This window comes from Streptomyces sp. N35, from assembly GCF_016464295.1.
Taxonomy (GTDB): domain Bacteria; phylum Actinomycetota; class Actinomycetes; order Streptomycetales; family Streptomycetaceae; genus Streptomyces.
The window spans coordinates 12,685-70,355 of sequence record NZ_JAEIMH010000002.1 but is presented as its reverse complement, the minus strand read 5'-3'; the positions used below and the strand labels follow the sequence as shown (position 1 = coordinate 70,355).

The 57,671-nt window shown below is 69.9% G+C and carries 48 protein-coding genes and 1 riboswitch (1 of these 49 running past the window's edge); of the genes, 32 read left to right on the top strand and 16 right to left on the bottom strand.

Translation table 11 applies throughout. The annotated features are described in order from the left end of the window. Positions 1–344: the 5' portion of a GNAT family N-acetyltransferase gene (locus tag JAO81_RS01230; RefSeq protein WP_199545821.1), read on the bottom strand. 298 nt of this gene lie to the left of the window's left edge; only the first 344 of its 642 coding nucleotides appear in the window; the start codon lies at positions 342–344; the stop codon falls past the left edge of the window. A gap of 91 nt (positions 345–435) precedes the next feature. On the opposite strand from JAO81_RS01230, the gene JAO81_RS01225 reads away from it, so the two are divergent. The 7 genes from JAO81_RS01225 (at position 436) to JAO81_RS43600 (ending at position 6,377) form a co-directional block, all read left to right on the top strand. Then, entirely contained in the window at positions 436–1,350 is a 915-nt protein-coding gene (locus JAO81_RS01225; protein ID WP_199545820.1) for a MerR family transcriptional regulator, read from the top strand. A 65-nt stretch (positions 1,351–1,415) separates the two neighbouring features. Next, positions 1,416–1,631 carry an EF-hand domain-containing protein gene (locus JAO81_RS01220; RefSeq protein WP_199545819.1) on the top strand — a complete coding sequence of 72 codons (216 nt, stop codon included), beginning with the start codon at positions 1,416–1,418 and terminating at the stop codon, positions 1,629–1,631. A 273-nt stretch (positions 1,632–1,904) separates the two neighbouring features. Further along, positions 1,905–2,888: a PstS family phosphate ABC transporter substrate-binding protein gene (locus JAO81_RS01215; protein ID WP_307813102.1), complete on the top strand. Its 984-nt coding sequence runs from the start codon at positions 1,905–1,907 to the stop codon at positions 2,886–2,888. Then, on the top strand, positions 2,885–3,835 hold the full coding sequence (gene pstC, locus JAO81_RS01210; RefSeq protein ID WP_199545818.1) for a phosphate ABC transporter permease subunit PstC: 951 nt from the start codon (positions 2,885–2,887) through the stop codon (positions 3,833–3,835). Before JAO81_RS01215 ends, pstC begins: the two co-directional genes overlap by 4 nt. Beyond that, the gene (gene pstA, locus JAO81_RS01205; RefSeq protein ID WP_199545817.1) at positions 3,835–4,737 is read left to right on the top strand and encodes a phosphate ABC transporter permease PstA; all 903 of its coding nucleotides are present in this window, start codon (positions 3,835–3,837) and stop codon (positions 4,735–4,737) included. The genes pstC and pstA overlap by 1 nt, the downstream gene beginning before the upstream one ends. A gap of 35 nt (positions 4,738–4,772) precedes the next feature. After that, positions 4,773–5,621 (top strand): phosphate ABC transporter ATP-binding protein PstB, encoded by an 849-nt coding sequence (gene pstB / locus JAO81_RS01200; protein WP_199545816.1) that lies wholly within the window; start codon positions 4,773–4,775, stop codon positions 5,619–5,621. 60 nt (positions 5,622–5,681) lie between these two features. Next, entirely contained in the window at positions 5,682–6,377 is a 696-nt protein-coding gene (locus tag JAO81_RS43600) for a response regulator transcription factor (RefSeq protein ID WP_199545815.1), read from the top strand. A gap of 35 nt (positions 6,378–6,412) precedes the next feature. Here the strand turns inward: JAO81_RS43600 and JAO81_RS01190 are convergent, their stop codons facing one another. Continuing rightward, a complete protein-coding gene (locus JAO81_RS01190) occupies positions 6,413–7,645 on the bottom strand; it encodes a saccharopine dehydrogenase family protein (protein WP_199545814.1) in 1,233 nt (410 codons plus the stop codon). 322 nt (positions 7,646–7,967) lie between these two features. On the opposite strand from JAO81_RS01190, the gene JAO81_RS01185 reads away from it, so the two are divergent. Together JAO81_RS01185 and JAO81_RS01180 are read left to right on the top strand one after the other, a co-directional pair. Then, positions 7,968–8,762, top strand: a complete 795-nt coding sequence (locus tag JAO81_RS01185) for a TetR/AcrR family transcriptional regulator (RefSeq protein ID WP_199545813.1) — start codon at positions 7,968–7,970, stop codon at positions 8,760–8,762. Next, positions 8,759–9,370 (top strand): class I SAM-dependent methyltransferase, encoded by a 612-nt coding sequence (locus JAO81_RS01180; RefSeq protein WP_199545812.1) that lies wholly within the window; start codon positions 8,759–8,761, stop codon positions 9,368–9,370. The genes JAO81_RS01185 and JAO81_RS01180 overlap by 4 nt, the downstream gene beginning before the upstream one ends. Before the next feature lie 267 nt (positions 9,371–9,637). On the opposite strand, the gene JAO81_RS01175 is transcribed toward JAO81_RS01180, so the two are convergent. The 3 genes from JAO81_RS01175 to JAO81_RS01165 form a co-directional block, all read right to left on the bottom strand. After that, positions 9,638–10,498 (bottom strand): alpha/beta hydrolase, encoded by an 861-nt coding sequence (locus JAO81_RS01175; protein ID WP_199545811.1) that lies wholly within the window; start codon positions 10,496–10,498, stop codon positions 9,638–9,640. Between the two features lie 43 nt (positions 10,499–10,541). Further along, positions 10,542–11,573 (bottom strand): PHB depolymerase family esterase, encoded by a 1,032-nt coding sequence (locus JAO81_RS01170; RefSeq protein ID WP_199545810.1) that lies wholly within the window; start codon positions 11,571–11,573, stop codon positions 10,542–10,544. Between the two features lie 86 nt (positions 11,574–11,659). Further along, on the bottom strand, positions 11,660–13,120 hold the full coding sequence (locus tag JAO81_RS01165; RefSeq protein ID WP_199545809.1) for a long-chain fatty acid--CoA ligase: 1,461 nt from the start codon (positions 13,118–13,120) through the stop codon (positions 11,660–11,662). A 220-nt stretch (positions 13,121–13,340) separates the two neighbouring features. On the opposite strand from JAO81_RS01165, the gene JAO81_RS01160 reads away from it, so the two are divergent. Then, complete coding sequence (locus JAO81_RS01160) at positions 13,341–15,161, top strand: GAF domain-containing protein (RefSeq protein WP_307813101.1); 1,821 nt, start codon at positions 13,341–13,343, stop codon at positions 15,159–15,161. Between the two features lie 115 nt (positions 15,162–15,276). Here the strand turns inward: JAO81_RS01160 and JAO81_RS01155 are convergent, their stop codons facing one another. Then, positions 15,277–17,550, bottom strand: a complete 2,274-nt coding sequence (locus JAO81_RS01155; RefSeq protein ID WP_307813100.1) for an autotransporter — start codon at positions 17,548–17,550, stop codon at positions 15,277–15,279. Between the two features lie 185 nt (positions 17,551–17,735). Here JAO81_RS01155 and JAO81_RS01150 point away from each other — a divergent pair, with 185 nt between their 5' ends. From JAO81_RS01150 to JAO81_RS01140, 3 genes are all read left to right on the top strand, one after another. Further along, positions 17,736–18,695, top strand: a complete 960-nt coding sequence (locus JAO81_RS01150) for an ROK family protein (RefSeq protein ID WP_199545807.1) — start codon at positions 17,736–17,738, stop codon at positions 18,693–18,695. 337 nt (positions 18,696–19,032) lie between these two features. Beyond that, on the top strand, positions 19,033–20,511 hold the full coding sequence (locus tag JAO81_RS01145) for a cellulase family glycosylhydrolase (protein ID WP_199545806.1): 1,479 nt from the start codon (positions 19,033–19,035) through the stop codon (positions 20,509–20,511). Between the two features lie 124 nt (positions 20,512–20,635). Next, entirely contained in the window at positions 20,636–21,655 is a 1,020-nt protein-coding gene (locus JAO81_RS01140) for a LacI family DNA-binding transcriptional regulator (protein WP_199545805.1), read from the top strand. Positions 21,656–21,745: 90 nt separating this feature from the next. Here JAO81_RS01140 and JAO81_RS01135 read toward each other — a convergent pair whose 3' ends face one another. Next, positions 21,746–22,783 carry a LacI family DNA-binding transcriptional regulator gene (locus JAO81_RS01135; RefSeq protein WP_199545804.1) on the bottom strand — a complete coding sequence of 346 codons (1,038 nt, stop codon included), beginning with the start codon at positions 22,781–22,783 and terminating at the stop codon, positions 21,746–21,748. Next, complete coding sequence (locus JAO81_RS01130) at positions 22,780–25,245, bottom strand: glycoside hydrolase family 2 protein (protein WP_199545803.1); 2,466 nt, start codon at positions 25,243–25,245, stop codon at positions 22,780–22,782. Before JAO81_RS01130 ends, JAO81_RS01135 begins: the two co-directional genes overlap by 4 nt. Positions 25,246–25,515: 270 nt before the next feature. On the opposite strand from JAO81_RS01130, the gene JAO81_RS01125 reads away from it, so the two are divergent. From JAO81_RS01125 to JAO81_RS01110, 4 genes are all read left to right on the top strand, one after another. Continuing rightward, on the top strand, positions 25,516–26,835 hold the full coding sequence (locus tag JAO81_RS01125) for an ABC transporter substrate-binding protein (protein WP_199545802.1): 1,320 nt from the start codon (positions 25,516–25,518) through the stop codon (positions 26,833–26,835). Between the two features lie 113 nt (positions 26,836–26,948). After that, a complete protein-coding gene (locus tag JAO81_RS01120) occupies positions 26,949–27,920 on the top strand; it encodes a carbohydrate ABC transporter permease (RefSeq protein WP_199545945.1) in 972 nt (323 codons plus the stop codon). Then, positions 27,917–28,813 (top strand): carbohydrate ABC transporter permease, encoded by an 897-nt coding sequence (locus JAO81_RS01115; RefSeq protein WP_233414772.1) that lies wholly within the window; start codon positions 27,917–27,919, stop codon positions 28,811–28,813. The genes JAO81_RS01120 and JAO81_RS01115 overlap by 4 nt, the downstream gene beginning before the upstream one ends. Before the next feature lie 124 nt (positions 28,814–28,937). Further along, a complete protein-coding gene (locus JAO81_RS01110; protein WP_233414771.1) occupies positions 28,938–29,504 on the top strand; it encodes a hypothetical protein in 567 nt (188 codons plus the stop codon). A gap of 86 nt (positions 29,505–29,590) precedes the next feature. Here JAO81_RS01110 and JAO81_RS01105 read toward each other — a convergent pair whose 3' ends face one another. From JAO81_RS01105 to gcvT, 6 genes are all read right to left on the bottom strand, one after another. Next, positions 29,591–31,099 carry a DUF4246 domain-containing protein gene (locus JAO81_RS01105; protein WP_199545801.1) on the bottom strand — a complete coding sequence of 503 codons (1,509 nt, stop codon included), beginning with the start codon at positions 31,097–31,099 and terminating at the stop codon, positions 29,591–29,593. Between the two features lie 635 nt (positions 31,100–31,734). Then, positions 31,735–33,117: an L-serine ammonia-lyase gene (locus JAO81_RS01100; RefSeq protein ID WP_199545800.1), complete on the bottom strand. Its 1,383-nt coding sequence runs from the start codon at positions 33,115–33,117 to the stop codon at positions 31,735–31,737. Positions 33,118–33,301: 184 nt separating this feature from the next. Continuing rightward, the gene (locus JAO81_RS01095; protein WP_199545799.1) at positions 33,302–34,948 is read right to left on the bottom strand and encodes an APC family permease; all 1,647 of its coding nucleotides are present in this window, start codon (positions 34,946–34,948) and stop codon (positions 33,302–33,304) included. A gap of 186 nt (positions 34,949–35,134) precedes the next feature. Continuing rightward, a complete protein-coding gene (glyA, locus tag JAO81_RS01090) occupies positions 35,135–36,394 on the bottom strand; it encodes a serine hydroxymethyltransferase (RefSeq protein WP_233414769.1) in 1,260 nt (419 codons plus the stop codon). Between the two features lie 13 nt (positions 36,395–36,407). After that, on the bottom strand, positions 36,408–36,785 hold the full coding sequence (gcvH, locus tag JAO81_RS01085) for a glycine cleavage system protein GcvH (RefSeq protein WP_199545798.1): 378 nt from the start codon (positions 36,783–36,785) through the stop codon (positions 36,408–36,410). Between the two features lie 74 nt (positions 36,786–36,859). Beyond that, positions 36,860–37,975 (bottom strand): glycine cleavage system aminomethyltransferase GcvT, encoded by a 1,116-nt coding sequence (gene gcvT, locus JAO81_RS01080; RefSeq protein ID WP_199545797.1) that lies wholly within the window; start codon positions 37,973–37,975, stop codon positions 36,860–36,862. Positions 37,976–38,117: 142 nt separating this feature from the next. Next, positions 38,118–38,214, bottom strand: a riboswitch (glycine riboswitch). 294 nt (positions 38,215–38,508) lie between these two features. On the opposite strand from gcvT, the gene JAO81_RS01075 reads away from it, so the two are divergent. Next, positions 38,509–39,180 carry an AAA family ATPase gene (locus JAO81_RS01075; protein ID WP_199545941.1) on the top strand — a complete coding sequence of 224 codons (672 nt, stop codon included), beginning with the start codon at positions 38,509–38,511 and terminating at the stop codon, positions 39,178–39,180. Positions 39,181–39,320: 140 nt separating this feature from the next. On the opposite strand, the gene JAO81_RS01070 is transcribed toward JAO81_RS01075, so the two are convergent. After that, positions 39,321–40,031 (bottom strand): hypothetical protein, encoded by a 711-nt coding sequence (locus JAO81_RS01070; protein WP_199545796.1) that lies wholly within the window; start codon positions 40,029–40,031, stop codon positions 39,321–39,323. A 156-nt stretch (positions 40,032–40,187) separates the two neighbouring features. Then, a complete protein-coding gene (locus JAO81_RS01065; protein WP_199545795.1) occupies positions 40,188–41,336 on the bottom strand; it encodes a hypothetical protein in 1,149 nt (382 codons plus the stop codon). A 198-nt stretch (positions 41,337–41,534) separates the two neighbouring features. Between JAO81_RS01065 and JAO81_RS01060 the strand changes: the two genes are divergently transcribed. The 14 genes from JAO81_RS01060 (at position 41,535) to JAO81_RS00995 (ending at position 57,503) form a co-directional block, all read left to right on the top strand. Continuing rightward, positions 41,535–42,320 (top strand): enhanced serine sensitivity protein SseB, encoded by a 786-nt coding sequence (locus JAO81_RS01060; protein WP_199545940.1) that lies wholly within the window; start codon positions 41,535–41,537, stop codon positions 42,318–42,320. A gap of 159 nt (positions 42,321–42,479) precedes the next feature. After that, entirely contained in the window at positions 42,480–43,250 is a 771-nt protein-coding gene (locus JAO81_RS01055) for an enhanced serine sensitivity protein SseB C-terminal domain-containing protein (RefSeq protein ID WP_199545794.1), read from the top strand. A gap of 205 nt (positions 43,251–43,455) precedes the next feature. Beyond that, positions 43,456–45,126 carry an ABC transporter substrate-binding protein gene (locus tag JAO81_RS01050; protein WP_199545793.1) on the top strand — a complete coding sequence of 557 codons (1,671 nt, stop codon included), beginning with the start codon at positions 43,456–43,458 and terminating at the stop codon, positions 45,124–45,126. A gap of 89 nt (positions 45,127–45,215) precedes the next feature. Next, positions 45,216–46,220, top strand: coding sequence for an ABC transporter permease (locus tag JAO81_RS01045; protein WP_199545792.1), 1,005 nt, complete (start codon positions 45,216–45,218; stop codon positions 46,218–46,220). Between the two features lies 1 nt (position 46,221). Beyond that, positions 46,222–47,181 carry an ABC transporter permease gene (locus JAO81_RS01040; RefSeq protein WP_199545791.1) on the top strand — a complete coding sequence of 320 codons (960 nt, stop codon included), beginning with the start codon at positions 46,222–46,224 and terminating at the stop codon, positions 47,179–47,181. A gap of 6 nt (positions 47,182–47,187) precedes the next feature. Continuing rightward, positions 47,188–48,231: an ABC transporter ATP-binding protein gene (locus tag JAO81_RS01035; RefSeq protein ID WP_233414768.1), complete on the top strand. Its 1,044-nt coding sequence runs from the start codon at positions 47,188–47,190 to the stop codon at positions 48,229–48,231. After that, a complete protein-coding gene (locus JAO81_RS01030; RefSeq protein WP_199545790.1) occupies positions 48,228–49,472 on the top strand; it encodes an ABC transporter ATP-binding protein in 1,245 nt (414 codons plus the stop codon). Before JAO81_RS01035 ends, JAO81_RS01030 begins: the two co-directional genes overlap by 4 nt. Before the next feature lie 243 nt (positions 49,473–49,715). After that, positions 49,716–50,714 carry an ABC transporter permease gene (locus tag JAO81_RS01025; protein WP_199545789.1) on the top strand — a complete coding sequence of 333 codons (999 nt, stop codon included), beginning with the start codon at positions 49,716–49,718 and terminating at the stop codon, positions 50,712–50,714. Positions 50,715–50,786: 72 nt separating this feature from the next. Further along, complete coding sequence (locus JAO81_RS01020; RefSeq protein ID WP_199545788.1) at positions 50,787–52,556, top strand: ABC transporter substrate-binding protein; 1,770 nt, start codon at positions 50,787–50,789, stop codon at positions 52,554–52,556. 115 nt (positions 52,557–52,671) lie between these two features. Then, on the top strand, positions 52,672–53,682 hold the full coding sequence (locus JAO81_RS01015) for an ABC transporter permease (protein WP_199545787.1): 1,011 nt from the start codon (positions 52,672–52,674) through the stop codon (positions 53,680–53,682). Continuing rightward, positions 53,679–54,785: an ABC transporter ATP-binding protein gene (locus tag JAO81_RS01010; RefSeq protein WP_374194242.1), complete on the top strand. Its 1,107-nt coding sequence runs from the start codon at positions 53,679–53,681 to the stop codon at positions 54,783–54,785. Before JAO81_RS01015 ends, JAO81_RS01010 begins: the two co-directional genes overlap by 4 nt. Further along, positions 54,755–55,867, top strand: a complete 1,113-nt coding sequence (locus tag JAO81_RS01005) for an ABC transporter ATP-binding protein (RefSeq protein ID WP_374194243.1) — start codon at positions 54,755–54,757, stop codon at positions 55,865–55,867. The genes JAO81_RS01010 and JAO81_RS01005 overlap by 31 nt, the downstream gene beginning before the upstream one ends. Before the next feature lie 3 nt (positions 55,868–55,870). Then, positions 55,871–56,533 (top strand): trimeric intracellular cation channel family protein, encoded by a 663-nt coding sequence (locus tag JAO81_RS01000; RefSeq protein WP_199545785.1) that lies wholly within the window; start codon positions 55,871–55,873, stop codon positions 56,531–56,533. A 115-nt stretch (positions 56,534–56,648) separates the two neighbouring features. Further along, positions 56,649–57,503 (top strand): thioesterase family protein, encoded by an 855-nt coding sequence (locus JAO81_RS00995; protein ID WP_199545784.1) that lies wholly within the window; start codon positions 56,649–56,651, stop codon positions 57,501–57,503. Positions 57,504–57,671: the final 168 nt, after the last annotated feature.

Below are 57,671 nucleotides of genomic sequence, written 5' to 3'. Positions count from 1 at the left end.
TGGTCCTGATCCTCGATCTCCCGCAGCGGGAGCGGGAGTTCACCGCTCAGCGGCGTCGCCACCGTCATCAGGTCGATGGTGTCCGTGCGCCGGCCCGTCCGCTCCATGAACGCCGCGAGGAAGCGCGGGTTCATCGTGGCCGCGAGGGCGTCGCAGTCCATGGCCGCGAGCGTCTCGCGCACCCAGTCCGGGTCCTCGTCGGTGAACACCACCGAGTGGGCCGTGAACGCGAGGACCCCCGCGTCCCGCGCGTTCGGCTGCGGCAGGATCGTGGTCGTGCCGTCCGGTGCGGGAAACCGGCCGGCCGCCGCGGCGGCGAGCACCTCGGCAAGTGCGCTGCTCATCTTCGTACCCCCATTGAATCGACCCCCACGAGCAAACCCGTCGGAACGAACGCTTGAGTCTCCACCCACTGGAAGGCACAGACTCCTCTTCATGATCCACGAAGGCCCGGAGCTGCTCACCATCGGGCAGCTCGCCCGCCGCACCGGACTCCCGGTGCGCACCATCCGCTACTGGTCCGACGTCGGCGCGCTGCCCGTGGTTGACCGCTCCGAGGGCAACTACCGGCTCTACGACGCCGAGTCCGTGGCCCGCCTCGCACTCATCCGCACGCTGCGCGACCTGGGTCTCGGCCTGGACGACGTACGCGCCGTGGTCGGCGGGGAGATCACCGTGGCCCAGGTGGCGGCGCGGCATGTGAGCGCGCTCGACGCGCAGATCCAGAGCCTCAAGGTGACCCGGGCCGTGCTCACGACCGTCGCCAAGCGCGGCTCGACCGCGGAGGAGATGACCCTGATGAACAAGCTGGCCCGACTGAGCGCCGCCGAACGGGCGCGCATCATCGACGAGTTCACCGCCGAGGTGTTCGGCGGGCTCGACACCACCGACCCCGACATCGGCACGCGGCTGCGGTTCGGCATCCCCGATCTGCCGGACGATCCCACGGCCGAGCAGGCCGACGCCTGGGTGGAGATGGCGGAGCTGCTGCAGGACCCCGGGTTCCGGGTCTCGATGCGCCAGGTGATCGAGTTCGACGCGGCGGGACGTACCGCCGAGACCCCGGCCGGCACCTCGCTGCGGTTCATGAGCCGGCTCGTCCAGCTCGCGGGCGACGCCCGCAGCCGCGGTGTGGCACCCGAATCGGACGGGGCGCGCGAGGCGCTCGGTGACCTGCTCGGGGACGCGGACCGGGCCGCGGTCCTTGCGTGGATCCGGTCGGCGGACGCGGCCCGGGTGCCCCGGCTCAGGGAGCTGATCGCCCAGGTGCGCGGGATGGGGGCGGCCCCGCACTACCAGGAGGAGTTCACCTGGGTCGTGGCCGCACTCGAGGCCGAGCTGTCCCGCTGACGGGCGCGGACGACCGGGTAGTTAATCTGACCGGGTCAATTCAGCACCAAGAAGGGGTGGAAGGCATGGCCGACATCGAGGCGGCACGCGCGCAGTTCGACCGGATCGACATGGACGGTGACGGTCTGATCACCGCCGCGGAGTTCAAGAGGGCGCTCGCTCAGGGCGGCGACTGGAACGTCACCGAGTCGGTCGCCCAGGCCGTCATCAACGCCAAGGACCTCGACGGCGACAAGAAGCTCTCCTTCGACGAGTTCTGGGGCCACCTCAACAAGGCCTGAGGCACCTCGCGCGCCGGTGCCCCGCGGGGGTGCACCGGCGCGCTTGTCCTGCGCCCCTGGCGCCCCAACTTCCCCGCCTCCCCACGCAGTTCACGCCCACGAGATCCAGCTCGCCATTCGAGCGCCTGCGTTCATATCCTTCCGCGCCCGCGTACACCGCGCGTTCACCGCCGAGGACTTCCATCCTTGGTGTCCTGACCGCGAGCCCACCCCCACAGGGGCGCCGGTCCACGCCGCCGGGCAGCTGCCCGGCCGACGCGAGGGTCGTTACTCGTGAACACTTCCACTGCGCTGCGCCGGGCCAGGACTCCGCTGGCCCTCACCGCCGCCGTACTGCTCGCCGCGACCGCCTGTGGCGGGGAGGACGCCGGAGGTGGCGGCGGCGACGGCAAGGACGGCGCCCTGAAGGGCAATATCCGTATCGACGGCTCGTCCACCGTCGCCCCGCTGTCCTCCGCCGCCGCCCAGCTCTTCCAGGCCGAGAACTCCGGGGTCAAGGTCACCGTCGGCACCTCGGGCACCGGGGGAGGCTTCGAGAAGTTCTGCGCCGGCGAGACCGATATCTCCGACGCCTCCCGTCCGATCAAGGACGAGGAGAAGTCCGTCTGCGACGGCAAGAAGATCGGGTTCGAGGAGTTCCAGGTCGCCAACGACGGCCTCTCCGTCGTCATCAGCAAGGAGAACGACTGGGCCGAATGCCTCACCGTCGACCAGCTCAAGAAGATGTGGGAGCCCAAGTCGAAGGTGAACAACTGGAACCAGATCGACCCGAAGTTCCCCGACGAGAAGATCGAACTGTTCGGGCCCGGCACGGATTCGGGCACCTTCGACTACTTCACCGATGCCGTCAACGGCGAGGAAGGCGCCTCGCGCACCGACTACTCGCCGAGCGAGGACGACAACGTCATCATCCAGGGCGTCTCCGGCTCCAAGGGCGGCCTCGGCTACTTCGGTCTCTCCTACTACGAGGAGAACAAGGACAAGCTGAAGCTGGTGAAGATCGACGGCGGTGACGGCTGTGTCGAACCCACCACCGAGACAGTCCAGGACGGCACGTACAAGCCGCTGTCCAGGCCGCTGTTCATCTACCCGAAGGCCAGTGCGCTCGACAAGCCGGAGGTCGAGGCGTTCGTCGAGTTCTACGTCGAGAAGCACGCCGAGATCGCCGAGAAGGCGCTCTTCGTCCCGCTGAACACAGAACAGGAGACCAAGCTGAAGGCGGCGCTCGACAAGCTGCGTGAACAGCACACGTCATGAGCGTCCCCCGGCAGAGGCCACGGTCCGCTTCGGGAAGTCCCGGCTTCCTGAAGCGGTCCCAGCCGCGCTACGGCGAGAAGGCCATCAAGGTCCTCCTGGTGGCCGCCGCGCTCGTCTCGGTCCTGACCACCGTCGGGATCGTGATCGCGCTCGTGCCGCCGACCAGCGACTTCTTCAGTGAGATCGGCATCGGGGAGTTCCTCACCGGCACCGAATGGTCGGCCCTGTTCAACCCGCCCGAGTTCGGAGTGCTCCCGCTGGTCGGCGCGACCCTGCTCATCACCCTGATCGCGCTGGCCGTGGCCGTGCCGCTGGGCCTCGGCGCGGCGATCTACCTCAGCGAGTACGCGAGTTCCCGTACGCGTACGGTCTTCAAGCCGGTCCTCGAAGTGCTCGCCGGAATCCCGACCGTCGTCTACGGCTTCTTCGCGCTGAAGGCGATCACCCCCTTCCTGCGCGACAACTGGTGGTTCGACCAGCCCCCGCAGATCTTCAACGCCCTCTCGGCCGGCTTTGTCATGGGCATCATGATCATCCCGACGGTCGCCTCGCTCTCCGAGGACGCGATGGCCGCGGTGCCGCACGCGCTGCGCGACGGCGCCTTCGCGCTCGGCTCCTCGCGGATGCAGGTCTCCACCCGGGTCGTCTTCCCGGCGGCGCTCTCCGGGATCGTGGCGGCGATCGTCCTCGGGATCTCGCGCGCCATCGGCGAGACGATGATCGTCGCGATCGCCGCGGGACTGCGGCCCCAGCTCTCCTGGAACCCGCTCGAAGGCATGCAGACCATGACGGCCTTCATCGCGGCCGCCGGCATCGGCGACGTCCCGGTCGGCTCCACCGGCTACAAGACCATCTTCGCGGTGGGCTCGCTGCTCTTCGTGATGACGCTGGTGATGAACCTGATCAGCATCCGTCTCGTCCGCAAGTACCGGGAGGTGTACGAGTGATGGCCGCCCCCGTCCTCGAGCACGACGCCCCGCCCGGGGTCCCGCGCCTGAAGGGCCGCGGCACGCCGTGGCGCGAACGGTTCTTCCGCCTGAGCCTGTGGGCCTCGCTGGCAGTCGGCGTGATCTTCCTCGCTGGCCTGCTGATCTACGTGGTGTACGAGGCGTGGCCGCGCCTCGACTCCCGTATCTGGACGAACTTCCCCGACATCATCGACCCCACCAACGCCGGTGCGCAGTCAGCCATCATGGGCACGATCTGGGTGATCGCGTTCACCGCGCTCTACTGCCTGCCGACCGGCATCCTCGCGGCGATCTACCTCGAGGAGTACGCCGATCCGGAGCGCTGGTGGAACAAACTCATCGAGATCAACATCCAGAACCTCGCCGCCGTGCCGTCGATCGTCTACGGGATCCTCGGACTCGGCGTGATCTCCCGGGGCCTCGGCTTCGGCCAGACCGTCCTCACCGCGTCCCTGACGCTCTCGCTGCTCGTCCTGCCCATCGTGATCATCGCCTCGCGCGAGGCGATCCGGGCCGTACCGCAGTCCATCCGCCAGGCCTCGCTCGCCCTCGGCGCCACCCAGTGGCAGACGGTCCGGCGCCAAGTGCTGCCCGCGGCCGTACCCGGCATGGCGACCGGCTCGATCCTGGCCCTGTCGCGGGCGATCGGCGAGGCGGCGCCCCTGCTGCTGCTCGGCGGGCTGACCTTCATCACCTTCAACCCCACCGGAATCCAGAGCCAGTTCACGGTCCTGCCGATCCAGATCTTCAACTGGATCAGCCAGTCGCGCGCCGAGTTCGTCTCGCTCGCCTCAGCGGCGATCGTGATCCTCCTGGTCATCCTGCTCGCCATGAACTCCCTGGCCATCTGGCTGCGCAACCGCTACGCCCGCAGGTGGTGAGCGCCATGTCTCCCACGCCTTCTCTGGAGCCCGACATGACCACTCCGTCCGACCCTCCCGGCGGCACCCGCACCCCACAGGTCTCCTACCGCCAGGCACGCACGCTCGCCGGAGCGGTCTTCGAGGTGGGCGGCCTTTCGGTCTTCTACGGCGACCACGAGGCGGTGCGCGACGTCAACCTCTCCATCGGGCACCGTCAGATCACCGCCATGATCGGCCCGTCCGGCTGCGGCAAATCGACCGTCCTGCGCTGCTTCAACCGGATGAACGACCTCATCCCGCACGCCCGCGTGGCCGGCAAGATCCACTACCACAGCGAGGATCTGTACGGCCGCGAGGTCGACCCCATCGAGGTGCGCCGCCGTATCGGCATGGTCTTCCAGAAACCCAACCCGTTCCCGAAGTCCATCTACGACAACATCGCCTACGGCCCGCGCGTGGGCGGCTTCAAGGGAAACCTTGACGACCTGGTCGAGGAGACGCTGACACACGCGGCCCTCTGGGACGAGGTCAAGGACAAGCTGAAGACCTCGGCGCTCGCGCTCTCCGGCGGCCAGCAGCAGCGGCTCTGCATCGCCCGCACCATCGCGGTGCAGCCCGAGGTGATCCTGATGGACGAGCCCTGCTCCGCCCTCGACCCCATCGCCACGGCGAAGATCGAGGACCTGATGGAGAAGCTCGCCGAGGAGTTCACCATCATCGTCGTCACCCACAACATGCAGCAGGCGGCGCGGGTCTCGCACCGCACGGCCTTCTTCACCGCCGATGTCGACGACAAGGGCGAACGGCACGGCAGGCTCATCGAATACGACGAGACCTCCCGGATCTTCTCCAACCCCTCGGACAACCGCACGGAGGACTACATCTCCGGCCGGTTCGGCTGAGGGATCCGCTCAACTGCCGTTCCCAGCACGGTACGTGGCCCGTCCGAAGGAGGACCACGCGTGACCCCCGACGCGCCCCCCGGCGGCCCCCGGCCGCCCGATCTCCTCCCCCCCGCCCCGGCCCCCGGGCCCCCCGCCGCGGCGCCCGCCCGCTTCGAGGCGGCGGGTGTGGCGACGGTCGTCTGCCACGACGGCGCCGAGGCCCTGCTCCAGGCCGGCGCGCGCCGCCCACGCGCCCTGCTGCTCGGCGCACCCCTGCCCGTGGTGGACTGCGCGCGGGTCACGACGCTCGTCGCCCGGCTGCACCCGGTCCCGGTGGTGGTCGCCGCCGGTGCGGACGGCGCGGCGGAGGCCACCGACGCGCTGGCGGCGGGTGCGGTGGCCTACGTGGCCCGCCCGTACCGCACCGAGGAGATCATTCCGCTGCTGGCCTTCGGGCGTGCGCCCGCGCCCCTGGTGGTCGGTGACATCGAACTGGACCCGGTGGGGTTCCACGTCCACGTGCGCGGCAACCAACTCCGGCTGCCCGTACGCGAGTTCATGGTCCTGCGCTACCTGATGGAGCACGTGGGCCGGGTCGTCCCGCGCGCGGAACTGACCCGGGCCCTGTGGGGCACGGACACGCTCGACAGCAACACGCTCACGGTCCACGTCCGCCGCGTACGCAACAAGCTCCAGGAGGCGGGCGGGTCCTGCACGATCGATGCGATACGGGGGATGGGGTACCGGCTCGAGGTGGCGCGGGTCAGGCGGTGAGGCGGCTCGCCGTGCACCTCTCCCTGCGCCCGTGGTCAGGCCTCCTCGCGCAGCCCCCACGGGGAACCGTACGCGGTGAGCAGGTCGAGGAACGGCTGAGGCGACAGGGCCTCCGGGCCGAGGACCCCCGAGCCCTTCCAGACGCCGCCGGCGAGCAGTTCGAGGGCGATGACCGGGTTGACGGCGGTCTGCCAGACCACGGCCTGGGAGCCGTACTCCCGCATCGACCACTCGTTGTCGACGACGTGGTACAGGTACACCTCGCGTGCCGCCCCGCCCTTCGTGCCCTTGACCCAAGTGCCCGCGCACGTCTTGCCCTTCATACGGTCGCCCAGAGTCGCCGGGTCCGGCAGACAGGCGGCCACCACATCGCGCGGGGAGACCGCGACCGGACCGTCCGGGCCCGGCACGGTGACCTTCGCGGTGGAGTCGAGGCCGAGCTCGTGCAGGGTCTTGAGCTTGGCGATGAACTCGTCGCCGAGCCCGTACTTGAACGTCACGCGGCGCGCGTCGACCCAGCGCGGGATCAGCAGCACCTCCTCGTGCTCGACGTTCACGCACTCCACCGGGCCGATGCCCTCGGGAAACTCGAAGACCTCCGGCTCGCTGAAGGGCGCGGTGGTGTGCCAGCCGCGGTCCTTCTCGTAGACGACCGGCGGGTTCAGGCACTCCTCGATCGTGGTCCAGATGCTGAAGGAGGGGGCGAAGTCGTAGCCCTCGACGGTCAGGTTCGCGCCGTCGCGCACGCCGATCTCCTCGATCTCGTCGAAGAGTTGATCGGCCGCGTACCGGGCGAACACATCCGAAAGACCCGGCTCGACCCCCATGCCGACCAGCGCGAGGCGTCCTGCGGCCTCCCACGCGGCGGCCTTGGCGAACTGCTCGTCCCCGAGCTTCACCCCGCAGTCCTCGTACGGGGCGGTGGCGTGCGGAGCGGACAGGGACATGGCCATGTCCATGTAGTGCGTGCCCGCGGCGAGCGCGGCGTCGAACAACGGCATCACGAAGCGCGGGTCCGTCGCGTTCAGGAGCACGTCGCAGCGCTCGTCGGCGAGGACCTGTCGTACGGCTTCCTGGTCCGAGGCGTCCAACCGGCGTGCGCTGAACCTTCCCTCCTGCTCCTGCTCCTCGCCGAGCGCGGCGACGGCCGCTTCGGCGCGGGACAGGTCGTAGTCCGCCACCACCATGTGTGTCAGGAAGTCGCGCCGGGCCGCGATACGGGTGACGGCGGTGCCGACGCCGCCCGCGCCCACGAGGAGTACACGCATGACCTTGCCTCTCGACGAGAGCTCGCCCCGTGGCGGTCGCCCGGGGTGCTCCTCCGATGCAACGGCATGGGGTGTCTTAAGGTCTACGGTGTTGGCGTAAGGGTGGCGTTGGCGTAGGCGTAGGAGATCGCAGGAGGCCCGTGTAAGGCTCGGTGGGTGGGTCTTGTGTGGGTGAGTGGGTGAGTGGCTGAGCCACTGCGAGGCTGAGTGGCTGAGCCATTCCAAGGCTGAGGGGGTGGGCCTTGCGTGGCTGAGTGGCTGAGCCACGCAAGGCTGAGTGGCCGAGTGGCTGAGCCAGTGCGGTTCTGCGGGAGGAGTGCAGGTGGCGAAGAAGGTGGTTCCGGAGGCGGAACGGCGCAGGCGGCGCCCCACGCACCAGGGCCAGGTGCTCTCGGAGACGCTCATCGTCGAGACGGCGCTGCGGATGCTGCACGAGCACGGCAGCGCGGGCCTGACCGCCCGCCGCCTGGGCACCGCGCTCGGCGCCGATCCCAGCACCGTGTACCGCTACTTCGCCGGCCTCGACGGCCTGACCCGGGCGATCGGCGAGGAGCTGATGGGCCGGGCCCTGGACACCTGGGCGGCCACGGGGGACTGGCGCGCGGACCTGCGCGCCCTGGGCCTGGCGATCCATGCCTCCTACCTCGCCCATCCACAGGCGGCCGTCCTCACGGCGAGCCGGGTCACCGGCCGCCCCCGCGAGATCGAGGTCGACGAGACGATCCTCGGGATCCTGCGCGGCGCCGGCTTCACGGACACCGACGCGGTCGCGGTCTACCACGCGTTCATCGACCTGGCCCTCGCCTTCGCCGCGCTCGACGCGGGCGCGCTGGCCCTGAAGGACGAGGCCCGCGAGAGGGACGAGCAGATGTGGACCTCGACGTATGCGCGCCTGCCCGGCGCGACCCACCCGCACATCGCCGCCACCGCCCCCGTGTTGGCCGAGCGCATGCACCGCGGCGCCTACCCGCCCGTCCGGGAGACGCTGCTGGACGGCGCGGCGGCGCGACTCGCGGGGGCGCGCCGCCGCGGCCGTACCGGGCAGGGCCGCACGCACGGCTCCGGGCCTCGGCGGGCGGATGCCGAGGGCGCCGAACGCGTACGGTCGATCTCATGAATCGATGGCAGGAGCTGACCGGAGGCACGTCCGGGGACGAGTACGCAGCACGTTTCGCGGAGTTGGCCCGGAGCGGAAAGGACGTGCACGGCGAGGCGCGCTTCTGCTCCGCTCTGGTGCCCGTCGGGGCGCGGGTCCTCGACGCCGGGTGCGGAACGGGCCGCGTCGCGATCCGGCTGGCGGAACTCGGATACGACTGCGTCGGGATCGATCTCGACTCCTCGATGCTCGACGTGGCGCGGGCGCAGGCGCCGGAGCTGACGTGGGCGCGGACCGATCTCGCCGCGTTCGACCCGGCCCTGCTCGGCATCCCCGCGGACTTCGACCTCGTGGTCGCCGCGGGCAATGTCTTCCCGCTGCTCGCCGCCGGGACCGAGGCGGAAGTGACCGCGCGCCTGGCCGCGGCGCTGCGCCCGGGCGGGCTCCTGGTCGCGGGCTTCGGCCTGGACGCCGCCCATCTGCCGGTGCCGCCCGGTCTCACGACGGTGCAGTACGACGCTTACTGCGCCGCGGCCGGCCTCACCCGCATCGGCCGGTTCGCCACCTGGGACGGCGACCCCTACGAGGGCGGCGGATATGCCGTCAGCGTCCACCGGGCCGACCGCTGACACGGCTGCGCGGACGGTCGGCTGAGCCGCCGCTCGGCCACGGGCTGGTCGAGTGGCTGAGCCACTGAGCCGCCCAGCCGCGGGGGCTGGTTGAGTGGCTCAGCCACCGAGCCTCTCAGCCACGGACTGGTCGACTGGCTCAGCCACCGAGCCGCCCAGCCACCGAGCCGCTCAGCCACCGAGCCACTCACCCACCGAGCCACTCACCCACCGAGCCGCCCAGCCACGGGCTGGCCAACTGGCTCAGCCACCCAGCCACCCAGCCACTCACCCACCGAGCCGCCCAGCCACCACCCCCGCCGCCTCGCCCATCAGGATCGTGTAGTGGTTGCAGTCCGGCACCTCCTCCACCGTGAGGTGCTCCGCGAACTGCCGCACCAGCGGTTCCGGCAGCATCCCCGGTGCGGCGTCGAACAGCCCCCTCGGCGCGTACAGCAGATGCGCCGGCACCGTCAGCTCCACCACGTTCTTCGCGAACTCGGCGTTCTGCGTCAGCAGTTCACGCCCGTCCTGGCGCACCGCCTCCTCACGCGCCCGCGAGCGCAGCTCGCCCGCAGGACCCATGAGGTCGTAGCGCACATACGCCTCGATGTCCTCGCTCCAGTACGGTCCGAGCGCCGGATGCGCCTGGAAGAAGTCCACGTACGCAGCCTCGTCCGGGTAGGTCATCGCGAGCCGGGCGATCGCCGGGCCGAGCGTCGCGTCGAGCACCGCGTCCGGGTCGGCGCCCTCGGGGAAGGGCAGCGGCAGTCCGCCGTCGATCAGGAGCAGCCGCGAGAAGAGCCCGGGCCGGCGGACCGCCGCCCGCAGCGCCACGTACGCGCCCATGGACTGCCCGGTGAGTGCCACCTCGCCCCCGCCGCCCCAGCGTTCGGCCGCCGCGCATATATCGGCGGCGTGCTGCTCGATCCCGTACGGACCCGGCGTGCCGGTGCTGCCGCCGCGCCCCCGCAGATCCACCGCGAACAGCGACCAGTCGTCCGGCAGATGGCGGGCGCCCCCGCTGACCGACATCCCGGACGCGGTGATCCCGTGCGCGGCGACGGCGACCCGCGGCCCGTCGCCGAAGCGGAGCACCCGCAGGGTGCCGCCGTCGACGGGGAGGTCGAGCTCGACCGGCTTGTTCATGCGTAACTCCCATGCTGTGAAGGCTGGTTCGGCGGCGAGAGATTCAGCGCTTGAGCGCCCGCACCTGGTTCATGATCATGCGCATCTGGGGTGCGGACTTCTGTGCATAGTCGCTGCCGGTGTATCCCCACCAGTCCCAGCAGCCCTGTGGATTGCCGCGCGCGACGCTGACATCGGTCTGCGGGTAGAGGATCACCAGGTCGTTGGTGTCCGCGTACTCGTTGAGGTAGGACTCGCGGGCGAAGCGGTCGCCGACGAACTTGTTGTCGCTCAGGCAGCCGTGCAGCGCGACCACCAGCTTGCAGGGCTTTCCGGCGGCGCAGGAATCGGGCGTGTACAGGAAGCTCTTGCTCCCCAGGCTGTACAACTGCGCCCAGCCGCCCGGCGTGTAGCGGTCCTGGTCGTGCTCGCTCAGCGTGCCGGTCTGCGTGGCGGCCGGCGGGCGGACCGAGCCCAGCCAGTGGGTGAGCAGTTCGCCCTGCGGATCGTTGCCGCAGTCGATCAGGAACGGGTAGAAGGTCGTCCCGCACGGCAGCGCACCGTCCGGCCGCGGCCAGCCGTGCCCCGCGGGATCGGTGTCGTGGTACGCGATCCGCGCCCCCAACTGCCGGTGCACCTGGACCCCTTCGTCACTCATCCGCTCGCTGACCAGGGGGTCCTTCGTGCCGTGGTACGTGTAGACCGGCTTGCCCGCGAGGTGCGCCACCGGGTCGATCTTCCCCTGCTCCGACCAGCGCCGCGCGGTCGCCACGATCCCCGCCGGATCGGTGGACGCGAGCCCGGTGCACTCGGCGAGGCCGTGCAGGATGCTGCCCTGACCGCAGTAGTACGGTCCCGTCGCGAATACCGCCGCGCCCTTGAAGGCCGCCGAGTTGGCGATCTGCAGCTGCGAGGCCATGAAGCCGCCGGACGAGATGCCGGTGACGTAGGTGTCGGTGATGTCGAGGGCGGGCAGCGGCGGTTCGAACGCGGCCTCGGCGGGCGCGGGCGCGGCCGCCACGGCCACCAGGGCGAGGGCCGCGGTGAGGGCGCCGCGGGCGAGGACGGCGATTCTCCTCGGACGGGCAGGTCGCATCGCACGAGCAGGTCGCATCGCACGGGCAAGTCGCACCAGATGGGCAGGTCGCACCGAACGGACACGACTCACCGAACGCACACGACTCATCGGACGGTCTCCTTCAGGCCTCGGGGCGTCAGGACCGGCGGAGTGATCTCCCGCTTGAGGATCTTCCCGGTCGGCCCCTTGGGCAGCGCGTCGGCGATCGCCACGACGCGCGGGTACTTGTACGGGGCGACGCGCGCCTTGACGAACGCGAGCAGTTCGTCGGGCGCAGTCGCCGCGGCACGACCGGGCTTGAGGGCGACGACAGCGGTGACCTCCTCGCCCAACTCCGGGTGCGGCGTGCCGAGTACGGCCGCCTCGGCGACGGCCGGATGCTCGTAGAGCACCTCCTCGATCTCCCGCGGATAGACGTTGAACCCGCCGCGGATGATCAGCTCCTTCTTCCGCCCGACGATCCGGAAGAGGCCGTCCGCCTCGCGCACCCCGAGATCGCCGGTGCGCAGCCAGCCGTCGCGCAGCACCTCGGCGGTGTCCTCGGGCCGGTTCCAGTAGCCCTTCATCACGTTGTGGCCGCTGACCGCGACCTCGCCGGTGCGCCCGTCGGGCAGTTCACGCCCCGACTCGTCCTGGATACGGATCCGTACGCCGGCGATCGGCAGCCCGATCGTGCCCGGCCGCCGGGGGCCTTCGAGCCGGTTGAACGAGGCGACCGGAGAGGTCTCCGACAGCCCGTACCCCTCCAGAAGCGGGCAGCCGAAGGCCTCCTCGAAGGCGTGCAGGACCTCCACGGGAAGCGCCGCCCCACCGGAGGCCGCGAGCCGCAGCCGCCCCCGGTGCACGGGCCCGAGCGACGGATGCCCCAGGAGGGCGCCGAACATCGTCGGCACCCCGGCCCATACGGTCACCGCGTCCCGTACGAGCAGATCCAGCGCCTCACCCGCATCGAACCGCGGCAGCAGGGTGACGCTCGCGCCCGCCGCGACCGCGGTGTTCAGGACACAGGTCTGGCCGAAGGAGTGGAACAGCGGCAGACCGCCGAACAGCACGTCGTGCTCGGTGAGATGGAGCAGCGAGGCATTGGTGGCCTCGACGTTGCGCAGCAGGTTCGCGTGCGTCAGTTCGGCGCCCTTGGGCCGGCCCGTCGTGCCCGAGGTGTAGATCAGCACCGCGGTGTCGTCGGCGGCGCGTTCGGCCACGGTCTCCAGGGGCGGGTGCGCGGCGAGCTCCGCTCCCCAGTCGCGGGCGGCGTCAAGGGTGATCAACGCCCTCGAGTCCGCCACCAGATGCTCCCGCTCACGCTCCTTGAGCAGCGGATTCATCGGGACCACGACGCCGCCCGCACGCAGGATGCCGTAGTAGAGGACGGCGAACTCGGGCACGTTGGGCAGGCTCAGGCCGACGCGGTCGCCGGGCTCCAGACCGTACGAGAGGAGATACGAGGCGGCGCGGGCGGAGTCGCGGGCGAGCCGGGCATACGTGACCACCTTGCCGCCGAGCCGCAGGGCGGGACGGTCCGGGTGGCGGGCGGCGGTGTCGGTGAGGAGTCGGACGAGGTTCACGGGGGCTCCAGGAACGAGGGCGGAACGCCGAGAGCCGGCGGGGCAGAAGGCCGGGCGGTGAGGCACAAGGTGCCGCGCAAGCAACGGTCTCGGGACGCGGCGTCCGCCGCCATGGAGGATGACCACACCGCACCGGGGTCATGAGTGGAGATCCTCCACGTCGCGTGACGGTCGCCACACCACCGCATCGGAGCCCGGACGGTGCGGTATCACTGGCCGGGTGACCACCCCACCCGGTGACGGCGCGCTGCTGCGGCTCCTGTGCGAGGAGGCCGACGAGGACGCCTTGCGCGCGAGCGGCGCGGAGGATTCCCTGGTCGGAGACGCCCTGGAGCTACGCGCCCGGCTCGCCGCCCACCGCAGCCGCGAGGCCGCGCTCGCCGCCCTGTACGAGACCGCGGGCGACCTCGCCTCCCTGCGCGCTCTGCAGGACGTGCTCCAGGCCATCGTCCGCCGCGCCCGCACCCTGGCCGGCACGGACGTCGCGTATCTGCTCCTGTACGACCAGGAACAGGGCGACACCTATGTCCATGTCACCGAGGGGATCACCACGGAGGCCTTCAAGACCGGCCGGCTCGCGGTCGGTACGGGGCTCGGCGGCCTGGTCGCCGAGACTGCCCAGCCGTACCACACGGCCGACTACCCCAACGACGAACGCTTCGCGCACTCCGACTACGTGGACTCGGTCATCGGCGCGGAGGGCCTGGTCGCCATCCAGGGTGTGCCGCTGAAGTTCGGGGACCAGGTGTACGGCGTGCTGTTCGCCGCCAACCGCCGCGTGCGCCCCTTCGCACCCGCCGAGGTCGAGCTGCTGATCTCCCTCGCCAACCACGCGGCGCTCGCCATCGAGAACGCCACGCTCTTCGAGGAGGTACGCAAGGCGGCCACCGTCCACGAGCGGCTCACCGCGGTCGCCCTCGACGGCGGCGGACCCGCGGAGCTCGCCCGGGCGCTGGCCGAGGTGCTGCGGGGGAGTGTCTCCGTCCTGGACGCGGAGGGACGCTCCCTGGCGGAAGCGGGTGTCGATCCGCCTCAACCGGCGCAGTTCGTACGGGAGTTGGCCACCGCACGCGCGCGGCGTGCCTCCGCGACCCGGGGTACGGCGTGCGCCACCCCGGTCATCGCCGCCGACGAACACCTCGGCACGCTGTTGTTCGTACGGGGCGGTCTCGACGCCTCCGACGTGCACGCGCTCGAACGCGCCGCCCAGGCCGTCGCGTTGATGCTCCTGCACGAGCGCTCGGTCGCCGCGGCGGAACAGCGCCTGCGCGGCGAACTCCTCGACGAACTCCTCGGCGCCCCGCACCGCGACCCCGAGGGCCTCACCCGCCGCGCCGCCCTCGTCGGGCTCGACCTGCACCGGCCCCATGTCGTCCTGGTCGCAAGGGCCGAGGACACCGGGCGCAGGCGCCGGATCGCTGATCTGGCAGGGGCGTATGCCGTACGCAGGGGAGGGATCGCGGGGGAGGCCGGGGGCGACGCGGTGATGGTGCTGCCATTGGATCCGGCCCCCGACCCGGCCACTGGTGCCGCGGCCGGTACGGGTCCCGGCGAAGCCGCCCGCCACCTCGCCGGAGCGCTGGGCGCGGGGGCCTCGGGGGCGGTCACGGTCGGCGCCGAGAGTGCCGCTCCGGGCGCCGCCGGGGTGGCGGGCGCCCATCGGGACGCGGCCCGCTGCGTGGACGCCCTCGTGGCGCTCGACCGGGTGGGCGAGGGTGCCTGCCGTGACGACCTCGGGATCCACGGCCTGTTGATCGGCCGGGCCGACCGCGGCGAGCTCGACCGTTTCGTGCGCCGCACCATCGGCCCGCTGCTCGACCACGACGCGTCCCGCGGCAGCGACCTCACCGGTACGGCCCTCGCGTACTTCACCTGCGACGGCAGCCTCACGCGCACGGCCGCGGACCTGTACGTCCACGTCAACACCCTCTATCAGCGCATCGACCGCATCTCCGCCCTTCTGGGTCCGCAGTGGCGGCACGGGGACCAGGCGCTCCAGGTGCACCTCGCCCTGAAGACGCACCGGACGTCTGCGGGCTGAACGTGTGTGGAGTCGCCGGCTGAACTCCCCACGGTCCACCCGGAGTTGACGACTCAGCCCGCCCGATGCCGCCCCGCGGTGGACTCGCCCTGCCCGATGCCTCCTCACAGACGACTCAGCCCGCCCGATGCCGCCCCGCAGACGGCGCCCCGGCCGTGCCCCGGCGCCGACGGCGCAGGACGACGAGACCCACGACGAGACCCACGGCCGCGAGCGCCGCGCTCCCCGCCGCCCACAGCCACGGCCCGTTTCCGCCGGCGGAGGCGGCCCGGGCGCTGCTGCCCGCCGCGGCAGAGGGTGCGCCCTCGGGCTTTCCGCCGCCCGTGCCCCGTACGAGAGCGATGTCGTTGCCGTCGCCGCCCCGATAGGTGAGGCGATACTCCGGCGAGGTCGAGGTCGAGGTCGAGGTCGAGGTCGAGGTCGAGGTCGAGGTCGAGGTCGACGACGGCGACGACGGCGACGGCGACGCCGACCCTGGCGTGACGGGGACACGGGCCCCCTCCCGCAGACCCCTGAAAGTGCCCGACGCGCGCCGCTCGCCGGTGAGCTCGAGCACGATCGCCTCACGGGGTGCCTCGCCCTTCGGCGGCAGTACGGAGAGCCGCCCGCCGAGGGTGACCTTGCCGCTCACCGTTGCCGGCCTCGCACCGGCCCGTACGGTCAGCTCCCCGCTCTCCGCCTGCCGGAAGTCGCCCCGCAGGCTGAACTCACCTTTCAGAGCACCCGAGTTGTACAGCTCCCCGCCCCGAAGCGTCCCCGACAGCGCCCCCTCACCCGAGCCCCGCACGGTCAGCCGATCCGCCTCACCCCACACCACCTCGCTGCCGGCGACCGCGTCGAGCCGCCGCAGCACCTCGTCCCCGGCCCGGGTCAGATCGAGCCGCGCACCGTCGCCGGTGAGGCGCACGGCGCGGCTCGCGGAAAGGGTGCCGCGGCGCAGTTCGAGGGTGCCGCGCCGCACGGTGGTGACGCCGGTGTACGTGGGCCCGGTCAGCCGCAGCGGTGCCCTGCCCGCCTGCGTGAGCGCCCCGGAGCCGCTGATCCCGGACAAGTCGAGCGGCTTGTCCGTGTTCTGCGCGATCACGCTCCCGTCGACGGTCAGCCCGTACCGCGAACCGCCTTGATGGAGACCGCCGTCGCCGCCCGCCTTCCCGCTGCCCAGCCGCAGCACGGCACCCTTCTCGACGGTCGTCGTCCCGTCGTAGAACTGCCGCGCCGCGAAGGTGACGTCGTTGCCCTTGACGCCCTTGATGACGATGTCGCCCTGACCGGGGGCGGAGAGCGTGTCATGGAAGACACCGCCGCCGATCGGGGCGCCGAGCGTGACAGGGCCGTTGTACGCGAAGGTCAGACGTGAACGCTCGCGCGCGGCAAGCAGGTTGATGTACACGGTCTCGGCGGTGCCCGGCATGAAGATCTTGTCCGTGGTGCCGTCGCCCCACTGCACGTTCGCGCCCTTGATGTTGGTGCCGCGCTTGTTGATGTTCTTGTGCGCGGGACGCCAGTTGAGCGCCGGATCGCTGAGGGTGGGGTCGGTGTTGCTGCCGCCGTCGGCCCAGCTGTACCGGCCGGTGAGGACGACCTTGCTGCCCGGTCTCGACTGGACGTTGATGTCGCTGCCGTACTCGCGCTGGTAGAAGTCCATGCGCTGGGTCACGGTCTGCCCGAGCGGGGTGTCCACCGTCCACGTGCCCTGGTTGAGGACCTTGCGGACGCCGGGCAGCGAGAGCGCGAACTCGGGCCGCCCGGCCTGCGCCTGGGTGCCGTTGTCGATCGTGCCGGTGAAGCCGGGGTGGGTACCCGACAGATCCCAGGTGCCCCACAGGAAGCGGGGCTGGGTGATGAGCCCGGAGCCGCTGATCGTGCCGAGGTTGTAGGCGCTTTTCAGGGACAGGCGCAGGGTGCCGTCCACCCGTATGTTGTTCTGGTTCTGCCGGTAGGCAGGGGTGTTGTACGGGAAGTGGCCGATCTGGCCGGCTGTGCCGCCGTCGCCGTACTGGAGCGTCGCGCCCCGCTCGACCGTGACGGCCGGCGGGTCCGGGTGGTGCACCGTGACGTAGGGGTGGTTGCCGCCCCGCACCCGCACCTGCTGACGCTGGCGCGCCTCGGGGAGCGTGAAGTCGCTGTCGCGCGTCAGGACCATGGTCCCGGTGCCCGAGATACGCAGGGTGCCCTCGCCGGACAGCACACCGGGATACGTGTGAGTCCCGCCGGGCAGCCGTACCACCGCGTCACCCGTGAGCCGCACGTCCCGCCCGGCGAGCACATCGGCGGTGATGTCGCCCCTGCCGTCGGCGGCGCGGGCGCCGGGCGCACCGGCCAGGGTGAGCGTGAGGGTCGCGGCGGCGAGCAGACAGGCCGGGCGGGACAGGGGGCGGGCGTGCTGCACGGTGGGGGTCTCGTCTCTTTCTCGTACGTGGCCGTGGGGGCCGGCGCATACGAAGGTAGGTCGCCGCCGAAGCGCGGAAGGTTGCCGGGTCTTCCGAGCGAGGAACTTAAGCGGTTAAGTATTCTCCTGGACAGTCACGGTGACACGGCGCCCGGCCTTCGCCCCGCGCCGGGAGAGGGAGGGTCATGTACGCGGCGTTGGACATCGGCGGTACGAAGATCGCGGGGGCGCTCGTCGACGAGGAGGGTCGGGTGGTGCGGCGCACCCAGCGCCCGACTCCCGCACACGAGTCCGCGCGGGTGCTCATGGAGGCGGTCGGCGCCGTCCTCGACGGTCTGGCCGGCGACCCCGCCTGGGGTGTCATCCGCGGCCTCGGCATCGCGAGCGCCGGTCCGGTGGATACGGCGAAGGGCACCGTGAGCCCGGTCAACATCCCTGCCTGGCGGGGCTTTCCGCTGGTGGACGAGGTGCGCGCGTATCCCTCGCTGTTCGCCGGGCTCGAGCCGGTCCTGGTCGGGGACGCCGTGGCGATGGCGGCGGCGGAGCACTGGAAAGGCGCCGCGCGTGATGTCGGCCATGCGCTGTGCATGGTGGTCTCGACGGGCGTCGGCGGCGGGCTGATCCTCAACGGGCGTCTGCATCAAGGGCGTTCGGGCAACGCCGGCCACATCGGGCACATCAGCGTGGATCTCGACGGCTCCCTCTGCCCGTGCGGCGCGCGCGGCTGCGTCGAAGGGCTTGCCAGCGGAGGTGCGATCGCCCGGCAGGCGCTGGCGGCGGGCTGGACGCCGGCGCAAGGCGAGGAGGCGACGGCGGCGGCGGTCGCGGTGTCCGCCGGGCAGGGTGATGCGCGGGCCCTTGCGGCCTTCGACCGTGCGGCGCGGGCGCTCGCCGCGGCCGTCGCGGCCACGGCCTCGCTGGTCGAGATCGAGGCGGTGGTCATCGGCGGCGGTGTGGCACAGGCCGGTGACCTGCTGTTCGCGCCGCTCCGGCGCCACCTCGACTCCTACGCCACGCTGGACTTCGTCCGCGGGCTCCAGGTCAGGCCCGCGGCTCTCGCGCAGGACGCCGGCCTGGTGGGGGCCGCCGCGGCGGCGCGGGCCTCGGTGCGCCGACCGTGCTCCCCTGAAGAAGTGTTCACTTAACCGGTTCTGTAGAAACCATTGTGCTCGCTTTCCGTGCCCCCTAATGTCGTGGCCGTCGCCGAGCGGAAGCGTGCGAACCGGTGTCCGGCCTTGCGTTCCAGCAGGTCGGGCGTGCCCCCGACAGCTCCCCGCGTGCCGCTCGGCCACGCCGCCGCCCGGGTGCGCGCCTCGCGCTCCCGGGCGGCGGCCGACCGGGTGCCGAGCCGGCAGTCCTGGTCTGCTGTGCCCGGTTAAGCGGGCACGGCCCCGTACCGCCCCTGTTGCCACGTCGCGCCCAGGGCTGCCCCATACCGGCGGCCCGACCACCGGCGCGCACCGATCGAACCAGGAGCAGTAGATGAGACGCACACGAGCCGCCGCTGCGGTCGCCGCCTTGCTGGCCGCCTGCGCCACACCGCCGGCGCTCTCCCCGTCCGCACAGGCCGCACCGGACGGACGTGCCGCACCGGCCGCACAGCCCGCACCGGACGGACAGGCCGCACAGCCCGCATCAGCCGAACAGGCCGCGGACGCACCAGGGTTCCATATCCGCAACGGCCGTCTGCTCGACGCCGACGACCAGGACTTCGTCCTGCGCGGGGTCAACCACGCGCACACCTGGTACCCCGACAGGACCGACCGGGCGCTCGCCGACATCAAGGCCAAGGGCGCCAATTCCGTACGGGTCGTCCTGAGCACCGGTGACCAGTGGACCAGGAACGACACCGCCGATGTCGCCCACGTCGTCAAGGAGTGCAAGCAGAACCGCCTGATCTGTGTCCTGGAGGCCCATGACACGACGGGCTACGGCGAGGCGGGCGCGGCCGCGCCGCTGTCGAAGGCGGTCGACTACTGGCTGAGTATCAAGGACGCCCTCGTCGGCCAGGAGAAGTACGTCCTGGTCAACATCGGCAACGAGCCCTACGGCAACGCGAACTACAGCGCATGGACCGACGACACGAAGGCGGCGGTCGGCCGCCTTCGCGCCGGCGGACTCGACCACACGCTGATGGTCGACGCACCCAACTGGGGCCAGGACTGGTCCTTCACCATGCGGGACAACGCGGCCGCTGTGATGGCCGCCGACCCGGACCGCAACATCCTGTTCGACATCCACATGTACGGCGTCTTCGACACCCCGGCGGAGGTGAGCGACTACCTCAACCGGTTCGTCGCCGCCCAACTGCCCATCGTGGTCGGCGAGTTCGGAGACATGCACTCGGACGGCAACCCGGACGAGGACGCCATCCTCGCCACCACCCGGTCCCTGGACCTCGGCTTCATGGGCTGGTCCTGGAGCGGCAACGGGAGCGGGGTCGAGTACCTCGACCTGGTCCGGAACTTCGACGCGAACGCGCCCTCCGACTGGGGCAAGCGCCTGTTCGACGGCGCTGACGGCATCAGGGCCACCGCCAAGGAAGCCGGCGTCTTCGGCGGCGGCACCGACCCGGACCCTGACCCTGACCCTGACCCCGACCCCGACCCCGACCCCGACCCGGACCCCGACCCGGGCAGCGGCGCCTGCGCGGTCACCTACCGGCTGAGCGACTGGGGCAGTTCGTTCAACGCCGACATCACCGTCCGCAACACGTCCGACCGGCAGATCGACGGCTGGAAGCTCGACTTCGCCTTCCCCGGCCGGCAGCGGATCAACTCGGTGTGGAACGCCCGGGCCGCCCAGGACGGCGCCGCGGTCCAGGTCACCCCGGAGTCCTGGACGCGCTCCATCCCCGCGGGCGGACAGGTGAGCTTCGGCCTCAACGGCTCCTCCACCGGAACGAACACGGCCCCGGCCGCCTTCACCCTCGACGGCAGGACCTGCACCACCAGTCCCTGAAGGACCCCGAAGGGATCGCACGCCTCCTGAACCCGCGTTCAGTGACCGGGAGCGCGTACCCCGGCGGCCGCCCGGTAGGGTCGCCCGCTGAGGTACGGAACCGGTACAGCAGGAGGGCGCGCGCATGAAGAGGCCGACGATTGCGGACATCGCGCGCCAGGCGGGGGTCTCCAAGGTCGCGGTCTCCTACGCCCTCAACGACCAGCCGGGCGTCTCCGCGCAGACCCGGGCCCGTATCAAGGCGATCGCCGCGGAGGTCGGCTGGCGGCCCAGCAGCGCCGCCCGGGCGCTCAACGGCGCGCAGGCCCGGGCCGTGGGCCTGGCCGTATGCCGGCCGGCCCGGACGCTGAGCGTCGAGCCCTTCTTCATGGAACTCATCGGCGGCATCGAGTCCGAACTCGCACCGCGCTCCATCGCCCTCATGCTCCAGACCGTCACGAGCCATGACGACGAGATCGAGCTCTACCGCCGCTGGTGGGGCGAGGGCAGGGTGGACGGCGCCCTCCTGGTGGACCTGCACGACGACGACGTAAGGGTGGCCGCGCTCGCCGCCATGGATCTGCCGGTGGTGGCCCTGGGTCCGCCGCGGGCGGCCGGTGCCGTGCCCGCCGTCTGGTCCGACGACGGCGCGAGTGTCCACGAGACCGTCGCCTATCTCGCCGCTCTCGGACACCGCGCCATCGCGCGGGTGGCCGGGCTGCCGCAGCTCGCGCACACCACCGTGCGCGACGCCGCCTTCGAGGAGAGCTGCCGCGCGGCGGGGCTGCCCGCGCCCACGGTGGTGCACACCGACTACTCCGGCGAGGAGGGTGCCCGCGCGACCCGCCGGCTGCTCATCGCCTCGGAGCGCCCCACCGCGATCGTCTACGACAACGACATCATGGCCGTCGCGGGTCTGTCGGTCGCCCAGGAGCTGAACCTGGAAGTCCCCCGGGATCTGTCCCTCGTGGCGTGGGACGACTCGCCCTTCACGCAGGCGGTGCGCCCCCAACTCACCGCCCTCACCCGGGACATCGGCGAGTACGGAGCCCTCGCCGCCCGCACGCTCCTCGCCGCGGTCGGCAAGGAGGACGTACGGCACAGCCAGGTGCCGGCCGCCCGCCTGCTGCCCCGCGCGAGCACCAGCCCGCCGCGTACGGCCTGAAGCCGCCACCGGCCTGAAGCCGGACACCGGCCTCTCCAGACACCGGCCCCTCCGCGCGCCGGCCCTCAGCCCACCAGCCCACCCTGCCGTTCAAGAGACAGCCGCACGGAGCGAGGCCGTGGAGCCGCGCGGTGTGAGCGAGGGCGTCATCACGGGGCGCGGACGCACCGGCCGGCCGGCGATGACGTCGAACAACTCGCGTGCCACCTCCGCTCCGAAGCCGTGCACGTCATGGCTCATCGCCGAGAGTGTCGGATGCGTCAGGCGGCACAGCTGGGAGTCGTCCCAGGCGAGCAGCGACAGTTCGTCCGGCACCGTGACCCCCATCTCGGCGGCGACGCCGAGGCCGGCGACCGCCATGATGTCGTTGTCGTAGACGATCGCGGTCGGCCGCTCGGGCCGCAGCAGCAGCGAGCGGGTCGCCCGCGCCCCTTCCTCGCCCGCGAATCCCGTGTCCACCGGGGTGGTCGGGGGCAGGCCGAGCGCGCGCAGCGTGTCCTGGAAGGCCCGTTCGCGGATGGCGCTGTGCCCCCGCCCGGCAGGCCCCCCGCCGCGGGCGAGGCGGCGGTGCCCGGGCGCGGCGAGAACCCCCCCCCCCCCGCCCCCCCCCCCCGCGTCGTCCGTCCAGATCGACGGGATCCCGCCGGTGAGGTCGGGATGCCCGACCGCCACCGCCGGGATGCCGAGTTCCTTGAGCGGTGCGATACGGGGATCGTCCTGGTGGAAGTCGACCAGGATGGATCCGCCGACCTGGCGTTCGCGCCACCACGTCTCCTGCAGCGCGATCTCCTCGTCCAGACCGCTGACGAGGCGCAACAGAAGCGAGCAGGAGCGCTCGGCGAGAACGCTCTCGATCCCGGAGATGAAGTCCATGTAGAACGGCCCGAGCCCGAGCAGCCGCGCCGGCCGGCACAGGGCGAGGCCGATGGTGTCCGGCCGTCGCGTCGACAGGCTGCGCGCGGAGGAGTTGGGGGCCCAGCCCAGCTCCCGCGCGACGGTGAAGATGCGCTCCCGCGTGGCCTCGGACAGGCCGGGCTTGTGGTTGAACGCGATCGACACCGCACCTTTGGAGACCCCGGCGGCGGCCGCGACTTCCTTGATCGTGATGCGCTGGGCGGGTGCGCTCACGCCGGTTCCACGCAGAACAAGGCCGCGCGGATCGCGTTCGCGCCGGCGCCCGCCGCTCCCCGTATCCGCAGACGCGTCCGCTCCCCGGGGAGCAGGGTGAGCAGGCCGCGGTCGGCCGTCGCACCGGGAGCGAGGCGGTCGGCCTGCAGCAGAAGATCCCGTACGAGCGTCTGCGCGGTCACCACCACGTCGAGGGTGTCCGGATCGCCGCCCACGGTCTCCACGGCGATGTCGAAGCGCGGCACGGGATAGTCGAACTCCTTGTCCCGTACGGGGAGATGGACGGCCCGCAGGTCCTCGGCGTCGGCCACCAGATACTCCTTCGCGGAGCCCGCGGCCGGCTGCGCCTGAGGCGGTACGGGCAGCCGCAGCACCTCGCGCCCTGGCACGGTGAGCCCGAGGGAGATACGGGCGGCCACGGTGCCGTCGGTCCGCAGCAGACGCAGCGTGACCTCGGTGTCCCATGGCTCGGCGCCCAGGTTGGACAGCGCCAACTCGGGCCCGTCCGCGCCTGGTTGGAGGGTCAGGAGTCGGTCGGCGTAGACACGGCGCAGCTCGTGGTGGAGCGGCTTGAGGCGCCCGTCGCCGTCGATCGAGGACCAGGAGCTGACGGGCCAGCAGTCGTTGATCTGCCAGACGATGGTGCCCGCACAGCGCGGCCAGTGGGAGCGCCAGTGCTCGATCCCGGCGGCGACGGCACGTGCCTGGACGACCTGGGTGAGGTAGTGCCAGCGGTCGAAGTCGCCCTCGGGCAGCGCGAAATGGCGCTCCACGCCACGGTTCAGCTTGCCGTTGCCGTCCTCGGCCTTCTGGTGGTGCAGCATGCCGGGGGAGTCGGGCGCGAGCCGCTCGCCGGGCAGGGCGCGGCGCAGCGTGGCAAGCGCGGGGGGCGCCTGCCAGCCGAACTCGGAGACGAAGCGCGGCACGTTCGCCAGGTACTCGCTGTAGTCCCGCCGGTTCCACGCCTCCCACGAGTGGTATGTGCCGTGGTCCGGGTCGTTGGGGTGGTGGTTCCAGGAGCCCGACCACGGGCTGCCCGCGCTGTACGCCCGTGTCGGATCGAGCTCGGCGACCACGCGCGGAAGCAGCCCCAGGTAGTAGCCCTCGCCCCAGGAGTCGCCGGCGAGCGGCTCCTCCCAGTCCCAGTCGCGAAAGCCCCACAGGTTCTCGTTGTTGCCGTTCCACAGCACGAGGCTGGGGTGCGGCATCAGGCGTACGACGTTCTCGCGCGCCTCCGCCTCGACCTCCCCGCGCAGCGGCTGCTCCTCCGGGTAGGCGGCGCAGGCGAAGAGGAAGTCCTGCCAGACCATCAGGCCCAGTTCGTCGCAGACGTCGTAGAAGGCGTCGTCCTCGTAGATGCCGCCGCCCCAGATGCGGACGAGGTCCACGTTGGCCGCGGCGGTCTGCTCCAGGCGGGTCCGGTAGCGCTCGGGGGTGACGCGGGAGGGCAGGACGTCGTCGGGGATCCAGTTCACGCCGCGTACGAAGATGCGCTCGCCGTTGACGACGAAGGTGAATCCGGAGCCGTGCGCGTCGGTGCTCCGGTCGAGCTCGACGGTGCGGAAACCCACTCGCCGTCGCCACATGTCGAGCGGCTCTCCGGTGGCGAGCCGCTCTCCGACGCCCGGCGCCTTCTCGTCGTCCAGCGGCTCGCCCGCGTCGAGCAGCGTCAACTCCACGTCGTACAGCGGCTGTTCACCATGCCCGCGCGGCCACCACAGCCGTACGTCCGGCACGTCGAGCACGACCGTCGCGTGGCCCCCGAGCACCTCGGCGCGCGCGGTCACGCCCGCCACCGTGGCCTGGGCGAGGAGCGGCCGGCCCGCTCCGGCCGCGGTGCGTTCCACGTCGAGGTGAAGCTCCACGCGCCCGTTCGTCCCGTCCACGGTCACCAGTGGGCGCACCTGCGCGAGCCGGGCCGTCGACCAGTGCTCGAGGCGGACCGGGCGCCACATGCCGGCCGTGACCACGGTCGGCCCCCAGTCCCAGCCGAAGTTCGCCGCCATCTTGCGGATGTACTGGAACGGCTCGGGATAGACGTTGGGCCGGTCCCCGGTCAGCTGCCGCACGGACTCCGCCTCTTCGTACGCGGAGGTGAAGGTGACGTTCAACTCGCCGCTGCGGCCCGTGACATCGAACCGGTACGAGCGGTGCATATTGCGGGTGCGGCCCAGCTCCACGCCGTCCAGCGTGAGCGTGGCGGCGGTGTCCAGGCCGTCGAAGACCAGGTCGGTGCGCTCATGCGCCGCCGCATGCGTCTCCTCGCCGGTCAACTGGCGCCGGTAGGTCCAGGGTTGCCGCCCCACCCAGGCCACGTCGTGCTCGTTCGTGCCCAGGAAGGGGTCGGGGATGAGGTCCGCGGCGAGCAGATCCGTGTGGACGCAGCCGGGTACGCGGGCTTCGAGCAGCGTCCCTTCGTGGCTGAGCTGCCAGCCTTCCGTCAGCTGGACGACGTCCTTCATCAGCGGCTCCTTTTCGACAGGGGCAGACCCTGGTCGGTGGTGACGCCCGTCAACCTAACCTCCCAGTGATTAACCGGTCCAGTCCCCAGAAGCGATCACCACCGCACAGAACAATGCAGTTGGGCGCCGTGTGGGCGTCATGAGAGGTGAGCCGTGCGGTAACGATTGAGTATCGCGCTGGAAATCGGAGCTTTACCGGTTCACACATCGCTGACATAGTGCCGTCAGCCGCTGGGGCCTGAGCCGTAGTCCGGATAAGGAGTTGGGCACATGAGGAGGAAGCCGCTGAGCGCGGTGCTGCTTGCCACCGCGCTGTTGACGGTCGCGGGGTGTGGTGGCGGGGGAGCCTCGTCCGGGGAAGCGGCCACCGCTCCCTCGGACCCCGGCAAGGTGTCGGGCACGATCACGGTGCTGACCAACCGCACCGATCTCGTGCAGGACGGCACGATGGGGAAGTACGCCGCCGAGTTCAAGAAGGCCTATCCCAAGGTGACGGTGAAGTTCCAGGGCATCACCGACTACGAGGGCGAGGTGAAGATCCGGATGAACACCGAGAACTACGGCGACGTCCTGCTCATCCCCTCCGTGATCGCCAAGGGCGACTACCCGAAGTTCTTCGCCCCGCTGGGCGACACCAAGGACATGGCCGAGAAGTACCGCTTCACCGGCAAGACGGACGTCAAGGGCAAGACGTACGGCATAGCCAACTTCGGTACGGTCAACGGCCTCGTCTACAACAAGAAGGTGTGGGAGCGGGCCGGCATCACCGACTGGCCGACGACTCCGGACGAGTTCCTTACGGACCTGGGCGCCGTCAAGGAGAAGACCGGCGCGACGCCGTACTACACCAACTTCAAGGACGGCTGGCCGCTGAGCAGCCCCTGGACCAACAGCGTCGGCTCGGTCAGCTGCGACCCCCTGGCCTCCGACGCGCTGGCGGCCGCCGACAAGCCGTGGGCCGACGGCAGCGATCTCCATGTCGTCGACACCCTGCTCCACGACATCGTGCACGGCAAGCTGTCCGAGAAGGACCCGACCACCACCAACTGGGAGACCTCCAAGACGGATCTGGCCAAAGGCAAGATCAGCAGCATGCTGCTCGGCTCCTGGGCCGTGAACCAGATGCGCGACGCCGCCACCAAGGCGGGCATGAACCCGGACGACATCGGGTTCATGCCCTTCCCGGCGCAGAAGGACGGCAAGTACTGCGCCACCCTGCTCTCCGACTACCAACTCGCCGTGAACACCCACTCGGAGCACAAGGAAGCCGCGCGGGCCTGGATCGACTGGTTCACCGAGAAGTCGGGCTTCGCCGCCAAGGAGGGCGGGGTCTCGGCCCTGAAGGCCATGAAGCTTCCGGATGTCCTCAAGCCGTACCAGGACAACGATGTCAGCTTGATCGAGCGCTCCGAGGCGAAGACCGAGCAGGTCAACGCCATCGACAACGCCTCCGAGATCGGCCTCGCCAAGCAGGACTACCGCCAGAAGCTGATCGACATCGCCCGCGGCGCTCAGGAGGGGTCCCTGCAGGACTACCTCGACGAGCTCGACCTGCGCTGGGCCGAAGCGGCCGCGACCGTCGGCAACTGACCCGGACGCGAGCACGGGGCCCCGCACCGCCCGCGAGGCGGGGCCCTCGTGCTCGCCCCACGCTCGACGCGGATCACGAAAGGCCGTCCGAGATGACCGACACCACGTCGGAGATGACCGACACCACGTCCAAGTCGCCCCCCGCGCCCGCCCGTTCGGCCTTCCCGGCCGCCGCGCGCGGAGTGCGGCACGGCACGTCGCCCACCCGCTCCTGGCGGGATCATCCGCTGCGGCGGATCACGCCCTGGCTGTTCCTGCTCGCGCCGCTGGCCCTGCTGATCACGTTCACGTATGTCCCCGTGGGCAACATGATCTATTACAGCTTCACGGACTGGGACGGCGTGAGCCCCGACCGGAACTTCACCGGCGTGGACAACTACACCCAGCTCTTCACCCGGCCCGAGCTGTTCCGGGTGTTCTTCGTGAGCTTCTACTATCTGGCGGCCTCGGCCGTGCAGATCGTGATCGCGCTCTACTTCGCGACGGTGCTCAGCTTCGACCTGCGCTTTCGCAACCTCTTCAAGGGGATCCTGTTCTTCCCCTACTTGATCAACGGCGTCGCCATCGGGTTCGTCTTCCTCTACTTCTTCCAGGACGGCGGCACCCTCGACGCGGTCCTGTCGTGGTTCGGCGCCGACGGCGACAAGGCCTGGCTCGGCGACCCGGAGTCCGCCAACACCTCGCTCGCGGGCGTTTCCGTGTGGCGCTTCACCGGCCTCAACTTCGTGCTCTTCCTGGGCGCGATCCAGTCGGTCCCGGGGGAGTTGTACGAGGCGGCGCAGCTCGACGGCGCGAGCCGCTGGCAGCAGTTCCGGCACATCATCGCGCCGAGCATCCGGCCCGTTCTGAGCCTCAGCGTCATCCTGGCGATCTCCGGCTCCCTGGCCGTCTTCGAGATCCCGTACATCATGACCGGCGGCGCCACCGGCACCCAGACCTTCGTCATCCAGACGGTGAAGCTCGCCTTCCAGTTCAACAAGACCGGTCTGGCCTCGGCCTGCGCCGTGGTGCTGCTGCTGATCATCCTGGCGGTCACCTGGCTCCAGCGGCGGATCGTGCCCGACGAGAAGGTGGACCTCGTATGACCACGCTGACCCCCGACCGGCGCACCCGCACCGCTCCGCGGCGGCCCCGAGCCGGCCGCAGCACGGTGCGCCGGCCCCGCGCCGGCACGGCCCTGACGTATCTCTCGCTGGTCGTCGCGTCGCTCGTGGTCCTCGTGCCGCTGGCCGTCGTCTTCCTCACCTCGCTGAAGACCTCCCGCGAGGTGGCCGACGGCGGCGCGCTGAGCCTGCCAGGCGACTGGCTCAACTTCTCCAACTACGCGACCGCGTTCCACGACGGCAAGATGCTCACGGCGTTCGGGAACACGGCGTTCATCCTGTTGTTCTCGATCACCGGCACGGTCCTGATCGGGTCGATGACGGCGTACGCCATCGACCGCTTCGAGTTCCGGCTCAAGAAGACGGTCATGGCCCTGTTCCTGATCGCCACGCTCGTGCCGGGCGTGACCACGCAGGTGGCGACCTTCCAAGTGGTCAACAGCTTCGGCCTGGTGGACACGCGCTGGGCGCCGATCCTGCTCTACATGGGCACGGACATCGTGTCGATCTACATCTTCCTGCAGTTCATCCGGGGGATCCCGACCTCGCTCGACGAGGCGGCGCGGCTCGACGGCGCGAACACCTTCACCATCTACCGCAAGATCATTTTTCCGCTGCTCAAGCCGGCGATCGCCACCGTCGTCATCGTCAAGGGCATCACGACGTACAACGACTTCTACATCCCGTTCCTCTACATGCCCTCCGAGGACAACGGCACGATCTCCACGGCCCTGTTCCGCTTCAAGGGCCCGTTCGGCGCGCACTGGGAGAACATCTCGGCCGGCGCGATCCTGGTGATCGTCCCGACCCTCCTCGTCTTCCTCTTCCTGCAGCGCTACATCTACAACGGGTTCGCGCAGGGGGCCACCAAGTAGGGGGCGGGCGGGGGCCGGTGCTCGCGTGGGGTGGTGCCCGGTGAGTTGATGCTCAGACGATGCGGGGTCGCATTGAGTACGGGTACTCATGTGGGCGGCGGCCGGTGAGCCGCATCGTACGGGCATGAGATCAACACGCTTCCCGAAGAAGTCCCTGGCGGCGGCCGCGCTCGGCGGCATCCTCCTGACCGGCCTCGGCGCGGCACACGCCACCGCCGCTCCGGCCCCCGTGACCGGCACGGCCGTCGCGACCGACCCTGCGGAGACCCGGTTCCTCGAACTGGCGGACCTCATCGCACAGAGCTGCTCCCTCGCCTTCCCCACCGCCACAGCGGGCGTGGCGACGACCGCCAGCGTCGCGCCGGTGCCGCTGACCGCACAGGAGCAGTGCGCCGCGCAGCGCCACCAGTCCCGTATCAGCAGGGCCTTCTCGGGGACCGGCAGCCCGTCGTACGAGGCGCTGCGCGACAAGCTGAAGACCCTGCGCTACCCGGCCGCCCGGATCCACCGGATGCCGGACTTCTCGGGTGAGCCGGTGGTACGGATCGACTTGCGGGTGGGCGCGGACCACCTGGCCGTGCAGGTGACCGACATCGGCAACGGTGTGATGGTCGAGGCCTTCGGCGCTCCGGACGGCGTGAGCGTCACCGCGGTCCGCGTCGAGCGACAGGTGGACTGGCCCACGTCCTGAGCCTGGTGAGCCTGGTGAGCCGGGCAGCCGCGCGGCCGCCCGGCACTCAGCGCCTCATGACCCCACTACCCCACTACCCCCGTGTCTCAGTGCTCGCAGAGGGAGAACTCCCGCTCGTAGACCTGCTCGTTGTGCTCGTCGACGAAGAACTTCCGCTCCCGCATGAGCTGTTCGCGGTAGCTCTTCGCCTGCTCCACCGTCATGGTCGAGGTGTCGGACCACGGCTGCTGCGGGGGCACGTCGGCGGTCGAGACGATCGTCTCCGACGGGTCGACCAGGAAGAACGCCAGAATCTTGCGATGCCCCGGCCGGGTCGGGTCCGCGAGCCGGAACGAACCGACCCGGTGCTGCAAGATGTTCGGAAACGCCAGGCAGCGGCCCGCCGGAGTCGCTGCCGAGCCGAGTACCTGGTTCAGGGCGTCCTCGTTCTCCAGGCCGTAGACCTCACGTATGCCGTTGTCGTCGTTCTGTTCGTAGTCCGGGTCGTCGACCGCCGTACGGAAGCTCAGCCGGCTCTCCGTGATGTTCTCGCTGTCCCAGTAGTAGATGCCCGTGGAGACGATCCGCTCGTTGAGCATCCCCTCGACATGCCACGAACCCCCGTTGTACGCGGGCTTGTCCGGGGTGAGGTGGATCGTGGCCAGCTTGACGATGACCTGGAGGCGGCGGCCGCGCAGGCCGACCGGGACGAAGTCGTCCGGCAGCGTGGGCGGGGTGAACTCCGGGGCGTCCGGGACGACCGGGCGACGGTTCTCCCACCAGTCGTCCTGGGCCGCTTCGTAGGCGCGCACCGCTTCCTGGTACGCCGCGTCGTCGCCGTAGGCGTCCTTGTCCGGGTACTCCGGCTCCGAGTCGTACCACGCATAAGGATCGGCCTCGATCCGCAGCGGCAGCGGGTAGCACGCATCGGTGAGCACGTTCTCGAAGAGCGGGAGCATCCGCGCGAACAAGTCGGGCAGTGCGGCGGCCAGTTCGCGATGCCGCTCGGGGTGGACGTTGTTGACGTACGAGAGGAAGGCGGCCTTGCCGTCGTCGCCGACCTCGACGTCCGTGGGCAGCCACTGGAACCGCTCCGAGAACTCGTGCTTCGAGTAGCGGTCCGTCGGATTCCGCCAAGCCCGCTCAGGGGCGCCGCTCGCCTCGCGCACCAGACAGAACAGCGAGGGATGCACCAGATCGAGCACCTGGCCCTCCGATCCGGGATGCCAGTCGAGCTCGTCCTCGGGGACCTCTTCGAGAACCCGGACCGCCTCGCGCAGCCGGGACCCGAGCGCGTCGTCGACCAGGGTGTCCGACTGCCACACCCCGTCGACGGCGGACACCTCGACGCCGGTCCGCTGGTCTCGCAGCCCGGCGTAGTACGCCAACTCGTCCAGCACATACCGCACTTGAGCCTCGGTGAGACCCTGGGCGACCGCTTCCCGCGTCCACTTGGCGACGATCCCCGGGTCGTTCATCTTGTCGAACCACCCCGGCTTCGCCCGCAACTGGGCACTGCACTGCATCATCTCAAGCTCCCGCAACGTCCGGGGACTTGAGGTCGATCGGAAACGCGATGCCTGAAAAGGCAGCGGAAAAGCAGACAGGCCAGTCACTTCTCTGGATCCTCCGTGTCGGCGTGCGATGGCCGGAAGGATATGCGAGCCGACTGACACGACCGCCGCACGGAGTTCGGATCAACGCCTGGCGTCCGCGGCGACCAATCACTGGGGTTGGCGTGAGTCCGCTGCGTCGGTCTTCATGTCCGATCGCATCACGTGCGCTCCTGAGAGCGAGAGTGACTGCTTCTTCGAAGGCGGCGCGTTCGGGATCGTGGTACTGCAGTCCGTCATCTACAGCCTCACGCAATGTGCGCACGCTGCGGAAATACTCGCGCGCCGGACGGACGACGCGCTGAGGAAGGCTCCGTACAACTCCCGTCGGGCCTGCCGCCACTCGGCTTCCGTCGTACGCCGATCTCGACGCGCCTCGATGAGAAGACTTGACCCGGTGGCGATCACCGCACCAAGCAAGGTGGCAATGAGAGTCGTCCAATTCATGACAGAACGCTAAGGGCCGCGGAGCGTCTGTGACTACGGCTACGGATCACGTCCGCGCTCTGGTACCTGAGGCGCCGAACTGCCCGAGTTGGTAGGCGGAATACGTTTCCGACGACGGCCGCCGCCTTGCCTTGGTGGAAAAGGTGAGGCGACGGCCGGTCCAGACGAATCAGCAGGTCAGATGGTGCCCATCAGCACTCGATCACGTTCACCGCAAGCCCACCCCGCGCCGTCTCCTTGTACTTGACCTTCATGTCCGCGCCCGTCTCCTTCATGGTCTTGATGACCTTGTCGAGGGAGACCTTGTGCGAACCGTCGCCGCGCATCGCCATCTTCGCGGCCGTGACGGCCTTGACCGCGGCCATGCCGTTGCGTTCGATGCACGGGATCTGGACGAGGCCGCCGACCGGGTCGCAGGTGAGTCCCAGGTTGTGCTCCATGCCGATCTCGGCCGCGTTCTCGACCTGCTCCGGGCTGCCGCCCAGGACCTCGGCGAGCGCACCGGCCGCCATCGAGCAGGCCGAGCCGACCTCGCCCTGGCAGCCGACCTCGGCGCCGGAGATGGAGGCGTTCTCCTTGAAGAGCATGCCGATCGCACCGGCGGCGAGCAGGAAGCGGACCACGCCGTCCTCGTCCGCGCCCGGCACGAAGTTCATGTAGTGGTGCAGGACGGCCGGGAGCACGCCCGCGGCGCCGTTGGTGGGGGCGGTGACGACCCGGCCGCCGGCCGCGTTCTCCTCGTTCACGGCCATCGCGTAGATCGTGGTCCACTCGCCGCGGTGCAGCATCGGGTCACCCTCGGCGCGCAGCTGGCGGGCCTGGGCCGCGGCGCGGCGCTTGACGCGCAGACCGCCCGGCAGGATGCCCTCGCGGGCCATACCGCGGGACACACACGCCTGCATGACGCGCCAGATCTCCAGGAGCCCCTCGCGGATCTCCTCCTCGGTCCGCCAGGCCTTCTCGTTCTCCAGCATCAGCGAGGAGATCGACAGGCCCGTCTCACGGGCGAGACGCAGCATCTCGTCGCCGGAGCGGAACGGGTACTTCAGGACCGTGTCGTCCAGCTTGATCCGGTCCTCGCCGACCGCGTCCTCGTCCACGACGAAGCCGCCGCCGACCGAGTAGTAGGTCTTCTCCAGGAGGGGGGCGCCGGTCGCGTCGTACGCGAAGAGCGTCATGCCGTTCGCGTGGTACGGCAGCGAGCGGCGGCGGTGCAGGATCAGCTGGTTCGGCTCGTCGAAGTCGATGACGTGGGCATCGCCTATCTCGGCGCCCATCAGGCGCAGCTTCCCGGACGTACGGATGCGCTCCACCTCGTCGTCGGCGGTCTCGACGTCGACCGTACGAGGGGAGTGGCCCTCGAGCCCGAGCAGGACCGCCTTCGGGGTGCCGTGCCCGTGCCCCGTGGCGCCGAGCGAGCCGAAGAGCTCGGCGCGCACGGAGGCGGTCTGGGCGAGCAGACCGTCCTTCTTCAGCCGGCCCACGAACATACGGGCCGCCCGCATCGGGCCGACCGTGTGCGAGGAGGACGGGCCGATGCCGATGGAGAAGAGGTCGAAGACGGAGATTGCCACGGTGGCGGACTCCCTTGTCTGCTCGTGGGGTGTACGAGGGCGGTGCGTATGCGGGTGCGTACGAGGTGCGTATGTGCGGATTGTGTCCGACAGACGAGCCTAACGCGCCACGGCGTCGGACTCGCCTGCCGGAGGTGACCAACAGGTCACAGCTCAGGTCACCGGTCGGATCTCCGGCGGACTGTCAGGTGTGCGCGAGCTCGCGCACGTCCTCGGCCGGTACGGGTTCCTCCGCCGGGGCATCCAACACGGGGTCCGGACCCGGCAGCCCCGCCATGTGGGCCTTGATGCCGGAGCGTACGGCCCAGAAGTAGAAGCCGAGGGCCGAGACGCCGACCAGCGCGATGGCCACACCGCCCGGAATGTACCCGGCGCCGCCGAACTCCTCGCCGCCGATCGCCGAGAGCGTGCCGAGCCAAAGCAGGAAGGCGATCAGCCACCAGGCCGGGGCGAACTGCTTCCTCAGGTTCTTCTCGCCCTTGCGCTTCAGGACGACGGCCGCGATCGGGGCGGCGACCAGCGTGAGCAGCACGACCTTGCCGGTGTCCGGCCACTTCGTCCAGTACAGGGCGCAGGCCGCGAAGGCGAAGGTCAGCGGGCACAGGATCCGCGCGGCCGGAAGGCGGAACGGCCGCGGCAGCTCGGGCTTGGTCTCGCGGAAGACCCCGACGGCGATCGGGCCGATCAGATACGAGACCACCATCGCGGCGGAGACGACCGCGGCCAGCGCCTCCCAGCTGTGCCCGACGGTGAAGAGCAGGATCAGCGAGAAGCCCAGGTTCAGCCACATCGCGGGACGGGCGGTGCCGTACTTCGGGTGCACCTCGCGGATCTTCTTCGGGAAGAAGCCGGTGTCGGCGAGGTTCTGCGCCATGAACGAGGCGGAGGCGACGTTGCCGATGTTGGCGCCGGACGGCGAGATGAACGCGCCGAACTGCAGCGTCATCACGACCCAGTGCAGCGCCAGGATCTTGGCCAGGTCGGCGAACGGCGAGGCGAAGTTGATGCCGTGCCAGCCGCCGGCCGAGGCGAGCTGCTCGGGCGGTACGGAGCCGATGAAGGCGACCTGCAGCGCCAGGTAGATGACGAGACCGAGGGAGAGCGCGCCCACCAGGGCCAGCGGAATGGCGCGGCCCGGGTTCTTGGCGGCGCCGCCGAGGTTCACCACGGCCTGGAAGCCGTTGAACGCGAAGACCACACCGGAGGTGGTGACCGCGGTCATCACCGCGGACCAGCCGTTGGGCGCGAAGCCGCCGTGGTTCGTGAAGTTGCCGGTGTGGAAGCCGGAGGCGATGAGCGCGACCACGGCGAGCACCGGGATGGCGAACTTGACCAGCGTGAGCAGGTTGTTCGCCTTCGCGAGCAGCGCCACCGACCAGTAGCAGGCCAGCCAGAGCAGCACGGTCAGGGCGAAGGCCATCACCATGCCGGAGGTGGTCAGGCCCCCGTTCTCGACGAGCCCGCGCGCCCAGCCGAAGTTCCACGAGGACATGTACTGCGTGGAGGCGATCGACTCGATCGGGATCAGGGCGGCGATGGCGATCCAGCAGGCCCAGCCCGTCATGAAGCCGAGCACGGGACCGTGCGAGATCGAACCGAAGCGCGCCATGGAGCCCGGCAGCGGATAGGCGGCGCCGACCTCCGCGTACGACATGGCGATCATGCCGATGAAGACGGCGCCGATCACCCAGGCGATGATCGCGGCGGGGCCCGCGACCGCGGCGGCCTGGCCCGCGCCGAAGAGCCAGCCGGAGCCGAAGATCGAGCCGAGGCCGATCATGATCAGGGCGAAAAGACTGAGGCCTTTCCTGTTCGCCGCGCTCATATCCATGGGGTGCGTGCCGTTCTGGTCGGTCGGTGAATGTCCTTATCCAGAACGTATGTGCGCTGACATGCGCAAAGCTCCGCGCTTCGGCAGGTATGCGCGGGCCGTAGGTCACGACGAAGGGCCCGTCCTGTGGATAACTCCACCGGACGGGCCCTTGGAAGGAACCGCTGCAGCGACTCGAAGGAACCGCTACAGCGACGGGTACAGCGGGTGCTTGTCCGCGAGCGCCGTGACCCGGGTCTTCAGGGACGCGGCGTCGTACGACGGCTTCAGCGCCTCGGCGATGACATCCGCGACCTCGCGGAAGTCCTCGGCGTCGAAGCCGCGCGTCGCCAGGGCCGGCGTACCGATCCGCAGACCGGACGTCACCATCGGCGGCCGCGGGTCGTTCGGGACCGCGTTGCGGTTGACCGTGATGCCGACCTCGTGGAGACGGTCCTCGGCCTGCTGGCCGTCCAGCTCCGAGTCGCGCAGGTCGACAAGGACCAGGTGCACGTCTGTACCGCCGGACAGGACATTCACACCGGTCGCGCGGGCGTCGTCCGAGGTCAGACGCTCGGCGAGGATGCGGGCACCCTCGATCGTGCGCGCCTGGCGCTCCTTGAACTCATCCGAGGCCGCGACCTTGAAGGAGACCGCCTTGGCCGCGATCACGTGCTCCAGGGGACCGCCCTGGAAGCCCGGGAAGACCGCCGAGTTGAGCTTCTTCGCGAAGGTCTTGTCGCGGGACAGGATGATGCCGCCGCGCGGACCGCCGAGGGTCTTGTGCGTGGTGGACGTGACCACGTCCGCGAACGGAACGGGGTTCGGGTGCAGGCCCGCGGCCACCAGACCGGCGAAGTGCGCCATGTCGACCCACAGCAGCGCCTCGACCTCGTCCGCGATCCGGCGGAACTCGGCGAAGTCCAGGTGACGCGGGTACGCCGACCAGCCGGCGATGATCACCTTCGGGCGGTGCTCCTTGGCGAGCCGCTCGACCTCGGCCATGTCCACCAGGCCGGAGTCGTCCACATGGTACGGGACCACGTTGAACTGCTTGCCGGAGAAGTTCAGGCGCATGCCGTGGGTCAGGTGACCGCCGTGCGCCAGGTCAAGGCCCAGGATCGTGTCGCCGGGCGAGGCGATCGCGAAGAGCGCGGCCTGGTTCGCCGAAGCGCCCGAGTGCGGCTGCACATTGGCGTACTCGGCGCCGAACAGCTCCTTCACCCGGTCGATCGCGATCTGCTCGGCGACGTCCACGTGCTCGCAGCCGCCGTAGTAACGGCGGCCCGGGTAGCCCTCGGCGTACTTGTTGGTGAGGACCGAGCCCTGCGCCTCCATGACCGCGACCGGAGCGAAGTTCTCCGAGGCGATCATCTCGAGCGTGGACTGCTGGCGCTTCAGCTCGGCGTCGACCGCGGCGGCCACGTCCGGGTCGAGCTCATGCAGCGACTGGTTCAGAGAAGACATGAAAGTGCGCGCCTCAGCTTCCGGAGAACTCGGTGTACTCGTCGGCGGACATCAGGCCGTCCTGCTCGGCGGTGACGCGCACCTTGAACAGCCAACCACCCTCGAACGGGGCCGAGTTGACGAGCGACGGGTCGTCCACGACGTCCTGGTTGGCCTCGACGACCTCGCCGGTGACCGGGGCGTACAGCTCGGAGACCGACTTGGTCGACTCCAGCTCGCCACAGGTCTCACCGGCGGTCACGGTCTCGCCGACCTCGGGGAGCTGCACGAAGACCACATCGCCGAGCGCGTTCGCCGCGTGCTCGGTGATGCCGACCGTCGAGACGCCGTCCGCGGCGGCCGACAGCCACTCGTGCTCCTTGCTGTACCGCAGTTCCTTGGGGTTGCTCATGGCCTGAATTCTCCTGTACGCGGGGGAGTGGTGAACGAAGAGGGGTACGGGTTGCTTCTGAGGCTTTACGGGACTTACTTCTGGCGCTTGTAGAACGGCAGGGCGACGACCTCGTACGGCTCGTGCGTGCCGCGGATGTCCACGCCCACGCCCTTTGTACCGGCCTCGGCGTGCGCGGCGTCCACGTACGCCATCGCGATCGGCTTGCCGAGCGTCGGGGACGGGGCGCCGGAGGTGATGGAGCCGATGACCTCGCCGTCGGCGACGACCTGCATCTCGGCGCGCGGGACACGGCGGCCCTCGGCGATCAGGCCGACGAGCTTGCGCGGCGGGTTCTGCTCGGCGCGCTCGGCGGCGGCCCGCAGCGCCTCGCGCCCCACGAAGTCCCCCTCCTTCTCGAACTTCACGACCCGGCCGAGACCCGCGTCGAACGGCGTGAGCGAGGTGGTGAGTTCGTGCCCGTACAGCGGCATACCGGCCTCGAGGCGCAGGGTGTCGCGGCAGGACAGACCGCAGGGGATGAGGCCGTAGTCCTGGCCGGCCTCGGTCAGGTCGACCCAGACCCGCTCGGCGTGCTCGGGCTTGATGAAGAGCTCGAAGCCGTCCTCGCCGGTGTAGCCGGTGCGGGCGATCAGGGCGGGGACGCCGGAGACCGTGCCGGGCAGACCCGCGTAGTACTTGAGGCCGTCGAGGTCGGCGTCGGTGACGGCGCTCAGGATGGCCGACGAGTTCGGCCCCTGTACGGCGAGCAGCGCGTAGGCCTCGCGGTCGTCGCGTACGACGGCGTCGAAGCCGGCCTGGCGCTCGGTCAGCGCGTCGAGGACGACCTGCGCGTTGGAGGCGTTGGCGACGACCATGTACGCCTGGTCCTCGAGGCGGTAGACGATCAGGTCGTCGAGGATGCCGCCGTCGGCCTGGCAGATCATGGTGTAGCGGGCACGGCCGACACCGACCGTGCCCATGTTGCCGACCAGCGCGTAGTCGAGCAGCTTGGCGGCCTCGGGGCCGGTGACGGCGATCTCGCCCATGTGCGAGAGGTCGAAGAGACCGGCCTTCGTACGTACGGCGTTGTGCTCGTCGCGCTCGCTTCCGTACCGCAGCGGCATGTCCCAGCCGGCGAAGTCGGTCATCGTGGCGCCGAGCGACCGGTGCAGGGCGTCGAGGGCGGTGAGGCGGGGGGCGTTGCTCATCAGAAGGGCTCCCAGGGCATGACTGGTGAGGATGATCCTCCCCATCTGTCATAAACCTGAGAGGTTCACCACGCTCCCGCGTATCGCCGGATGTGGCTTGCACCTTGGGTGGAGCCGAGAGCGGCTCGCTTTTCAGAGTTGCCTCGTCCACGCGGTACGGGGCCTGAGAGATTCAAGGGAGGGGCTTGCTCCTTCGGCGCCCGGATGCTGGGCATCCAGGACTCTCCCGCGTGGCTTCGAACGGCCGGTATGCAGTTGGCGCGCACATCATTGCACGTCCCTGGGCACCCGTACGACGGGTGCGCGGGAGCGGCTCCCGGACGGGATGCGGACGGGCGCTCGGGCGGCACGCGGACGGGCTCGCGGGCGGTATGCGGAATGAGGTCGTGGCAAACCCGGTTCACACGCATTACCGACTCTTTACACTCGGGAGGGCAGAGTGCGAGGACTGCCTCTCGGTCCCGATGGAGTCGGCTGAGAAGGGATAACCGGATCCGTGGAGGGCAGGCCCCAGTCGACCGAGGGGGAGGACGATCACCGTGCAGCACAGCAGCGCATACGTCAGCAATGGCGTGGCGATTCCGCAGCAGGCAGGACCGACCAGACGGCTCGCGGTCGTCCGCGATACGGAACCGGCGGTCGTGCGCGATCTGCGCGGCCGCACCGCACCCGGCCGGCTGCTCTTCGGCCCCGGTGACCTCGTCGTCGTGTCCGGGCTGCCCGGCAGCGGCAAGACCACTCTGATCCAGCGCGCGGTGCGCGCACCCCGCCTCGACTCCCAGGACTCCCGCGACCGCTGGTCCGCGTTCATGCCCCGCTTCCTTCCGTACGCGGTCTACCGGCCCCTGGTCCGGCTCGCCCACTACGCCCGGCTGCGCCGCACCCTGCGCTCGGGCGCCGAGGCCGTGGTGCACGACTGCGGCACCCAGGCCTGGGTGCGCCGCTGGCTGTCGCGCGAGGCCCACCGCCGCGGCACCTCGCTGCATCTGCTGCTGCTCGACGTCGACCCCGGCATGGCCCTGGCCGGCCAGCGCGACCGCGGTCGCGGAGTGTCCCGCTATGCGTTCACCCGCCACCGCGGCGCGGTGGGCCGCCTCGTCCGCGATGCCGAGAAGGGTGTGCTGCCGCCGGGATGCGCCTCGGTCGTGCTGCTCGACCGCGAGGCGGCGGGCGGCTTGGACGTGGTGGGGTTCCGTACGGCCTGACGCAGCGCGTGAAAGACGTCCTGACGCAGCGCGTGAGGACGACGCACCCCGCCCTGACGCAACGCGTGAGAACGACGCACCCCGCCCCGCCCTGAGCGGCGGAGCGGGGTGCGTCGTGTGTGCGGGGCTGCGGTGTGCGCCTACTTGCCGAACGGCAGCGGCAGCGGGAGCGGGAGGCCAGGGGTCGGCAGACCACCCGTCGGAAGCCCGGTGGGAAGACCGGTCGGCAGGCCCGGCACCGGCAGCGGCAGGGGCAGCGCCGGCAGCGGCAGCCCGGCGGCCGGCGTCTGGCCGGCGGGCTTCAGCAGCAGATCCGTGAGTCCGGGCAGCAGCTTCGTCACGTCGCCGAGGCCGAGCTTCTCCAGGATCGGGCCGAGCCCGACCTTGACCAGAAGGTCCACGACCACCTTGGTCGAGAGCTCCACGGAAGCGGTCAGCTTCGCCAGGTCGCCCTTGGCGGCGGCGTCCACGATCACCTTGACCTGGGCCTCGAGCTTCTTCGTCGCGTCCGCGACCGCTTCCTTCGGGTCGACCTTGGCGGGCGCCTCGGCCACCGGCTCCGGGTCCACCGCTTCGGTCGCCGCGATCAGCTCCCTGACCGCGGTGTCGAGCAGGGTCCGGTGGCTCTCGTCGTACGTGCCCTCGGCGCCGCTCTTCGCGGCCTCGTCGATCGCCGCGTACAGCTTGTCGAGGCTGCGCTGGACGCGCTGCTCGGTCTCGCTGTCGATCGGCGCGGTGGCCACGGCGGGCCGGCCCTCGGCGGCGAACGCGGTGCCTGCGCCGACGGCGACGGTGCCGGCGGAGAGGGCGACGGTGACGGCGAGCGCGGTGAGGGTTCTGTTGAGTCGCATGGGGAGTGCCTTTCAAGGGGGGTGAGCGGGGATCTTCGATGGGGTGGAGCGGGGGATTTCAGTGAGGTGATCAGTGGGGTGAGCGGAGGCGGAACCTTGCGGGAGCACGGTCCGGGCCGGCTCGGCCTGAACGGGCCGGCCCGGACCGCGCCCGGATCACGGGAACTTGGGCAGCCCGCCGAACGGCGACGGCGGGAAGAGGGGCAGACCGGGGATGGCGGCGGGTGCGGCCGGGAAGGCGGGCAGGCCCGGGATCGCGGCGGGGGAGGTGGTCGGCAGCCCGAACGGTGAGGTGGGCGCCGGCGGGAAGGCGGGCAGCGAGGGGAACGCGGCCGGCGTCGTCGGCGGCGCGGGCGGGAAACCCGGGAACGCGGCCGGCGTCGTCGACGGCGCGGGCGGGAACCACGGGAGCGCGGGCGTCGGCGTCGCCGGTGCGGGCGGGAACCCGGGGATCGCGGTGGACGGCGCGGGCGGGAACCCCGGGATCGCAGGGGACGGCGCGGGCGGGAAGCCGGGGATCGTGGGCGTCGGCACCGACGGCACCGGCGGCGGCAGCACCGGCGGTACGGACGGCTGCGTCGGCGCGGACGGTTCGGCGGAGGTGTCCTCCGCGTCCTCGGCTTCGTCCTCGGCCTCGTCCTCGTCCGGCTCGTCCGTGTCGACGGGCTCGTCCGTGCCCGTTACGCCTTCCGCGTCCGGCTCCGGGGGCGGCGGCAGCTGGTCCAGGAACGAGCCGAGGCCCGCGGCCTGCAGCAGGTCGTCGGTGAGCTTCGGGATCTTTGTCTTCGCGTCCGCGGCGGCGAGCACATCGCCGTTCAGGGCGGCGGTCTGCAGCCGCTGCAGCTCCTTCTTGAGCGCGAGCCGCGCGGGACCGACGGGCCAGTCGCCGGCCTCCTTGCCGCCGTCGTCCTCACCGAGCACGGTCTCGATCTCACGGTCGATCTCGTCCAGCCAGAACGGGTCGGCCACACCGAGGTTGGTGAGCGGCGAGGCACTCAGACCCTCCACGGCCTCCATCAGATCCTCGAGATCGGCGGGTACGCCGGGCACATTGGGCCCGGCGGGCTTGTCGGGCAGGTCCGGCCGCTCGGGCAGCGCCGGCTTCTCGGGCATCGAGGGCCGCTCGGGGAGTGCGGGCCGCTTGACCGACTCGGATCCCGCGGTGGGCGGGGGATCACCCTTGCCCGTGCCGGCCGCCGCCGTGCCCGGCAGCCCCAGTGCCAGCGCACAGGCACAGGCGCCGACCGTCAGCGGCAGCGTCCCGCGCCATCTGCGCGGTGCCTTCTTGGCCCGGTGCGCCGTCATGGAGAGTCCTCTCGACCTGGGTCGCCGGTGGCCCGGCGCTTGTTACGGCCACCCTCGAAGCGACGTACACAGTCCGCAACCAGACGGCTGCGGAGCGTGGCCATCCGGGTGTACGAGGCGGCCTGCCGGGCTACGGCGTTAGGGTCGAGGCCGCACATGGACAGGCGGAGAAGCGGTGGCGAGCAGGTGGGGCGGCAGATGGGCGACATTCCGGAGCAGGGCATGACGGATGCGTACGGCCATCCGCAGGGCTGGCCCGCCAACGAACTGGAAGAGGTGCTCGGGGCCTCGCTCGGCGCCGGTCCCGCGGCCGCCGGCCGCATCCTCGAAGTGCTCGGCCGCAGCTTTGTCTGGGTGCCGCTGCCCAGTGGAGGCGGACGCGGCAGCCAGAACCTGGACGTGCCGACCCTCGAGCTCCAGGGCCAGGCCTACGTCCCGGTCTTCAGCTCGCAGCAGCAGCTCGTCCAGGTCACCGGGCCGGCCATGTCGTACACCGTCGCGCCCGCCGTGGACTTCGCGCGCGGCCTTCCGCCGCAGGTCGGCCTGGTCGTGAATCCCGACGGCGCGATCGGCGTGCCGCTGCCGCCGGCCGCCGTCGCCGAACTGTGCAAGGCCGGCCGCACCCCGCTCGACGGACCCGCGAGCGGCGGCCGCGTCCAGCTGCGCGAGCCGGACTGGCGGGAGGACCCCGTCGACTTCCTGCGGGCGGCCTCCGAGGAGTTCGAGGCCACCGGCGTCGTGGTGTCCGCGCGCCGCTGTCTCGCCGCGATCGAGACCGCCGACCCCGTGCTCTTCGTCGGTGTCGAGCTCTCGCGGTGGGAAGGGTCGGACCGCAATCTCCCGATGGACGCCCTCGGCCGCGCGCTCGGCCGGATCGCGCCGCCGTGGCCGGTGAACCTGGTGCTCCTGGATGTGGCGCAGGACCCGGTCGGCGACTGGATGGCCGCCAGGGTCCGTCCGTTCTACCGGCGCGAGCACGTATAGCGAGCGGTACGGAAAACACGCGGGCGAATAAGTCACCGGGACCGTCAAGTCGGTGTCAGAAGCGCCGCATAAGCTGGTTACATAGCCCGGGCCGGTACGTCTTGTTGACGGACGTAACGGCACGGGGTGAAGGAAAACGGGGCGAAGGGGCGGTCAAGAGTGAGTGCGTCGGGCACGGCTGCGGCCGGGCAGGTCGAGCACATGCTGCGCCAGGTGACACCCGGGCGGTACGACGCGTACGAGGCGCTGCTCCAGGCCATCACGGACGGCCGGATCTGGATGCTGCTCTGGCACGGCCAGGCCGGCTCGCCCGACGCCCAGTACGGGAACATGGAGATCGACGGATTCTCGTACGCCCCCTGTGTCACCTCCGCCCAGGAGCTCGCCGCCTCCGGCTGGAACAGGGCGCATGAGGTCGTCTCCGGGCTCGACGTCGCGCACACGCTCTACCCCGACCACTACGGCCTGTGGCTCAACCCGCACGCCCCCGGTGGCGGGGTCGGCGTCCCGTGGCTGGATCTGCGCCGTATCGCCACCGGCCTCGCCAAGGTCCCGGCCGGACCGCTGCGGCTGACCGAGCCGGCCCTCGACATCGCGCAGTTCTACGCGCAGCTCAGCCAGAACGCGCACCGCACCCCCGCGGTCCGCTCCCTGCGCCGCGCCTGGGTGCAACCCGCTCTCGGTGTCCCTTATTTGGCGATCGGTCTGGATGTGTACGACACGTCCCCGACCGCGGTCGACTCGGTGCGCGTGATGATGCAGCAGTCCATCGCGTCCGTCCCGGACGGCCTGCCGGTCTCGACGGTCGCGATGTCCGACGAGTACGACCCGATCACGATGTGGCTGCGCGCCAACTCCCGCCCGTTCTACGACCGCGAGGCGCACGGTCCGGCCGGAGTCGGTGGCTACGGGTATCCGCCCGTCAGCTGAGTGCGAGCATCGGCGCCGAATCCACCCCATCGCAGGGTGAGTGAGCCGGTTGGGGCGCCATGTCCCGTACGAGACCGATTTGTTGGGTCCCTGGGTCTCATCTAGGTATCACCGCTATGCGGACCATTCTCCGTCGTGAGCGGTGAAGGTAGTGTGCGGCGAAGTTCATGATCTCCCGGCATTCGCCGAACTCAGGGGTGGAGCAATGCGAATACTGAAATCCCGTGGCGCGCGCATGGCCACGGCGGCCATCGCGGCCACGCTGGTCGTCACCGCTTGCGGCAGCGACCGTGACAAGGGCGAGGGCAAGGACGGCGACAAGGACACCTTTGTCTTCGGCGCTCCCGGCGACCCCGCCTCCCTCGACCCCGCCCTCGCGAGCGACGGCGAGACCTTCCGTGTGACCCGCCAGGCCTTCGAGGCGCTGCTCGAGCACGAGCCCGGTGGCTCGAAGCTCGTCGGCGGTCTCGCCGAGAAGTGGTCCTCCAACGAGGAGGGCACGGTCTGGACCTTCAACCTGCGCAAGGGTGTGAAGTTCCACGACGGCGAGACGCTCAACGCCGCCGCGGTGTGCGCGAATTACGACTACTGGTTCAACTGGAAGGGCACCTTCCAGTCGAGCGCGGTCTCCTACTACTGGCAGACCATCATGGGCGGCTTCGCGAAGAACGAGGACAAGGAGACGCCGAAGGCGAACTACAAGTCCTGCACCGCGAAGGACGACAGCACCGCCGTCATCGAGGTCAACGAGCCCTCGGCCCAGCTGCCGGGCGGTTTCTCGCTGCAGGCCCTCGCGATCCACTCGCCGAAGGCGCTCAAGGAGTACGCGAAGGACACCGCGTCCGCCAAGGACGACGCCATCACGTACCCCAAGTACAGCCAGGAGGCCGGCAAGGTCGCCGGTACCGGCCCGTACAAGATCACGAAGTGGAACAAGGGCAACAAGACTGTTTCCCTTGAGGCCTTCGACGGCTACTGGGGCGAGAAGGCCAAGGTCAAGAACCTGATCTTCCGCACCGTCGACACCGAGAAGGGCCGCAGCCAGGCCCTCCAGGCCGGTGACATCGACGGGTACGACCTGGTCGCGCCCGCCGACATCAAGACGCTCGAGGGCAAGGGCTTCCAGGTCCCGACCCGTGACGTCTTCAACCTGTTCTACGTGGGCATGTCCCAGGGCAAGAACCCGGCGCTGAAGAAGCCCGAGGTCCGCCAGGCCATCGCGCACGCGATCGACCGGCAGAACCTCGTCGACACCCAGCTGCCCGAGGGCGGCAAGGTCGCGACCCAGTTCATGCCGGACACCGTCGCGGGTCACACCGACAAGGTGAAGAAGTACGAGCACGACACGGACAAGGCCAAGCAGCTCCTCAAGGACGCCGGCGAGTCCGGCCTCAAGCTCGAGTTCTGCTACCCGACCGAGGTCACCCGCCCGTACATGCCTGCTCCGCAGAACATGTTCGAGCTCATGAAGGACGACCTGGAGAAGGCCGGCATCACGGTCACCCCGAAGCCCATGAAGTGGGCCCCGGACTACCTGGACGCCACCGAGGCCGGCTCCTGTGCGCTGCACATGCTGGGCTGGACCGGTGACTTCAACGACGGCTTCAACTTCATCGGCACCTGGTTCTCCGAGTTCAACAAGCAGTGGGGCTTCAAGGACAAGGCGCTCTTCGAGAAGGTGAACGCCGGTTCGAAGGAGGGCGACCCCGCCGCTCGCGTCGCCGCCTACGAGGCCGCCAACGTCGCGATCATGGACTACCTGCCGGGTGTCCCGATCTCGTCGTCCCCGCCGGCGATCGCTTTCGCCAAGAACGTGAACCCGCCGAAGGTCTCCCCGCTGACGCAGGAGAACTTCGCCGAGGTCTCGTTCAAGTAATCGCACATCACGCAGGGTTCGCCCGGTCACAGGCAGCGTCGGTGACCGGGCGTTCCCGGTTCTCAAGCAAGTAGAAAGGGGCACGCGGGGTGTTGCGACTCGTCATACGCAGACTGCTACAGCTCATACCCACCCTGCTCGGCCTGTCGGTTCTCCTGTTCGTCTGGTTGAACCGACTGCCCGGCGGACCCGCCGCAGCGATCCTGGGCGAGAAGGCCACCGATGCCGAAGTGGCGCGTATCAACCGGGCGTTGGGGCTTGATCAGCCGCTTTACGTCCAGTACGGACGTTTCCTCAAGCGCATCTTCGAGCTCGATCTCGGTACTTCCGTGCAGACCGGCCAGCCGGTCTGGGACGAGTTCACGCTCAAGTTCCCGGCGACGGTGGAGCTCTCCGTCGCGGCGATGCTCATCGCCATCGTCGTCGGTATCCCGCTCGGCTATCTCGCCGCCCGCAAGCGCGGCGGCTGGGTGGACGTCGCGAGTGTCTCCGGCTCGCTGATCGGCATCTGCATCCCGGTCTTCTTCCTCGCGATCATCCTGCGCGGCGTATTCGCCGTCGACCTGGGCCTTTTCCCCTCGACGGGTCGCCAAGAAGCCGACATCAACGCCACCGTGATCACCAACTTCGCCATGCTGGACGGCATCATCACCGGCGAGTTCGACGCGGCGTGGGACGCGCTCATGCATCTCTTCCTGCCCGCCATCACCCTGGCGTCGATTCCGCTCGCGATCATCGTCCGTATGACCCGGGCGAGCGTGCTCGAAGTCATGGGCGAGGACTACGTGCGCACCGCCCAGTCCAAGGGCCTGGAGCGCCGGGTCGTACGCGGCCGTCACATCCTGCGCAACGCCCTGCTGCCCGTCATCACCACCATCGGACTCCTGACCGGTTCACTGCTGTCCGGTGCGGTGCTCACCGAGTCCGTTTTCGACTTCCCCGGTATCGGTTCCTTCATCAAGAACGCCATCGACGCCCGTGACTATCCCGTGCTCGTCGGCTTCATCCTGTTCATCGCCATGATCTACGTGCTGATCAACATGCTGGTCGACCTCGCGTACAGCCTCATCGATCCGAGAGTGCGGGTGCACTGACATGACCACCAGCACCAAGACCAACAAGATCGACCGGCTTGCCGAACTCACCGCGGGCGGTGACGCGACCAGCGGCGGCAGCCTGTGGCGTGAGGCGTTCCGCCGGCTGAAGGCCAGCAAGATGGCCATCATCGGCGCGGTGGTCATCGGCATCTTCATCGTCGTCGCGATCGTCGGACCGTGGGTCGCCCCGTACAGCCCCAAGGCCCTGACCTGGCGCAGTGAAGTCTTCCCCAACCGGGGTCAGTTCGTCGGCGCGCGCGGCGAGAACTGGTTCGGTCTCGACCACCTCGGCCGCGACCTGTTCTCCCGCTTCCTCGTCGGTGCCCGCCAGACCCTGCTCGTCGGTGTCGTCTCGATGCTGATCGGCCTGATCGTCGGCGCCGTGATCGGTGCAGCGTCCGGCGCCGCCGCGACGCTCGGCGGAGCAGCCGGTCGCAAGATCGACACCGTTGTCATGCGCTTCATCGACATGATGCTGGCGCTGCCCTCGCTGCTGCTCGCCGTCTCCATCGCCGCGGTGATGGGTCAGTCGCTGACCACGGTGATGATCGCCGTCGGTGTGGTGCAGATCCCCATCTTCGCGCGACTGCTTCGCGGTTCGATGCTCGCGCAGGGCAGCAAGGACTACGTGCTTGCGGCGACCTCGCTCGGTATCCGCAAGCGCCGGATCGTCGTCACGCAGATCCTGCCCAACTCGCTCAGCCCGGTCATCGTGCAGGCCACGCTCAGCCTGGCCACCGCGATCATCGAGGCGGCCGCGCTGTCGTATCTCGGACTCGGCAACCCGGACCCGGCCACCCCCGAGTGGGGTGTGATGCTGTCGCAGGCGCAGAACTTCTTCGACAACGCCCCCATGATGGCCGTCTATCCCGCAGTGGGCATCATCATCACCGCCCTCGGCTTCACCCTGCTCGGTGAGGCCATGCGGGAAGCCCTCGACCCGAAGCTGCGAGGCTGAACCGCCATGGCACTGCTCTCAGTTGACGAACTCACCGTCACCTTCGGCGGCGTCCACGGACGCAAGGAATCCACGGCCGTCGACGGCGTCTCCTTCGACGTCGACCAGGGTCAAGTCGTGGGCCTCGTGGGCGAATCGGGGTGCGGCAAGTCCGTGACCTCGCTCGCCCTGATGGGTCTGCTCCCGAGTAAGGGCGTCAAGCTCGGCGGCCGCGCCGACTTCGACGGCAACAACCTGCTGACCATGAGCCAGCGCGAGCTGCGGGACATGCGCGGCAGCCAGCTCGCGATGATCTTCCAGGACCCGCTGTCCTCGCTGAACCCGGTCGTGCCGATCGGCATCCAGGTCACCGAGATCCTCCAGCGCCACCGCGGCCTCAAGGGCGAGGCGGCGCGCAAGGAAGCGGCGCATCTGCTCGACCGCGTGGGCATTCCCGACCCGACCCGTCGGCTCAAGGAGTACCCGCACCAGCTCTCCGGCGGTATGCGCCAGCGCGCTCTGATCGCCATGGCCGTGGCCTGTGCCCCGCGCCTGCTGATCGCGGACGAGCCGACCACCGCCCTCGACGTCACCATCCAGGCGCAGATCCTGGAGCTCCTCAAGGAGCTGGTGGACGAGGAGGGCACCGCACTGCTGATGATCACCCACGACCTGGGTGTCGTCGCCGGCCTGTGCGACCAGGTCAATGTGCTGTACGCGGGCAAGGTGGTGGAATCCGCGGACCGCCACGAGCTGTTCGCCCACCCCATGCACCCGTACGCGCACGGCCTGCTCGAATCGATCCCGCGGCTCGACGCGCCGCGTGGCGAGCCGCTCAAGCCGATCCGCGGTTCCATCAACGACCGCATCGCCTGGGCCGACGGCTGTGCCTTCGCGCCCCGCTGCGACTACTACGAGTTGGGGTGCCTGACCGGCACCCCCGCCCTGACCGTGCCCGCCGCGGCCGGCCATCAGGTCCGGTGCGTCAACCCCGTACGGGAGCCTGTCGAGATCGCAACCCTCGACGCCGGTGACGTCACCGCGACGGCACAGGGGAGGACCACCGCATGAGCCTGCTCGAACTGAACGATGTCAAGGTGCACTTCCCGATCAAGCGGGGCGTGTTCTTCGACCGCACGGTCGGCCATGTGTACGCGGTCGACGGGATCTCCCTGAAGGTCGAGGCGGGCGAGACGTACGGCCTGGTCGGCGAGTCGGGCTGCGGCAAGACGACGCTCGGCCGAGCCGTCCTGCGCCTGGTCGACATCACCAGTGGTGAAGTCATCCTGGACGGGACCGACTTGGCGAAGCTCTCCGACAAGGAGATGCGCGAGAAGCGGCGCCGGCTCCAGATGGTCTTCCAGGACCCCCTTGGCAGCCTCAACCCGCGCCAGAACATCGAGTCGATCCTCTCCGAGGGCATGGCGGCGCACGGGATCGGCGCCAACCAGGAGGAGCGCCGCGAGAAGATCCGCGCGATCCTCGCCAAGGTCGGTCTGCCGTCCAACGCGCTGTCGCGCTACCCGCACGAGTTCTCGGGCGGTCAGCGTCAGCGCATCGGTATCGCGCGCGCCCTGGTCCTCGAACCGGACGTGATCATCTGCGACGAGCCGGTGTCCGCGCTCGACGTGTCCATCCAGGCGCAGGTGGTCAACCTCCTCGACGAGCTCCAGGAGGAACTGGGTCTGACGTACGTCGTCATCGCCCACGACCTCGCGGTGGTCCGGCACATCTCCGATGTCATCGGCGTGATGTACCTGGGCTCTCTGGTGGAGGAGGCGCCGAGCGACTCGCTGTACGCGGAGCCGAAGCACCCGTACACCAGGGCGCTCATGTCGGCGGTGCCGATCCCGGACCCGGTGGTCGAGGAGGCCCGCGAGCGCATCCTGCTCACGGGCGACCTGCCCTCGCCCGCCAACCCGCCGTCCGGCTGCCGCTTCCACACCCGTTGCCCCTGGGCCCAGCCCAAGTGCAAGGAGGAGCGCCCGCAGCTGCGGGAGGTCGGCGACGGCCACCGCGTGGCCTGCCACTTCGTGGAGGACATCGAGTCCGGTGTGCTCCAGATCGGTTCCGAGCGCGCGGCCGTGGTCCCCGCGGCCCGTACGGAGACCGACGGGGTCGAGGACGCCGCGGCCAAGTCGGCCGAGGCCAAGGCCAAGATCGAGGCGGAGGACGCCGAGCCGAAGTCGGAGGACGCGGAGCCGAAGTCGGAGGCCACGTCGGCCGACGCGGACGAGGCCGCCGCCGAGTCCGCTCCGGCCGAAACCGACTCGACAGAATCGGCGAAGGACTCCACCACACAAGGCGCGTAACACCGCCCTGCCCCGCCGGCCCCAACCGGCACTCCAGAAGCCCCCGGGACCTCGAAGAGGTTCTCCCGGGGGCTTCTTGCTGCTCACGGCAGCTGTGCGCCCAACCGGTGCTCCCAGCACAGGAATTACGGTTCCGCAAACTTCCTGGTCGACCCCTGGCGCGTGATCTAGATCACAGAGAACACTCCGGGAGGCGAGTTGCTATCAGGCCAAACCACCCAGCGTGGAGGAGGTCTTACGCACGTGACCGCACCTTTGGAGACCACATCGGCGAGCGCCGAGGCGCAGCCGGAAGCCGTGCTCGCAGGGGCCGGACCGAGTCAGATCGAGGGCCGCTCGCTCGGCCAGATCGCCTGGACCCGGTTCAAGCGAGACAAGGCGGCCGTGGCCGGCGGCATCGTCGTGATCTGTCTCGTGCTGATGGCGGCGCTGGCCAAGCCGATCCAGGCGATCTTCGATCTGGATCCCAACAAGTTCAACCAGGACCTCGTCGACCCGGCGTTGCAGGCTCCCAAAGGGGCCTGGGGCGGCATGAGCTGGGAGCATCCGCTCGGCGTCGACCCCGGCTTCGGACGCGATCTGCTGGCCCGGGTGATCGAGGGCTCGTGGGTCTCCCTGCTCGTCGCGGTCGGGGCCACCCTGGTCTCGGTGATGATCGGCGTGATCCTGGGAGTGGTCGCGGGCTACTACGGCGGCTGGGTCGACAGCGTTGTCAGCCGTCTGATGGACACCTTCCTGGCGTTTCCGCTGCTCCTGTTCGCGATCTCGCTCTCCGCATCGGTGCAGGACGGGTTCTGGGGGCTGACGGGGCTCCCGCTGCGGATCGCCGTACTGATCTTCGTCATCGGGTTCTTCGCCTGGCCGTACATCGGCCGGATCGTCCGCGCCCAGACGATGAGCCTGCGCGAGCGCGAGTTCGTGGAGGCCTCGCGCTCGCTCGGTGCGCGCGGGCCGTTCATCATCTTCCGCGAACTGATGCCCAATCTGGTGGCGCCGATCCTCGTCTACGCCACGCTCCTCATCCCGACCAACATCCTCTTCGAGGCCGCGCTCAGCTTCCTGGGTGTGGGCATCGCCCCGCCGCAGGCCTCATGGGGCGGCATGCTCACCGATGCCGCGGACCGGTACGAGGCGGATCTGCAGTACATGTTCGTGCCCGGACTCGCGATCTTCATCACCGTCCTGGCCTTCAACCTTCTCGGGGACGGGCTGCGCGACGCGCTCGACCCCCGGAGCAAGTAGTCCCGTGTCGCACGCAGCGGCAGTCGTACGCATCGGCGGCCGTAGGCATCCAATTCAGGAGGAAGCCTCAGTATGAAGACCAAGAAAGTGACGGCCGTCCTCGGGACGGCGCTCGCACTGGCGCTGACCGCGTCGGCCTGTGGCGGCTCGGACGACGGCGACGGCGACGGCAAGAAGAACAACGGCAAGAAGGCCGTGGCCGACGCGGCACTCGAGGCAGTCGTGAACCAGTCCTCCGCGAGGGGCGGCACAGTCACCTTCGAGCACTCCGACGTGCCGGACTCGCTCGACCCGGGCAACACGTACTACGGCTGGGTGCAGAACTTCTCGCGCCTGTACGGCCGTTCACTGACCAGCTTCAAACCGGCCGCCGGCGCCGAGGGCCTGGAGATCGTGCCCGACCTCGCCACGTCCCTGGGCAAGCCGAGCGCCGACGCCAAGACCTGGACGTACCAATTACGCAAGGGCGTGAAGTACGACGACGGCACCGAGGTCACCTCGAAGGACGTCAAGTACGCCGTCGAGCGCTCCAACTTCGCCCCGGAGGCGCTCTCGAACGGACCCACGTACTTCAAGGCGTATCTGGAAGGCGGCGACAAGTACAAGGGCCCGTACAAGGACAAGAGCCCCGAGGGCATCGCGTCCATCGAGACCCCCGACGACCACACCATCGTCTTCAAGCTCAACAAGCCCTTCGCGGACTTCGACTACCTCGCCACGTTCTCGCAGACCATGCCGGTGCCCCAGGCCAAGGACAAGGGCGCGGAGTACGTGAAGAACATCGTGTCCTCGGGCCCGTACAAGTTCGATTCGTACAACGAGGGCCGCAACGCCGTCCTCGTGCGCAACCCGCACTGGGACAAGAAGACCGACCCGGTCCGTCCGGCGCTCGCCGACCGGATCGAGGTCAAGTTCAAGGTCAACCCGACCACGGTCGACCAGCATCTGCTCAACGACCAGATCACCGTGGACGCGGCGGGCACCGGTCTGCAGACCAAGACCCAGCCGAAGGTCCTGACCAAGAGCGCGGAGAAGGCCAAGACCGACAACCCGTACGCGGGCGCCCTGACCTATCTGGCGATGTCGACGAAGGTGGCTCCCTTCGACAACGTCGACTGCCGCAAGGCCGTGCAGTACGCGGTCGACAAGGCCTCGGTGCAGCAGGCGCTCGGCGGCGACACCAAGGGCGATGTGGCCTCGACGATGCTGCCTCCGACGGTCAACGGCTATGTGAAGGCCGACATGTACCCGACCGAGGGCAACAAGGGCGACGAGGCCAAGGCCAAGGAGCACCTGGACAAGTGCGGGCAGCCGAACGGCTTCACCACCAACCTGTCGGCCCGCGCCGACCGACCCGACGAGATCTCCATGGCGACCGCGGTCAAGGCCTCCCTCGAGCGGGTCGGCATCAAGGCGGAGATCAAGACGTTCCCCTCGGGCAAGTACTTCGCGAACTTCGCCGGCAACCCGAGCTACGTCCATGAGCACAAGCTCGGCCTGATGATGATGGCCTGGGGCGCCGACTGGCCCACCGGCTTCGGCTTCCTCGACCAGATCGTCAACGGCTCCGCGATCAAGCCCTCCGGCGGCAACAACCTGATGGAGCTCGACGACCCCAAGGTCAACGCGGCCCTGGGCGAGGGCATCGGCATGACCGACGCCGACGAGCGCACCAAGAAGTGGGGCGAGGTCGACAAGCTGGTCATGGAGACGGCCTCCGCGGTCCCGCTGATCTACCGCAAGAACCTGCTCTACCGCCCGGACTCGGCAACGAACGTCACCGTCACCCAGGCCTATCTGGGGATGTACGACTACTTGCTGATCGGCACGGACAAGAAGTGACACCGCGCCGCTCAACTCCCCGTCCGGGCAAGGAAGATCCGAGAGGCAGGTGAAGGCAACGAGGTGGCCGTCCGGGCCCCGTCCGGCCCGGGCGGCCACCTCACGCCGCTGAGCTGTGACCGCCTATCTCATCCGCCGTCTGTTCGCCGCGGTGATGCTGCTCGTCGTCGTCACCGCCGTCACGTTCGCGATCTTCTTCCTCGTGCCCAGGCTCGGCGGCCAGTCGGTCGACGACCTGGCCGTGCAGTACGTGGGCAAGGACGCCAACCCCGAGTCGGTCGCCGCGGTCAAGCAGAACCTCGGTCTCGACCAGCCGCTGATCGTGCAGTACTTCGACTTCATCAAGGCGATCTTCGTGGGCGCCGAGTACAAGTTCGGCCCCGACGCCTCCGAATGCAGCGCGCCTTGCTTCGGCTACTCCTTCCGCAGCCATATCGAGGTCTGGCCCGAGATCACCCAGCGCATCCCCGTCACCCTGTCCCTCGCGGTCGGCGCGGCCGTGCTCTGGGTGATCACCGGTGTCACCATCGGGGTCATCTCGGCTCTCAAGCGCGGCACCTTCATCGACCGTCTCGCCATGACCGTCGCGCTGCTCGGCGTCTCGCTGCCGATCTTCTTCACCGGTCTGCTCGGCCTCGCGCTCTTCACCTCGCAGTGGCCCATCTGGGAGAGCGTGGACTACGTCCCGATCACCGAGGATCCCGGCGAATGGTTCTGGAACCTGATCATCCCGTGGTCCTCGCTCGCCTTCCTCTACTCGGCGCTCTACGCCCGGCTCACCCGCGCCGGGATGCTGGAGACGATGGGCGAGGACTACATCCGTACGGCACGCGCCAAGGGCCTGCGCGAGTCGAAGGTCGTCGCCAAGCACGGACTCCGGGCGGCCCTCACCCCGATCGTCACCATCTTCGGGATGGACTTCGGGCTCCTTGTCGGCGGCGCGATCATCACCGAACAGGTCTTCTCGCTGCAGGGCATGGGCGCCTATGCGGTCCAGGCCGTCAAGGACAGCGATCTGCCCATCGTCATGGGCGTGACCTTGGTGGCCGCCTTCTTCATCGTCTTCTGCAACCTGATCGTGGACCTGTTGTACGCGGCCATCGACCCCAGGGTGAGGTACTCGTGAGCGAACTCGAATCCGAGGTGGGCCGCTCGTCCGTACCGGGTCCGCGCACCGGTGCCGCAGGGACCGCCGGGACCTCCGAGGGCGAGGTCTTCCTCTCCGTACGGGATCTGCGCATCCACTTCGACACGGACGACGGCCTGGTCAGATCCGTCGACGGCATCTCCTTCGACGTACGCCGCGGCCGCACCCTCGGCATCGTCGGCGAATCCGGCTCGGGCAAGTCCGTGACCTCGCTGGGCATCATGGGCCTGCACCGTTCGCGCAACGCCCGGATCACCGGTGAAGTCTGGCTGGACAACGATGAGTTGATCGCGTCGAGCGAGGACTTCGTCCGCCGGCAGCGCGGCCGCAAGATGGCCATGATCTTCCAGGACCCGCTCTCCGCACTGCACCCGTACTACACGGTGGGCGCGCAGATCACCGAGGCCTACCGTGTGCACCATCCCGTGTCGAAGAAGATCGCGAAGGCCCGCGCGCTCGACATGCTCGACCGCGTCGGCATCCCCGAACCGGCCAAGCGCTACTCGGGTTATCCGCATGAGTTCTCCGGCGGGATGCGCCAGCGCGTGATGATCGCGATGGCCCTGGTCAACAACCCCGAACTGCTCATCGCGGACGAGCCGACGACCGCGCTCGACGTCACCGTCCAGGCGCAGATCCTGGACCTGATCCGCGATCTGCAGAAGGAGTTCGGCTCCGCGGTCATCGTGATCACCCACGATCTGGGGGTGGTCGCCGAGATCGCCGACGACCTCCTGGTGATGTACGCGGGCCGCTGCGTCGAGCGGGGCACGGCCGAGCAGGTCTTCGAGGCCCCCCAGCACCCGTACACCTGGGGGCTGCTCGGCTCGATGCCGCGCATCGACCGGGACCAGACGGACCGGCTCACCCCGGTCCGCGGGACCCCGCCCAGCCTCATCAACGTGCCCGCCGGATGCCCCTTCCACCCGCGCTGCCCGCACGCCGACGTACCGCAGGACGACAGGACCCGCACCGTACGGCCCGAGCTGCGCGAGGTCGGCAGCGGGCACTTCAGCGCCTGCCACCTCACACAGGAGGAGCGGACCAGGATCTGGACCGAGGAGGTCGAGCCGAAGCTGTGACGGATCTGAGGAAGCACCCAGTGGCAGGCGAGCCGTTGCTCAAGGTGGACGGCTTGGTGAAGCACTTCCCGATCAAGAAGGGTGTGCTGCAGCGCACGGTCGGCGCGGTCCAGGCGGTCGACGGCGTCTCCTTCGACGTGCGTCCCGGCGAAACCCTCGGCGTGGTGGGGGAGTCCGGCTGCGGCAAGTCCACCATGGGCCGGCTGATCACCCGGCTGCTCGAACCGACCGGCGGGCGCGTGGAGTTCGAGGGCCGGGACATCACGCATCTGTCCGTGGGACAGATGCGGCCGCTGCGCAAAGACGTCCAGATGATCTTCCAGGACCCGTACTCCTCGCTGAACCCCCGGCACACGATCGGCACGATCGTCGGGGCGCCCTTCCGGCTGCAGGGCGTGACCCCCGAGGGCGGCGTCAAGAAGGCCGTCCAGGAGATGCTCGAGCGCGTCGGCCTCAACCCCGAGCACTACAACCGCTATCCGCACGAGTTCTCCGGCGGCCAGCGTCAGCGCATCGGCATCGCCCGCGCCCTGGCGCTCAAGCCCCGGCTCGTGGTGGCCGACGAACCGGTCTCGGCGCTCGACGTCTCCATCCAGGCCCAGGTGGTCAATCTCCTCGACGACCTGCAGGACGAGCTCGGCCTCACGTACGTGATCATCGCCCATGACCTCTCGGTCATCCGCCATGTCTCCGACCGCATCGCGGTGATGTACCTCGGCAAGATCGTCGAACTGGCCGACCGCAAACCGCTGTACGAGACCCCGATGCACCCGTACACCAAGGCCCTGCTCTCGGCGGTCCCGGTCCCCGACCCCAAGCGGCGCGCGGCCCGTACCTCCCGCATCCTGCTCCGCGGCGACGTCCCGTCACCCATCAGCCCGCCCTCGGGCTGCCGCTTCCACACGAGGTGCTGGAAGGCGACGTCCGTCTGCAAGACGACCGAGCCCCCGCTCCTCGAACTCGCCCCGGCCCACCGGGTCGCCTGCCACCATCCGGAGAACGCACCGGACCAGGCGCCGGCGGACACGCAGCCGCTCGCGGGGACACCGGCCGAGGACCAGGTGGTCCACCAGTCAGAATGAACCGTGCTGCACGACCTCTTCTCGCCCTCCGTCCAACACGGCCTCGACCTCGCCGGGATCTTCGTCTTCGCGATCTCCGGCGCGCTCCTGGCCGTGCGCAAGAACTTCGACGTCTTCGGTATCGCCGTACTCGCCGAGATCACCGCCCTGGGCGGCGGCCTCCTGCGCGACCTGATCATCGGGGCCGTCCCGCCGGCCGCCTTCACGGACCTCGGCTACTTCGTCACCCCGCTCTTCGCGGCGACCCTTGTCTTCTTCCTGCACCCCCAGGTCGAGCGGATCAACCGCGCCGTGAACACCTTCGACGCGGCCGGCCTCGGCCTGTTCTGCGTCACGGGCACCACGAAGGCATACGAGTACGGGCTCGGCCTCACCTCGTCCGCGGCCCTCGGTCTCGCCACCGCCGTCGGCGGCGGTGTGCTCCGCGATGTCCTCGCCAACGAGGTGCCCTCGCTGCTGCGCTGGGACCGCGACCTCTACGCCGTGCCCGCGATGGTGGGGGCAGGGATCGTGGTGCTCTGCATCCGCTACGACGCGCTGAACACCTTCACCAGCGGGGCCGCCGTCATCACCGCCTTCGTGCTCCGGCTGCTCGCGATGCACTACCACTGGCGGGCTCCGCGGGCGTGGAACCGGCGCTCGCACGCCCAGGAGGAGACGGCGTAGGGGTCGGTGCCGAGTGGTGCCGGCTGGTGCCGACCGGTGCCGACACCCGTGCCGACCGGTGTCGATCAGAGAGCAAAGCTACCGCTCAGTAGCAAGCTGATGTACCGTGCATCCCATGACCCAGGAGACCTCGGCACAGGCCACCATCGGCGACAGCGAGTTCGACCGCGACACCGCGGTGACCCTGCGCGAACCCGGGGTCTACGACGCGGAACTCTCCGCCGGCTGGACCATCATCAGCGCCGTCAACGGCGGCTATCTCCTCGCCGTCATCGGCCGCGCGCTCGGCCAGGCGCTCCCGCACGCGGACCCCTTCACCATCTCGGCGCACTACCTCACCGCGTCCCACCCGGGCCCGGCGGTCATCCGCACCGAGACGGTCCGCACCGGCCGCACCCTCTCCACCGGCCAGGCCTCGCTCTTCCAGTACGACGAGGAGGGCCGCGAGGTGGAACGGATCCGGGTCCTCGCCTCGTACGGCGACCTCGACGCGCTCCCCGACGACGTCCGCACCACCGCAGCCCGGCCCTCGATCCCGCCGGTCGACCAGTGCTTCGGCCCGCAGGACGCGCCCACCCCGATCAAGGGCAGCACCGCGATCACCGACCGCCTGTGGCTGAAGCTTGACCCGGCCACGCTCGGCTGGGCACTCGGCGCACCCTCGGGCAAGGGCGAGATGCGCTCCTGGTTCGGCCTCGCCGACGGCCGCGACGCCGATCCGCTCTCGCTGCTGCTCGCCGTGGACGCGCTGCCGCCCACCGCCTTCGAACTCGGCATCCAGGGCTGGGTCCCCACGGTCGAACTCACGGTCCACGTCCGCTGCCGCCCCGCGCCCGGCCCGCTCCGTATCGCGATCACCACGCGCAACCTGGCGGGCGGTTTCCTTGAGGAGGACGCCGAGGTCTGGGACAGCGAGGACCGCCTGGTGGCCCAGTCGCGCCAGCTGGCACGCACGCCGCTGGGGCGGTAACCCAGCGCGCCCGGGGCAGATTCAGCGCCTGGGGCAGATCCAGCCCCTGCGGTGATTGAGCAGATCCGAACTTCGTTCGGATGCCGGGGCGCGGGGGGGGGGCCCGGGTTCGGGGAGGGGGGGGGGGGGGGGGGGGGCCGCCGCCGGCGCACCCCCCGGCGCCCCCCC

What these genes read in the sequence shown, in the direction of transcription:
- JAO81_RS01110 (WP_233414771.1), top strand. Translation starts at nt 28,938, where the DNA reads ATGAGATCAACACGCTTCCCGAAGAAGTCCCTGGCGGCGGCCGCGCTC.
- JAO81_RS01225 (WP_199545820.1), top strand. Translation starts at nt 436, where the DNA reads ATGATCCACGAAGGCCCGGAGCTGCTCACCATCGGGCAGCTCGCCCGC.
- gcvT (WP_199545797.1), bottom strand. Translation starts at nt 37,975, where the DNA reads ATGAGCAACGCCCCCCGCCTCACCGCCCTCGACGCCCTGCACCGGTCG.
- JAO81_RS01040 (WP_199545791.1), top strand. Translation starts at nt 46,222, where the DNA reads ATGACCACCAGCACCAAGACCAACAAGATCGACCGGCTTGCCGAACTC.
- JAO81_RS01115 (WP_233414772.1), top strand. Translation starts at nt 27,917, where the DNA reads ATGACCACGCTGACCCCCGACCGGCGCACCCGCACCGCTCCGCGGCGG.
- JAO81_RS01145 (WP_199545806.1), top strand. Translation starts at nt 19,033, where the DNA reads ATGAGACGCACACGAGCCGCCGCTGCGGTCGCCGCCTTGCTGGCCGCC.
- JAO81_RS00995 (WP_199545784.1), top strand. Translation starts at nt 56,649, where the DNA reads ATGACCCAGGAGACCTCGGCACAGGCCACCATCGGCGACAGCGAGTTC.
- JAO81_RS01130 (WP_199545803.1), bottom strand. Translation starts at nt 25,245, where the DNA reads ATGAAGGACGTCGTCCAGCTGACGGAAGGCTGGCAGCTCAGCCACGAA.
- JAO81_RS01150 (WP_199545807.1), top strand. Translation starts at nt 17,736, where the DNA reads ATGTACGCGGCGTTGGACATCGGCGGTACGAAGATCGCGGGGGCGCTC.
- JAO81_RS01175 (WP_199545811.1), bottom strand. Translation starts at nt 10,498, where the DNA reads ATGAACAAGCCGGTCGAGCTCGACCTCCCCGTCGACGGCGGCACCCTG.
- JAO81_RS01060 (WP_199545940.1), top strand. Translation starts at nt 41,535, where the DNA reads ATGGGCGACATTCCGGAGCAGGGCATGACGGATGCGTACGGCCATCCG.
- JAO81_RS01035 (WP_233414768.1), top strand. Translation starts at nt 47,188, where the DNA reads ATGGCACTGCTCTCAGTTGACGAACTCACCGTCACCTTCGGCGGCGTC.
- JAO81_RS01030 (WP_199545790.1), top strand. Translation starts at nt 48,228, where the DNA reads ATGAGCCTGCTCGAACTGAACGATGTCAAGGTGCACTTCCCGATCAAG.
- JAO81_RS01070 (WP_199545796.1), bottom strand. Translation starts at nt 40,031, where the DNA reads ATGCGACTCAACAGAACCCTCACCGCGCTCGCCGTCACCGTCGCCCTC.
- glyA (WP_233414769.1), bottom strand. Translation starts at nt 36,394, where the DNA reads ATGTCTTCTCTGAACCAGTCGCTGCATGAGCTCGACCCGGACGTGGCC.
- pstB (WP_199545816.1), top strand. Translation starts at nt 4,773, where the DNA reads ATGACCACTCCGTCCGACCCTCCCGGCGGCACCCGCACCCCACAGGTC.
- pstC (WP_199545818.1), top strand. Translation starts at nt 2,885, where the DNA reads ATGAGCGTCCCCCGGCAGAGGCCACGGTCCGCTTCGGGAAGTCCCGGC.
- JAO81_RS01125 (WP_199545802.1), top strand. Translation starts at nt 25,516, where the DNA reads ATGAGGAGGAAGCCGCTGAGCGCGGTGCTGCTTGCCACCGCGCTGTTG.
- JAO81_RS01050 (WP_199545793.1), top strand. Translation starts at nt 43,456, where the DNA reads ATGCGAATACTGAAATCCCGTGGCGCGCGCATGGCCACGGCGGCCATC.
- gcvH (WP_199545798.1), bottom strand. Translation starts at nt 36,785, where the DNA reads ATGAGCAACCCCAAGGAACTGCGGTACAGCAAGGAGCACGAGTGGCTG.
- JAO81_RS01020 (WP_199545788.1), top strand. Translation starts at nt 50,787, where the DNA reads ATGAAGACCAAGAAAGTGACGGCCGTCCTCGGGACGGCGCTCGCACTG.
- JAO81_RS01170 (WP_199545810.1), bottom strand. Translation starts at nt 11,573, where the DNA reads ATGCGACCTGCCCGTCCGAGGAGAATCGCCGTCCTCGCCCGCGGCGCC.
- JAO81_RS01180 (WP_199545812.1), top strand. Translation starts at nt 8,759, where the DNA reads ATGAATCGATGGCAGGAGCTGACCGGAGGCACGTCCGGGGACGAGTAC.
- JAO81_RS01190 (WP_199545814.1), bottom strand. Translation starts at nt 7,645, where the DNA reads ATGCGTGTACTCCTCGTGGGCGCGGGCGGCGTCGGCACCGCCGTCACC.
- JAO81_RS01220 (WP_199545819.1), top strand. Translation starts at nt 1,416, where the DNA reads ATGGCCGACATCGAGGCGGCACGCGCGCAGTTCGACCGGATCGACATG.
- JAO81_RS01120 (WP_199545945.1), top strand. Translation starts at nt 26,949, where the DNA reads ATGACCGACACCACGTCCAAGTCGCCCCCCGCGCCCGCCCGTTCGGCC.
- JAO81_RS01065 (WP_199545795.1), bottom strand. Translation starts at nt 41,336, where the DNA reads ATGACGGCGCACCGGGCCAAGAAGGCACCGCGCAGATGGCGCGGGACG.
- JAO81_RS01095 (WP_199545799.1), bottom strand. Translation starts at nt 34,948, where the DNA reads ATGGATATGAGCGCGGCGAACAGGAAAGGCCTCAGTCTTTTCGCCCTG.
- pstA (WP_199545817.1), top strand. Translation starts at nt 3,835, where the DNA reads ATGGCCGCCCCCGTCCTCGAGCACGACGCCCCGCCCGGGGTCCCGCGC.
- JAO81_RS01140 (WP_199545805.1), top strand. Translation starts at nt 20,636, where the DNA reads ATGAAGAGGCCGACGATTGCGGACATCGCGCGCCAGGCGGGGGTCTCC.